Genomic DNA, 53,585 nt, shown 5'->3' on the forward strand with positions numbered 1-53,585 from the left:
GGGACGGGCGCACCGGCGGAGGGTCAGTTGCCGCCGAGGTCCCTGATGAGCTCGGCCTCGTCCTCCTTCGACAGCGAGGTCTGCACGACCGTGCCGTTGTAGGGGGCCAGGGCTTCGGCGAACTTGTCCTCGGTGAGCTTGAGCGCGTAGATGACGACGGCGGACTTCCCCGCCGTCACCGTGGCTTTGACGCGGTCGCGGAATTCCGCGTCGATACCGGTCTTGTCGAGCCCGGAGAACAGCGCCCCGAGCAGCCCGCCGAACACGAGGCCGGCGACCGGGATGAAGAAGAGGATGCCGATGAGGGCACCGAACAGCGCGCCGGACGCGACGCCGAACCCGATCTTGCCCGCGGCCCCCGGATACTCGACCTTCGTCTTGCCCTCGCCGTCGACCTTCACGAGCGCGAGTCCGGCGAGCTCGACGACGAGGTCGTCCTGCAGGGCTTGGACCTTGTTGTAGGCGCCCTCCGCGTCGCTTTCGGTGTCGTAGGAGATGACGATCAGTTCAGCCATGGTTGTCCTGCTTTCGATTGCGGTCGGAGATGCTCTCCGCGCGTGCAGAGGCACCGGTGTCCGCCCGACCTTAGGCGGGGCCTCGGAGACCCGACAGCGCCGCCGGAAAGATCACCCGGGTGATCTTTGGACGCGGGAGGGGGTCGGCGGACGATGTCGGTGGTCCCGTCTACCGTCGCCGACGTGCCTGATCCCGTACCGCAGTGGTGGGCGAGACGACAGTTCTCGCGCGGTCTCGCCGTGCCCTACGCCGTCGGGACGTACCGCGCGGCGTGGGCCGCCTACCCCGAACTGATCCGGCAGTACCACCCCGAGCTCAACCACGGCATCGTACTCTCGCAGATCCCGCTGGGGGCCGATGTGCTGCTCTGCTGGGAATGCGCGGTCGGGCACCGGTTCGCCGCGACCCCGACCGAGCAGCGCCAGCGTCCGGGACGCGTGCGACGACGCTCGTCCTGGTGCCCGGAGTGCGCGGCCCTGGCGCGGCCGCAGCCGGTCGTCCTCGGCGAGGCCAGGGCCATTCCCGCCCGACCGAAGACGCCGGCCCCCGCGCTCTGCACGAAGACCCCCGACCTTCCGACGGGCACCGCGTTCCTGAGCGCCTGCGCGCCGAAGCCGGCCTCCGCTGCCGAAGGCGCGCTCCGGCACGCGCTGGCGGAGCGGCTGGTGATCGCCGACGACGTCACCGCGATCAAGGTCGCACGGCCGTTCTTCCGGCATACGGAGGTCTGGCCCGACATCCTCCTGCCCGACCTGCGCATCGCGATCGAGTACGACACGGTCGGCCGCCACGGCCTGGAGCACGTCGGACGTCGGGAGGACGTCGACCGCCGGAAGGACCGCGCGGTGCGGGGCGCCGGGTGGGAGGTCGTGCGGGTGCGGATGGGGAAGCTGCAACCGCTCGGCCCCTTCGATCTGCCGCTCACGACGCTCGGCGCGACGGGCGTCACCCGGCTCATCGACCGGCTCCGCGACATCCGCGGCGCCCTGGTGGTCGACGCCTTCCTGCGCTGACCGCGGGGTCAGCGCGCCGCGTCCTCCTCCTTCCGCGTGCGGGCGGCGCCGAGGGTGATCGTGGACAGCAGGCCGAGAGCGAGGAAGCCCGCGGCGGTCCACGCCGCGTACCGCGTGCCGTCCGAGAACGCGCTGCGGGCGGCATCGGCCAGCGGCGCGGTCTCGGGATCGCGGTCGAGGCCGGCGATCGCTCCGCCGGCGCTGTCGACCACCGCCGACACCACCTGGTCGCGCTGGGCGGCCGGCACACCCCGGTCGTCGAGCGTCGCGCCGAGGATTCCCGCGGTGCTCGAGAACAGCACGGTGCCGAGCACGGCCACCCCGAGGGCGGCGCCGAGCTGCCGGGACGTGGACTGGGTGCCGGACGCCGCGCCGCTGTCCGCCACCGGCACATCGGCGAGGACGACGCCGGTGAGCTGCGCGGTCGCGAGCCCCACCCCGAGTCCGTAGACGAAGAGGAAGGGCACGAGCGGCACCCACGACGCGTCGGGCGCGATGACGAACCCGACGCCCGCGACGCCGACGATCTCGGCGAGCAGGCCGACCCGCACCATCCAGACCGGGGCGACCCGTCCGCTCGCGGCCCCCGCGACACCGCTGGCGAGGAAGGAGCCGCCGGCGAGCGCGAGCAGCAGCAGCCCGGTCTGCAGCGCGTCGAAGCCGAGCACGAACTGCAGCCAGAGCGGCAGGGCGAGGATGAGGCCGAACTCCCCCAGCGAGACCACGGAGGCCGCGATGTTGCCGTTGCGGAACGACGGGATCGTGAACAGCCGCAAGGCCAGGAGCGTGGAGCGGCCCTGCCGCTGGCGGTGCACTCCCCAGGCGATGAAGGCGACGAGACCGAGCACCGCGACGGCGAACGCGAACGGGATCGGCGACAGCTCCCCCGGCCAGGTCCAGTCGCCGATCCGCGGTCGCTCGTCCACGAGCCACCACCCGTACGTGCGGCCCTCGATGAGCCCGAAGACGAGACTGCCCATCGTCAGCACCGACAGCACGGCGCCCACCACGTCGATCCGCTCGGTGCGCTCCCCGCGCGATTCGGCCACGGTGAGCAGCACGCCCACGACGATGAGGAGGCCGAGCGGGATGTTGATGCCGAACGCCCAGCGCCAGGAGAACACGGTGGTCAGCCACCCGCCCAGCAGCGGTCCGACCGCGGCCATCCCGCCGATGGTCGAGCCCCAGACGGCGAAGGCGATGCCGCGCTCCCGGCCGCGGAAGGTCGCGTTGATGAGGGACAGCGTGGTCGGAAGGATCATCGCCCCGCCCACGCCCTGGACGAGGCGGGCGAGGATGAGGATGCTCCCGCTCGGTGCGGTGGCGGCGACGACGGAGGCGGCGGCGAACACGACGACGCCGATGAGCATGACGCGTCGGCGTCCGAAGCGGTCGGCGAGGCTTCCGAAGACCAGGAGGAGGGCGGCGAAGACGAGGGTGTAGGACTCCTGCACCCACTGCACCTCGGTCGACGTGATCCCGAGGTCGTCGACGATCGCCGGGATCGCGACGTTTACGATCGTCGAATCCACGATGATGAGGCTGACGGCGATGCTGATGAACACCAGCCCCACCCAGCGCAGACGGTGTGAGCACTCCATGTTTGCTAGCTTAGTTAGATATCTGAGCGTGTAGGCACTTTTATCCGTTCCTCGCCGCGAGCGCAACCCCCGTGCGAGGCGAGGCGGAGGACGCGATGATGCCCTCATGAAACTCGTCTCCTACGCCGGCCAGCAGCTCATCACCTCTGACGACGTCGCCGAGACGCTGCTCACGCTCGCCGCCGCCATCGCGAGCGAGGGAGAGTCCGAGGCGCTCGAGATCCCGATCCTCCTGGACGGGGAGAAGGACTGGGCCGACCTGCTCGTGGGCGTCGGCAACGACGTCCTCGTCAGCCCCCACCACACTGCCGAGACGGAGCCCGACTTCTCCGCCGAGGTGACCGAGCTGCAGTCCCACCGCCATTACCCCAAGGAGTCCCGCGACTCCTCAGCACTCGGAGACGTCGACATCCCGGCGCTCTCCGACTTCGACATGGGGCACGGTCTCTGACCCGACCCCCTGAGGGCTCCCCTGCTCGACAGAGTGCCGGACGAGCACGCCGTCCCGGAGAGCGATCTCGCGATGGGCGTCCTGGATCAGCGCCGCATCGTGGGTGACGCAGAGCACCACCGCTCCCCGCCGCGCCTCATCGCGGAGCACGCCCCTGATGCGGGCCACGGACTCCGCGTCCAATGCCGTCGTGGGCTCATCGACGAGGAGCACATCGGCGCAGGACGCCAGCCCCTGCGCGAGAAGGACCCGCTGCTGCTGACCCCCTGACAGCGCCGCGAAGGGATGCCGAGCGAGGGTCCGCACGGCCACCCGATCCATCGCCGCGCCCACCGCCTCCCTGGCCCGCCGGTCCCGCCGGCGCAGCGCGCCCAGCCGCCCCCAGGTGCCGACCTCGACGACGTCCTGCGCCGTGAGCGGAAGACCGGCAGGGACCGCGGCCCGCTGCGGGACGAACGCGAGCGAGCCGTGCACCCGGCGGCGACCGCGCGTGGGCGGGCAGACCCCGGCGACGACCTCCAGCAGCGTCGACTTCCCGGCGCCGTTCGGGCCGGTCACCACCGCGAACTCGCCCGCAGGCACGGCGAGGGAGACGCCCCGCAAGGCGTCTCCGCGCGGGAACCGGACGGTGACGTCCTCCAGTCGGATGCCGGGGCCGGGGCCGTGCGGTCGAGAACTCATGTCTCCAGTTTATGAATTTGATAATCATTATCAAATACCTTTAGGCTCGCGTTCCGTGACCTCCTCGCTCCTGGCCCTCTCGCCGTTCGGCCTCGCGTTCTTCCAGCGCGGGCTGATCGGCGGCGCCCTCGTCGCCGTCCTCTGCGCGGTCGTGGGCACCTGGGTCGTGGTGCGCGGGATGGCCTTCCTCGGAGAGGCCCTGGCACACGGGATGCTGCCGGGCGTCGCGCTGGCCACCGTCCTGGGAGCGCCCGCGCTGATCGGCGGCGCCCTCAGCGCCGTGGCCATGAGCATCGGCATCGGCGCCCTGCAGCGCCGCGCCCGCCTCTCCTACGACACCAGCATCGGGCTGCTCTTCGTCTCGATGCTGGCGCTCGGGGTCATCATCATCTCCCACTCCGGCAGCTTCGCGACGGACGCGACCGCCATCCTGTTCGGCGACATCCTCGCGATCGGTCGCGGGGACCTCGTCCTGCTCACCGGGGCCACCGCGATCGGGGTGACGGTCGCGGCCCTCTGGCATCGCCCCTTCGTCGCGCTCGCCCTCGACGCCCGGATCGCGACGGTCCTCGGCCTCCGCCCCCGACGCGCTCAGGCCGTCCTCGTCGGATTGGTCACCCTCGCCGTCGTCGCGTCCTATCAGGCCGTCGGATCGCTGCTCGTCGTCGGCCTGCTCCTCGCCCCCGCCGTCGCCGCCGGGCACTGGACGACACGGCTGCCCACCCGCATGCTCCTGGCGAGCGTGTTCGGCGTCACCGCCGTCCTCCTCGGCCTCCTGACCTCCTGGTACGCGGCGACCGCGGCCGGCGCGTCCGTGGCCGCCGCCGCGATCGCCCTCGCCGCTCTGTCCTGGGCCGCCCGCACGATCATGACCGCGCTCGGCGCGGGCCGCTCCGCCCTCGACCACCGTCCCGTCGTCCCCTCGTCCTGACCCCTCGAAAGGCTCCCGTGCACGTCCGTCCCCTGCCCCTCGCCGCCGTCGTCGCCGCCACGCTCGCACTCACCGCCTGCGCCGGCCCCGCCCCGTCGTCGCCGTCCCCCGCCTCCTCTACCGGTCACGGCGCGATCGCCGGCGCCGAGGAGGTCGCGGAGCCGCCGCTCGGCCTGACCACCATCGACGCGGACGGCACCGTCACCCACCTCGACCTCCTGGACGAGAGCGTGACCCGCATCGGGGCGGTCCGCCCTCCCGCGGGGATGACCACGGACGGCCGGTACCTCTTCGCCGACACCGGCGACGGCGTGGACATCGTCGACAGCGGCGTGTGGACCTGGGACCACGTCGACCACTTCCACTACTACCGCGCCGAACCGGGGGTGCGGGGAACCGTTCCGGGCGACGGTCCTGCGACGGTCGCCACGACGAACAGCTCCACCACCGGCGGCACCGGCGTCTCCTTCGCGGGGTCGGGCGACGCCGTGCTCCTCGACACCGCGGCACTGTCGAAGGGAGAGGTGCGCGAGCTGTTCCGCATCGAGCGCTCCCCCCACGCCGGGCTGGTGGTGCCGATCGGATCCTTCGCCCTGGTGACCACCGGGGAGAGCGGCGCGGCCGAGGCGGTCGTCGGCTACACGGCGGAGGGCCGACCCACCGGACTCCGCGAGGTCTGCCGCGAGCCCGCCGGAACCATCACGACGAGGGTCGGGGCGGTGATCGGCTGCGCCGACGGGGCCCTGCTGGCCCGGGTCGAGGACGGGGCGCTGCTCGTGGAGCGCATCCCGTTCCCGGAGGGAGCACCGGAGGGTGCCGTGGCCGCGTTCGACAACCGCGAAGGGCGCCCCACTGTGGCGGGTCTGGCGGGACCGACCGACATCCGCGTCCTCGACACCCGCGACCGGAGCTGGACCCTCCTCACGGCGCCCGCCCCTCTCGTGCAGGTGACGGCGGTCGACGACGAGGACGACACGCTCCTCGCCCTCGCGCAGGACGGCCGCGTGCTCGTGCTCGACGCCGTCGACGGCACGATCCGCGCGGCGACCCCTCCGCTGGTCGCGGAGTCGCTCGCCGCCGACGAGACCCCGACCCTCATCGCCGACCAGCACCGCGCCTACCTCAGCGGACCGTCGGAACACCGGCTGTTCGAGATCGACTACGCCGACGACGCCCGCATCGCGCGGACCTTCGACACCGCCAGCGCGCCGGTTCTCGTCGCCGAGACGGGACGCTGACATGCGCCGCCTTCGCACGCTCGTCGCCGTCGTCCTCACCGGACTCACCGCGGCACTGCTGACCGCTTGTCACGCCTCCGCCGACCCGCGCCCCGTAGTCGTCGTCTCCACGAACATCCTCGGCGACGTGGTCGGCGAGCTGGTCGGCGACCAGGCCGCCGTCGTCACGCTCATGAAGCCGAACGCCGACCCGCACTCGTTCGAGATCTCCGCCCAGGAGGCGGCGACGCTGCGCGATGCCGACCTGCTGGTCTCGAACGGGCTCGGGCTCGAGGAAGGCCTGCGCCAGCACCTCGACGCCGCCGTGGACGCCGGCGTCGCATCCTTCGTGGCCGGCGACGTCATCGACGTGCGGGACTACCGGGAGGGCGATGCCGCCGGAATGCCGGACTCCCACTTCTGGACCGATCCGGCCCGCATGATCGACGTCGTCGACGCCCTGGAGCCCGCACTGGCCGCGCTGGAGGGGATCGACACCGACGCCCTCGCGGCGGATGCGGCCGCCTACCGGGACGAGCTGGAGGCGCTGGACGCGGAGATGGCCGCGGCGTTCGCCACGATCCCGGCCGAACGCCGGTCCCTCGTGACCAACCACCACGTGTTCGGCTACCTCGCCGACCGCTTCGACTTCACGGTGGTGGGCACGGTGATCCCCGGTGGCACGACGCTGGCCGCCCCCTCCGCGTCGGACCTCGCCGACCTCGTCGGTGCCGTGCAGGAGACCGGCGTCCCCGCCGTCTTCGCCGAATCCTCCGCGCCCGACCGTCTGGTGCAGGCGCTCGCCGAGGAGGCCGACGTCCACGTCGAGGTGATCGAGCTGTTCACCGAGTCCCTCACGGCGGACGACGGCGAGGCCCCCGACTACCTGACCATGATGCGCGTCAACACCGCGCGCATCACCTCCGGTCTCACCCGCTGAGACCATCCCTCACAGAGAAAGAAGCACCGCATGAAGACACTCCCCCTGCGCCGGGCGCTGGTCGGGGCCGTCGCCCTGGGCGCGGCCGTGACCCTCGTCTCCTGCTCGACCACCGCGGGAGGCGGACCGGCCCCGAGCGACGCCCCGGCCGGCGAGGCCGGTCCCCGCGTCGCCGTCTCGTACGACGGCGGCATCCTCGTGCTCGACGGTGACACCCTCGACACGGTCGGCGATTTCGACTCCGAACCGTTCACGCGACTCAACCCGGCCGGCGACGGACGCCATGTGCTGGTGACGATGAGCGAGGGATTCCAGGTGCTCGACACCGGAGCGGGCTCCACCGAACCCGCCGAGCTGACCGACACGGTGTTCGAAGCGGACACCCCCGGCCACGTCGTCCGGCACGGCGGCAAGACCATCCTGTACGCCGACGGCACGAGCGACACCACCATCTTCGACACCGCCGAACTGGCCGACGGCGACCTGCCGGACGTCGAGACCATCGCGGGCGACGAGGCGCATCACGGCGTCTCGGTGCTCCTCGAGGACGGGACCTTCCTCACGACGGTCGGGAATGCGGACGGCCGCAGCGGCATCGTGGTGCGGGACGCCGACGGAGCCGAGATCGCCTCGTCCGACCAGTGCCCCGGCGTGCACGGCGAGGGCACCGCCGCGGACGAGGTCGTCGTGTTCGGCTGCGAGGACGGCGCCCTCGTCTACAAGGACGGCGAGATCACCAAGCTCGCCGCCCCCGACCAGCCCTACGGCCGCATGGGGAACGCCTACGTGAGCGAGACGAGCCCCATCGTCGTGGGCGACTACAAGAACGACCCCGACGCCGAGGGCTACCTGCTCGATGCCGTCACCCTCATCGACACCGCGGCGCTGACCTCCACGGTCGTGCCGCTCCCGGACGGTGCGGAGTACACGTTCCGCGACGTCGTGCGAGGCCCGGACGACCTGGCCTACATCCTCGGCACCGACGGTGCGATCCACGTGCTCGATCCCGCCTCCGGCGAGATCACCGACACGTGGCCGGTCATCGCGGCGTGGGAGGGTCCCGCCGACTGGCAGGACCCGCACCCCGCGATCGTCGTGGCGGGTGACGTCGCGTACGTGACCGAGCCGTCAGCGAAGAGCCTGCACGCCGTCGATCTCACCACCGGCGAGGTGCGTGCGAGCGCGGAGCTGGACGTCACCCCGAATGAGATCGCGCCCGCCCGGGGCTGAGTCTCGCGGCCGCGCCGCGGACCGTCCTCTCCGGACGGGTCCGCGGTGCGGCTTCGACCGGGGCCGCGGCCTCTGACCCGACCCAGCGGAAGCGGTCGATCGTCCGCGAAAGGGCCGGCACGCGCCCGAGGAGGAGGAACAGGCCGTAGCCGAGCGCGCCGCCTGCGACGTTGCAGAGCAGATCGCTGACGTCGGCGATGTGGCCGCCGCCGAAGAAGCGCTGCGCTGCGAGCTGCGCGAGTTCGATGCCGAGGCTCGTACCGACGATCACGGGCAGCACCCGGCTCCACGAGGGCCGCATGCGCATGAGCGGGACGAGCATCCCCAGCGGGACGAAGACGAGCACGTTCATCAGCGCGTCCTCGACCTCGTAGTCGGCGAACGGCACGAGAGCCACCGCCGGCGTCCAGGGCTCCCCGCTGTCCGGTGCATTGAGGAAGATGGGGAAGACCGTGTTCCCCACGATCCCGGCGGCGTAGACCGCCACCGCCGCCGCCACCAGCATCCGCGGAACGGTCAGCAGCCGGCGTGCATGCAGCCATCCGACGAGGACGGCGAACAGCACGACGCCAAGCGGGATCACGACGGGGAGGACGGGGACCGCACCGAACGGGTCGGCCGCAGGGGTCACGAGGGGCACTCTCTCCACGGTAGCCAGCGGCGCCGCCCCGCTCGTCATCCGGAAGGATGATCCGCGGCACGGCTCTCTCCGGTCGGGGCACAGGATCCCCCTCGCTCCGCATTCGCGCAACCCCCGTGTCGGATCGCCGCCGCTCCTCGTACTACTGGAGTCCGCGAGCAGCGCTCGCCCCCGACGCCGAGGAGGAGCCATGTCGAAAGCCACCGCCGACCGGAGCGGATCGACGTCCGCTCCGCCCGCCGAGCACGACGCGAAGCCGGACAGCCCGACCGACCTGCAGAAGCGGTCGTGGAAGTACGTCCTCGTCAAGAGCATCCGGGAGTTCTCCGCCGACCAGTGCATGGACGGCGCCGCCGCACTCACCTACTACGCGGTGCTGTCGATCTTCCCCGCGCTGATCGCCGTCTTCTCCCTGCTCGGGGTGTTCGGGCAGGGCGGAGCCGCCGCCGATGCCGTGCTCGGGATCATCGACGACGTCGCCCCGCCGGAGACCGCGGACGCGCTGCGCGGGCCCATCGAGCAGATCTCCCAGGCGCCGGGCGCCGGCTTCGCCCTCATCTTCGGCATCCTCCTCGCGCTCTGGTCGGCATCCGGCTACGTCGGTGCGTTCAGCCGCGTGATGAACCGCATCTACGAGATCGAGGAGGGGCGCCCCTTCTGGAAGCTCCGCCCCATGCAGCTGCTCGTCACGCTCATCACCGTCGTCTCCCTCACGATCGTCGCCATCGTCCTCGTGCTCTCCGGTGACGTCGTCTCGGCCCTGGGCGACGCGATCGGCGCGGGTGAGGGTGTGCAGCTCGCGTGGAGCATCGCCAAGTGGCCGCTGCTGCTGTTCGTCGTCGTCTTCCTCGTGGCGATGCTCTACTACGCCACGCCCAACGCCAAGCAGCCCAAGTTCCGGTGGATCAGCATGGGGGCCCTCGTGGCGATCGTGGTACTGGCGATCGCGACACTCGGCTTCGTGCTCTACGTCACGACGTTCTCGAACTACGAGCGCACCTACGGGTCGATGGCGGGCGTCATCGTATTCCTCCTGTGGCTGTGGATCGCGAACCTCGCCCTGCTGTTCGGTGCGGAGTTCGACGCCGAGCTGGAACGCGGACGCCAGCTTCAGGCGGGGATCGCCGCCGAGCGCGACATCCAGCTGCCCGCACGCGACACCCGCCAGAGCGACAAGCGCGCCGAGAAGGAGCGGAAGGACATCGAGGAGGGGCGCCGCATCCGCATCGAGAACGACGACGACGCGGACGGGCGGCCCACGGACGAGTCGGCGCGCGGCCGCTGACCGCAGGGGCGGGGACGCCGCGGTTCAGTGTCCGTGCGCGAGCTGCTGCACGAGGACGACGACCCCGCCCAGCCCGACGAGGATCCCCAAGGCGATGAGCTGCTTCCATCCGCTCAGCCCGGTGCGACGGACGGCGACGTAGCCGATCAGCCCGAGGATCACGACGTAGACGATCGACGCGATCGTCAGCGCCGTGCGCAGTTCGATCCAGCCCAGCGCGGCGGCGAGGAGGACGAGCAGCGGAACGGCCGCCGACCCGAGCGCCGTGCCGGAGAGCCGCAGGAGATCCCTCATCTCGGACCCCCGGGGGAAGCCGCCGTGGGCCGCGAGGTGCGCCACCAGATCGGCCGCGAAACCGGCGAGCGCGATCGCGACGATCCCGACCAGCAGTGTCACCGTCGCCTGTGGCGCGGTGGTGTGCTCGACGTTGGAGTTCTGCACGAGCACGATCGCGAGTCCCGTGAACGTCGCATACACGCGCTCCTTGATCGCCGCGCGATCGACGGCGTGGTGGTGCTCTCCTCGAGAGGGATCGGAGTCCGGCGAGCTCATGTGCGGGATGCTATCAACTCGATTTCCGCGTGCTCCCCGCGGATCAGTCCAGGCGCGCCGACAGCTCCGCCGTGATGCGGGCGACCTGGGTGCGCGCCTCGGCCAGCCGCCCGACCTCCTCTTCCAGCCCCGCCCGCATCGCGGCCGATGCGCCGTGCACGCGGGCGAGCCGCAGGTTGGCCCGGAGGTTCAGCGACGCCCCCGCCAGCCCCGCCTCCAGAGCCTCCGTCGCGACCGCGAGATCCACGGCGAGGTGCGGGTTGCCGTCGGCGGCGAGCGCGCGGGCCCCCGCGACGAGGCTGATGCCGATGCGCCCCAGCTGCGCCACCGACCGCGCCGCCTCGACGGCCGCCTCCCGCACCCGCTGCTCCCGCGCGGGATCGTCCGACGCCAGCCCGAGCGCCGCACCGAAACGCGCCGACACGATCCCGTCCGCTTCGACCGCCTCCAGGAGCTCGGCGCGCACCGCGTCGAGCCGGCCTGTGCCCGCGACCACCGCGGGCTCGTCCGGGGTGTACCCGGCGACCATGCCCATCAGCGCGGCGGCGAGGCCCAGCATCACCCCGGAGGCCGCGCCCCCTCCCGGCGAACCGGTGGGCTGGCTGAGGGCGTCGAGCCACGCATCCATCGGGCGGGACGTCGGCACCTCTGCGGAATCCGTCATGCGCACCAGGCTATCCGCGCGAGCTCGACCCGCTCGTCCTAGAAGGTGTTCGCGCTCTTCGCGAGGAGGCCGCCGTCGCACACGAGGTGACTGCCGGTGACGTACGCGCTCTCCGGGCCGAGAAGCCACAGGACGGCGTCGGCGATCTCCTCCGGACGCGCCATCCGCCCCAGCGGGATCTGCTCACGTGCCGCCTCCCCCAGCTCGGTGCGGCGGGCGGCCAACGCCTCTCCCTCCAGGCCGAAGTAGAGGATGTCGGTGTCGGTGGCGCCCGGGACGACGGCGTTGACCCGCACCCCGTCCGGGGCGGCGTCCAACGCGGCGGCCCGCACGAACGCGGAGATGCCGCCCTTCGATGCCCCGTAGGCCGTGTTCGCTCCCCCGGCGAAGCCCACGAAGGCGGACGGCGACGAGACGCACACGAGGGAACCGCCCGTGCCCTCTGCTCGCCAGCGGTGGAGGGCCGCACGTGCCGTGAGGAAGGTCCCGCGGAGGTTGACTGCCATCACGCGGTCCCACGACTCGACGCTCGCCGACGCGAGCGGCTCGCTCACCTCGATACCCGCGTTCGCGACGACCCCGGTGATCGCCGGCAGGCGCTCGGCGACGGTCGCGAAGGCCGCGTCGACCTCGCTCTCGACGCTCACGTCGCAGCGGAGCGGGAGGGCGGAGGGCGCCCCCGCGGCGAGCGCCGCCGCAGCGGTGTCGGCCAGCGCGCGCTCGTCGATGTCGAGGAGGGCGATGTGCTGGCCCCGCGCGGCGGCGCGGAGCACGATGCCGCGGCCGATCCCGGCGGCGGCACCGGTGACGACGACCGTGCTCACCGGTCGGCCTCCGCAGCGGTGCCCGCGGAGAAGTGGGTGCGGATGTGCTCCGTGATGGTGTCGAGGCCGTGATCGCGGTCGCCGCTCTGCAGCGCGCCGATCAGCTCGCGATGCTGGTCCGCGACGGCATGCGAGTCGCCGTAGTAGTTCGCGTCGCGACGGAAGTAGGCGCGGACCCGCGGCTGGATGGTGCGCCAGATCTGCAGGCAGTGCTGCTGCCCCGACAGGAGCACGATGGCCTCATGGAAGCGGATGTCGTCGTCCGCGAGCCGGGCGAGGTCGCCCGCCGACGCCGCCTCGTCCATGCTGTCGATGATCGCGGTCAGGGCGGCGACGTCCTCATCGGTGACGACGGCCATGGCCTTCTCGAACGCGAAGCGCTCGAGCGCGATGCGGATGGGCACGAGTACGTTCTCGATCTCCTCCTGGGAGACGCCGAGCACCTCGGTGCCGCGGTACGGGTAGGAGACGACGAGGCCTTCCTGCTCGAGCTGGCGCAGGGCTTCGCGCACCGGTGCCCGGCTGGTCCCCAGCTGGGCGGCCAGTTCGAGCTCGGTCAGCTTCTGACCGGGCTCCAGGTCGCCGGTGGTGATGGCCTCGCGGAGGATCTCGGCGACGCGCTCGCGGCGCGACGCCGCAGGGACCGCGGGGAGGGAGGAGAGAGCGCTCATCGTGTCATCGTACCGATGCATGGGAGATTGTCGACAAAGTCCATTCACAGCGCACGACCGCGTGGAACGCGTCGCCCGCGGCCAGGCGCTCCACCGACCCGGCGGCGAGCGCATCGCCCACCCCCAGTCCCGCCGCCGTGGACGGCTCCCACGCGATCGTGTCCGCGCGGGGCAGGTCGGCGGCGGCGTGGTTGAACCACAGCAGCCAGTGCGGCAGCGTCCCGGCGACGTCTCTCAGCGTCACCGACCCGGCGGGCCCGAGGAGCGCGGCGGCCGCATGCACCCCGTGACGGGCGACATGGCCCGCCGCGCCGTCCGGGTGCGCCGGCACGGCCGCGACCGGCTCTCCGGCGAACAGCACGCGCCCCGGAGCGAAGAACGCGCGCGAGAAGCAGGGGTGCTCGCCCCACGTGAACGACCGGACCCCCGAACCCGTGTTCTGCACCACGGTCGAGACCGTGAGGGCGCCGTCCTCGAGAACGATCGTGCGCGTCAGCTCCGCCGCCCCGCCGTCGAGGAACGGCCCGTCGGCGACGCACACCACCCGGTCGGCGGCGTGCGCGACGGTCGTCCACGGCACCCGGGGCGCCCACCCGTGCTGCGCCGTGGACGCGGTGGGCAGTCCCACGCCGGGGAACATGGGGAACCACCCGCCGACCAGCACCTCCTCGTCGAACTCCTGCGCCGACTCCTCCCCCGTCAGCCCCGAGGGCACGAGCACGCGCGGGGGACGACCATCAGACCACAGCACGTCCCCGCCGCCCGGATCGAGCTCATGGATCAGGCAGCCGTGCGCGGGCACGACCGTGGCCCGTGCACGCCCCGCCCGCAGGACGTGCACGGTCACCCCGTCCGACGCGGGCTCCCCGCCACCCGGGCGCGACGCGGTCATCGTGACGGGCCCTCCGTCCCGCCGCGCCCCGCGCTCGCCTCCATCTCCTCGAGCGAGCGGCCGTTGGTCTCCCGGACCCCGAAGTACACGAGCAGGAACGACAGCGCCGCCATCACCGCGTACAGGGCGTAGCTGCCGGGCAGCGACACATCCCGCAGGCTGGGGAACGAGAAGTTGAGCGCCACGCCCGCGAGCCAGTTCGCCGCGGCGCACACGGACAGGGCGACGCCGCGGATCCGGTTGGGGAACATCTCCCCCAGCAGCACCCAGACCACCGGCCCCCAGGACACCGCGAACGCGACCACGAAGAGGTTCGCGCCGATCAGCGTCACCGGGCCCCACACGCCGTCGAGCTGGGGCGCCCCGTCCACGAGGCGCGCCGTGGAGAAGCCGATGCTCACGATCACGAGGCTGACGAACATGCCCACCGAGCCGGTCAGCAGCAGCCGGCGGCGCCCCACCCGGTCGATGAGGACGATCGCGACGACGGTGGCCGCCACGTTGATGAAGGAGCTCAGCACCGACAGTCCGAACGCGGCGGACTCCTCGAAGCCGACCGACTCCCACAGCGAGGTGGAGTAGTAGAAGATGACGTCGATGCCGACGAGCGCCTGCAGCGCGGCCACCCCGATGCCCACCCACACCACGGGGAGGAGCCCCCGACGCCGGTCCAGGAGGTCGCGGAAGCGCCCCGCGTCCTTGTGCTGCAGCGACTCCTCGATGCGGTCCGTGAGCAGTCGCGCCTCGGCCGGCGCGACGCGCTGCAGCCGGATCAGCACCCGACGCGCCGCCTCCACCCGGCCACGAGCCACGAGGAATCGCGGGGACTCCGGGACGACGAGCGCGAGCACCAGGTAGATCAGCGCCGGCACCACCCCCGCGATGAACATCCAGCGCCAGGCCGGCAGCCCGAGGAACAGCTCCGCATCCGCGCCGCCGAGCACCCACGCGATCCCGCTGTCCGAGAGCAGGGCGACGAAGATCCCCAGCACGATCGCCATCTGCTGCATCGAGGCGAGGCGTCCGCGGACGTGGGCCGGCGCGATCTCCGAGATGTAGAGGGGGCCGAGCACGGTCGCGAACCCGACCGCGATGCCGGTGACCAGCCGCCACACGGCGAGGTCGACCACCCCCTGCGCGAGACCGCACCCGATCGCGGCGACGAAGAAGACGACGCCGGCGGTGAGCATGGTGCGGGGCCGACCGATGCGATCCGCGATCCACCCGGCGCCGAGGGCCCCCACGGCTGCCCCGAGGAGCGTGACGGCGACCACGACGCCCAGACCGACGGCGTCCAGTCCGAGGTTGTTCTCGATGGCGGTGACCGCGCCGTTGATGACGGCCGTGTCGAAGCCGAAGAGGAAGCCGCCGACCGCGGCCGCGACGGCGAACCCGGTCACGGCCGGGGTGAGGCGTCCGCTCTCCCCCGGCGGGGGCGTCGTGGCGGCGCTCCGGCGACGGCGGGGTTCCGGCGCGGTGCCGGCGACGGCGGATGAGGATTCAGAGGACATCGGCTCTCTCCAGTCGGATTCCGGGTCGGTGCACGGTGCGCGCTCCCGACGAGACCACCGGGGTGCCGTTCACCCAGACGTGGCGGGCGGCGGTGGCGTAGGTCTCGGGCAGGACGAAGGTGTCCGTCGCCCGCAGCAGTTCGGGGTCCCACAGGACCAGGTCGGCGAAGGCCCCGTCGGCGACGACGCCCCGGTCGCGGAGGCGGAAGTGCCGCGCGACCGCGCCGGTCATCTTGTGCACGGCCTCCTCCAGCGTGAGGGTGCCCGCGCGCAGGGCGTGATGGCTCAGGAAGTGCTGGGAGCCGTGGAAGAACAGGGGGTGCGGGGTCCGGGCACCGAGGACGCCGTCCCGGCGGGACGTGAAGCCGTCCACGCCGAGGAGGAAGCGCTCATGGCGCACCGCCTCGGCGACGTGGTCGGGATGGAACAGCGCTCCCATGAACTGCACGGCTCCGAGGTCGCCACCCGACGCCGCCATGATGTCGAAGTAGGCGTCCCATTCGTCCGTCCCGTTCGCCGCCGCGATCTCCGGGAGGATCAGCCCCTCCCAGTCGGGGGTGGCCGGGCTCACCGCCAGCCGGACGCGCTCCCACTGACCCCGGTGCACGAAGCGCCAGTACCGGTCGGCGTCCGCACGCACCCGCGCACGCACCGCCGGATCGCGGAGGGCGGCGGCCGCGGCCTCCTCCCCGGCCGAGAGCAGCCAGTCGGGCAGCAGTCCCGCGGCGAGCCCGATGCCGTCGGGATAGGGGGTCATGTCCGCGAGGACGTCGACCCCGGACCGGCGCTCGCTCTCCAGCCGGGCCACCGCCTCCTCCCACGCCCCCTCGTGGGCGCCGGTGTCGTGCCGCACGTTCAGATGCGACAGCTGCGCGCGCAGCTCCCCGGCGTGGACGACGCGGAAGAACTCCGCCACGGCCTCCGCGAGCGCCGTGTCCCGGTTGCGGATGTGGCTGGCGTACATGGCGTCGTGGCGTCCCGCCACGCGAGCGAGCGCCTCCAGCTCCGGCGTCGAGGCGTTGCGCCCCGCGCCGTACTCCAGGCCGGAGCTGAAACCGAGCGCGCCGGCGTCGAGCGCCTCGTGGAGGTGCCGCTCCATGGTGCCAACGAGGTCGCCCTCCGTCCGCTCGGCGGCGCGACGCAGACCCGTGTGCCCGACGAACCAGGCGAGGTTCTGCGCCGTGCCGCCGTCGTGCACGACGGCGAGAAGGTCGGCGAACGACCGCCAGCGCACCTCACCGTCGTAGCCGAAGGCCGCGAGCGCCCGGCGGGCGGTCTCCTCGTCGCCGTCGGCGATCGGCGCGTACGTGACGCCGCAGTTGCCCACGACCTCGGTCGTCACCCCCTGATGCACCGTGCTCAGTGCATCGCGGTTGCCGAGGACCGACCAGTCGCTGTGGCTGTGCGGGTCGATGAGCCCGGGGGTGAGGACCAGGCCGCCCGCGTCGAGCTCCGCGGCGGCGGCGATGCCGGCCTCGGGCGCGACGACCGCGATGCGATCGTCGACGATCCCCACGTCGGCCGGGAACGGCTCCGCTCCGGTGCCGTCGATGACGGTCGCCCCGCGGATGAGGAGGTCGACCACGACGTCAGAGCACCTTCCCGAGGAACGCCCGCGCCCGCTCGGTCTGCGCGTGGGACAGCAGCTGCTGCGGGGTGCCGCTCTCGACGATGCGTCCGTCGTCCATGTAGATGACGCGGTCGGCGACCTCGCGGGCGAAGCCGATCTCGTGCGTGACGACGACCATCGTCATGCCCTCCTGCGCGAGCCCCTTCATCACAGAGAGGACCTCGCCGACGATCTCGGGGTCCAGCGCCGAGGTCGGCTCGTCGAAGAGCATCACGCGCGGCTGCATCGCGAGGGCGCGGGCGATCGCGACGCGCTGGGCCTGCCCGCCGGACAGGTTGCCCGGGTAGGCGTCGGCCTTGGCGGCCAGTCCGACCTTCGCCAGCAGGGCGTCGGCCCGCGCGGCGGCCTCCGACGCCCCGATGCCGAGCACCTTGCGCGGGGCGAGCGTGACGTTCTCCCGCGCCGTGAGGTGCGGGAAGAGGTTGAACTGCTGGAACACCATGCCGACATCGCGGCGGACGGCGGCGAGGTCGGCCCGGCGCTCCTTCGCGGTGAGCAGGTGCCCGTTCACCTCGACGCTGCCGTGGCTGGGCGTCTCCAGCCCGTTCATGCAGCGCAGCAGGGTGCTCTTGCCGGAGCCGGACGCCCCGATGATGCAGACGACCTCGCCTTCGGCGACGTCGCACGTGATCCCGTGCAGCACCTCCGTGGCGCCGAAGCTGAGCCGCAGGTCGGTGACAGTGATCATTTCGAGTCTCCTCGGGAGGGGGTGAGCGCGTCCTCCACCCGGGGCGGGCGCGCGTGGATGGTGAGTCGGCGTTCGTAGCGGCGGCCGGCGACGGAGAGGGCGAAGCAGATGACGAAGTAGACCGCCCCCACCACGAGGTAGGCGAGGATCGGCTGGCCGGTCTGCGAGGCGACGATGTTGCCCGCCCGGGTGAGCTCGATCAGGCCGATGACGGCCACCAGCGAGCTGTCCTTGATGAGCACGACGAGGAAGCCGATGCCCGGCGGCACCATGATGCGAGCCGCCTGCGGCATCACCACGAAGCGGAGCTGCTGCGGCCAGGAGAGCCCCAGTGCCTGCGCCGCCTCGAACTGTCCGCGCGGGAGGGCCTGGATGCTGCCGCGGACGATCTCGCTGATGTACGCCGAAGCGAAGATCGTGAGGGCGATCACGGCCGCCCAGTAGTCCGGCACGTTGCTGCCCGGCGACATCAGTGGCAGGGCGAAGTATACGAAGAAGATGATGAGCAGCACGGGGACCCCGCGGATCGCCCCCACCCAGATCGCGCTGATCCAGCGCAGCGGGGCGAACGGGCTGGCCGCGAGGATGCCGGAGAGGATGCCGACCACCCCGCCGAGGAGCACCGCCAGGAGGCAGATCTGCAGCGTCACGAACGCGCCCTGCAGGATGAGGAGGAGATCGGGCAGATCGAACGACGTGAACATCAGGCCACCTTCCAGCGGATCCCGCGCGTCTCCAGGAGACGGGACGCCCCCGCGATGAGGAACGCGACGAGGAAATAGAGCAGGCCGCCGACGACGAACGTCTCGATCGTGCGGAAGGTGCTCGTCGTGATGCCCATCATCACGTGCATGAGCTCGGGCACCGCGACGATGGAGGCGATGGAGGACGCGAGGAACAGCAGGATCACCTGGTTCGTCAGCGACGGCAGGACGTTGCGCAGGGCGGGCACGAGACGCACGTGGAAGAACGTCGTGCGTCGCGAGAGGCCCAGGGCGTCCGCCGCCTCGATCTGCCCCCGCGGGATCGCCTCGAAGCCGGCGCGGTAGATCTCCGCGAGGTACGCGGAGTTGTTGACGCTGAGGGCGAGGATGCCCGCGGTGATCGGATCGAAGTTGACGCCGACCGACGGCAGGGCGAAGTAGATCAGGTACAGCTGCAGCAGCAGCGGCGTGTTCCGGATCACCTCGACGTACGCGGCGCCGATCGCGCGGAGCACGGGGAGACGGGAGGCGCGCAGCAGGTACACGGCGACGCCCAGCGGCGACCCGATGAGCACGGCCGCGAGGGTGATGAGGATGCTGATGCCGAGGCCGGCGAGCAGCTCGGGCGCATGGGGGATGAGGTCCCCGAAGAACAGTTGCATGAGTTGTCCGTTCCGGCTGCCCCGCCCGGGGCGGGGCAGCCGAGGAGGTCGCTACTTGATGAGCTCGGGGACGTCGGTGCCGAGCCACTCGTTGTACGAGTCGTTCGCGGCGTCGCTGATGTTGTAGTTGCGGATGAAGTTGTCGACGTAGTTCAGCCACAGCTGGTCGCCCTGCTTCAGCCCCATCGAGACCACGGACGGGCTCAGCTGCGGCGCGTCGACGACGACGAACTCGTCGCCGGAGTCGGCGAGGATCCCCTGGACGACGGAGTTGCTCTCCATCAGGGCGTCGACCTTGCCGCTGCGCAGGGCCTGGATGGAGTCGGCGACCGCCTCGAACAGGCTCGCGTCGGCCTCCGGGAAGCGCTTCTCGAGGATGGTGGCGGGCACGCTGCCGCGGGTCGCGGCGACGCTGCGGCCGTCGAGGTCGTCGTACGAGGAGATGTCGCTCCCCGCCGGCACCAGGACGACCTGACCCTCCGCCGCGTAGGGACGGGACATGGCCACCTTCTGCGCACGCTCGTCGAGGTTGGTGAGGGCGGCGATGACGATGTCGACCTTGCCGGTCTCCAGCAGCGGGATGCGGTTCGCGTTCGTGGTGGACACGTACTCGATCTCCGCCCCCAGGGAGGCGGCGAGCGCCTGCGCGGCGTCGATGTCGAAGCCCTCGTACTCCCCCGAGCTCTTCATGACCCCGTAGGGCGGGGCGTCCGCGAACACGCCGACGACGAGCGTCTTCTTCTCGAGGACTTTCGTGAGGGTGCTCTCCTGGGCGCCTGCTCCCGCGCTGCCGCTCGAGGTGCACGCGGTGAGGGCGAGGGCGGTCGTCGCGGCCACGGCGAGGCCGGTGAGGATGCGCGTCAACTTCATTGTGATGCCTTTCGGGTTCGGGCCTTCGCGCTGCCGTCGTGCACAACGCTGTGGTCTCTCGTCGCACCGCTGACGGGTGCAGGAACAGACATTACCCACAGATTGCCCAGTTGTCGACAATCGACTATCTTCGGTTTCGGAAGGGGATCCCTTTCCCTCATCACGGTTGGAAGGTCTTCATGCGCATCACCCGAATCGACACGTGCGGACTGCGAGGTGCGACACCCGAGGGCGGATGGTCGCACGAGCTGCAGCCCGACGACATCGTGCACACCCTCGTGGCGGTCCACACCGACGAGGGCATCGTCGGCGTCGGCAGCGCCTTCACCTCGGAGGCCCTGGTGCGCGGCGCCATCGACCTGCTCTCCCCGCACCTCATCGGCGAGAACCCGCAGGAGGTCGAGCGCCTGACCGAGACGCTGCACCAGACCGCCTTCTGGATGGGACGCGGCGGATCCCTCACCCACGCGACGAGCGCGATCGACATCGCCCTGTGGGACATCGCAGGCCAGGCGGCCTCCCAGCCCGTCGGACGACTCCTCGGCGGGCGCCACCGCGACCGCGTCCGCCCGTACGCGTCGGTGCTCATGGACGAGGCCGGCCCGATGACCGAGAACCTCGAGGCGCTGGTCGCGACCGGCTTCTCCGCCTTCAAGATCGGCTGGTGGAAGTTCGGCCGCGTGGACGCGGCGACCGACGAGGCCACCGTCGCCGCCGCGCGGGCCGCGGTCGGCGATCGGCTGCTCGCCGTCGACGCCGGCGGATCCGAGGCCTTCTTCCCGGGCGACAGGGCCTGGGCGAAGCGGACCGCCCGGATGCTCGCCGACTACGACGTCGCCTGGTTCGAGGAGGCCCTCGCCCCGGACGACATCGACGGCTTCGCGGAGCTCCGCGCGACGTCCCCCGTCCGCATCTCGGGCGGAGAGGTGCTCACCCGCCGCCAGAGCTTCCAGCCCTACCTCGACCGGCACGCCTTCGACATCGTGCAGCCCGACACGACGAAGGGCGGAGGACTGAGCGAGTCCCGCCGGATCGGGTGGGCGGCGCAGGACCGCGGCATCCGGCTCATCCCGCACGGCTGGAACACCGGCATCGGGCTCGCCGCCGACCTGCAGCTGGCCTCCGCCCTCTCGGCCACCGACCTCGTCGAGTACAAGACGGGCTCGGCCTACGTCGACGATCTCATCCACGGCGGCTGGACACTGGACGCCGAGGGCTTCCTCGACATCCCCGCGACGCCCGGGCTCGGAGTGACCCTCGACGAGGACACCCTCGGCCGCTACGGCACCCGCCCCGGCTTCGCCACCGCGACGCCCTGACCGCCCCGCGACCGACCGCAGGAGACCCCCATGCGCCCCACCCCGTCCGACACCCTCACCCGCACCGGCGTGCTGGCCGTGCTCCGCGCGCCCGACGCGAGCCTGTACGAGCCCGTGGTGCGGACCCTCGCCGAGAGCGGCATCCGCTGCATCGAGCTGACCCTGACGACCCCGGGCACGATCGCCGCCCTGCCCCGGCTCATCGCAGCGGCGGGCGAGGCGGAGATCGGGGTGGGGACGGTCCGGGAGGAGCACGAGGCGCGCGCCGCGATCGACGCCGGCGCCCGCTTCCTCGTCTCGCCGGGGATCATGCCCGGGGTGGCGGAGGCGGCCGCCGCCGGGGAGGTGCCGGTCTACCCGGGCGCGATGACGCCGACCGAGGTGGACGCCGCGTGGCGGCTCGGCGCGGCGGCGGTGAAGATCTTCCCCGCCGCGACCGTGGGTCCCGACTACATCGGGCAGCTGCGCGGACCCTTCCCGGACGTGCGTACGCTGCCCTCGGGCGGCATCGCCCTGGACGAGATCCCCGCATGGATCGCCGCCGGCTGCATCGCGGTGAGCCTGGGCGGCCCGCTCCTGGGGGATGCGTTCGCCGGCGGCAGTCTCGTCGCCCTCCGCGATCGCGCTGAGCAGGCGCTCGCGGCCGTCGCCCGCGGACGCGGCGCGTGACCCTCCCGCCGCTCCACGTCGTCACGGTCGGCGAGGCGATGGGCGTGGTCACGAACGACCGACCCGGCCCCCTCGACTCCGCGCGGGCGCACACGCTGAGCTTCGGGGGCGCGGAGAGCAACGTCGCGATCGGGCTGGCGCGCCTGGGGGCGCGCGCGAGCTGGGTCAGCCTGCTGGGCGACGATCCGCTCGGCGATCTCATCGCGCGGGAGCTGCGGGCGGAGGGCGTGGCGGTCCACGCACCCCGCCGCAGCGATCGGCCGACGGGGATCATGCACAAGCACCGACGGACCACGGGGATGACCACGGTCAGCTTCTGGCGGGCGGGGAGCGCCGCCTCCCGGCTTGCGCCGGCGGACGTCCCCGACGCGCTCCTGGCCACCGCGGACGTCGTCCACCTCACCGGGATCCTCGCCGGGCTCGGCCCCGACTCCCTCGCCTGCGCGCAGGACACGGCGCGCCGGGCCCGGGCGGCGGGGGCCCGCGTGTCGTTCGACGTCAACCATCGCACCGCGCTCTGGCGCGGCCGGGACGCGCGCGCCGCCTACCGCGACCTCGCCGCGGCCGCCGACGTGCTGTTCGCGGGCGAGGAGGAAGCCGCCATCCTGGTCGGCGCGGGGACGCCGGGCGAGCTGGCGGAGAGGCTGCGCGCCCTCGGTCCGCGGGAGGTCGTCATCAAGCGCGGCGCGGCCGGGGCCTTCGCGGACGACGGCCGCGACCGCCTCGACCTGCCGGCCGTGACGGTCGACGCCGTGGACACGGTGGGCGCCGGGGACGCCTTCGTGGCGGGGTACCTGAGCCTGCGGCCGGAGGAGGCGACTCTCGCGGAGCGGGTGCAGCGGGCGGTGGCGGCGGGGGCCTTCGCGTGCCTGTCGTCCGGCGACTGGGAGGGCGCGCCGACGGCGGCCGAGCTCGCGCGGCTCGGCGAGGCGGAGGGTGTGCGGCGCTGAGCCGCCGCCCCCTCTCTTCACTTTAGATCTGATAAAGTGCTTTCATGATCGACAAGCAGTACACCGTGGAAGAGGCGGCCCAGCAGGTCGCCGACAGTGAGCGGATCGGCCGCGAGGCCCGGCGCGCGACGCGCTGGTTCCGGATCTTCGTCATCGCGCAGGCGGCATACGCCCTGGCGTTCACCCTCTCGATCGACGTCGCCGATGTGCCGTACTGGAAGGCGTTCACACCCTTCGCGCTCGTGACGATCTCGATCTGGATGATCGCGGTCCGCTACCGCCGCTCCGTCCCCCGGAACGGGTTCCGCAACATGGGAATCGCCCTGTGCACGTGGTTCGCGCTGTACACCCTCATGTTCGATCCGGCGCTCCAGCTGGTCGGGGCGTCCTCCCCCTGGTGGTGGGTGCTCGCCGGCGTCGTGGCGGTCAGCCCGATCCTCGCCTGCGTATTCGCGAGCTCCCGTCGATGAGTCACCCCCGCCGGGAGATCGACGCCCTCATCCACTCCCCGGTGAGGTTCTCCCTGCTGGCCGCCCTGCGCAACCTGGAGGACGTCGACTTCCGGTTCCTCGCCGACCTCCTCGAGGTCAGCGACTCGACGCTGTCGCAGGCGCTCACCGCGCTCGCCGACGCCGGCCTCGTCACCGTGCGGAAGGAGGCCTCCGGTCGCCGCACGCGCACCTGGGTCGGCATCACGGACGCCGGCCGCGCCGCCTTCGCCCGCCACCTCGCCACACTCCAGGCGATCATCGACGCGGGCGCCGCCACCGAGAGGACACCGGAATGAACGACGACGCGGAGATCGGGGTGCGCCTCGCCCGGCGCGAGGAGCTGGCGACCTGTGCCGAGACGCTCGCCGCCGCCTTCCGCGACTATCCCTGGACCCGGCACGTGATCCCCGAGGACGACTACGACGCCCGGCTCGCGGCCCTGCAGCGCCTGTACCTCGGGTACGCGCACGACCAGGGCATCGTCGCGGTCGCCGGCGAGGGCGCGGGCGCCATCGCGCTCCTCCGCCCGGACGCCGCGGAACCGGAGGCCGCCCTCATCGCGCAGGTGGTGGCGCTGCACGGCGACCGCCTCGACCGCCTCGACCAGACCCCCTCCCCCGCAGGCGCCTGGCGGCTGGAGACCCTCGGCGTGCACCCCGGGCGGCAGGGGCGCGGGATCGCCTCGCTCCTCCTCCGCTTCGCGCTCGACGAAGTCGCACGCCGCGGCGGCGGATCGGTGGTGCTGGACACCTCGGACGCGCGCAACGTGCGCCTCTACGAGCGTCACGGGTTCCGGACGACCACCCGCACCGATGCCGACGGCGCACCTCCGGTCTGGCGCATGACGGCGCTCGTGTCCGCGGACTCCCCCGGCGGGTCCTCCGCCTGACCGTCGGGGCGCGGCACGTCGACGAACCGGCCGTCCACGAGATGCCGCCGGCGGCCCGCCCGGGCCGCGACCGCGGGGTCGTGCGTGACGACGAGGATGGTCGTGCCCTCCGCGTTCAGCTCGTCGAACAGATCGAGCACGTCGTCCGCCGCCTCGCGGTGCAGCGCCCCGGTGGGTTCATCGGCGACGAGGATCGCGGGCCGGTTGACCAGCGCGCGACAGATGCCGACGCGCTGCCGCTGACCGCCGGAGAGCTCGTGCGGCGCTCTGGCCCCGAGGTGTCCGATCCCCAGCCGCTCCACCGTGCGGGCGACGTGCGCGCGCGTCTCCGCCGGCACCCGGCCCCGCCGCCGGAGGGCGGGCAGGAGGATGTTGTCGGTGACCGTCAGCTCCTCCAGGAGGTCGGTGCGCTGGAACACGAAGCCGAGCGTCTCGCGGCGCAGGCGCGCGAGGGCGGCGTCACCGAGGGTGGCGAGGTCGGTCCCGGCGATCCGCACGGTGCCGGACGTCGGATGGTCCAGGCCCGTCAGGCAGGCCAGCAGCGTGGACTTCCCCGAACCGCTGGGACCGGTGAGGGCGAGGTGGTCGCCATCGGCCAGATCGAGGTCGATGTCCGCGAGGACCGTGGCGGTCTCCCCGCCGGGCGATTCGAAGACGCGGGTGACCGCGCGCGCGGAGAGCAGGGGAGAGGCGGGCGTCATCGTCGTCAGCTTTCGTCGAGGAGGGCGGGACGGGGCAGCGCGGCGAGCGCGCTGCCGAGGACGGCGGCCGCCGCGACGGCGGCGGGGGCGAGCAGCGCGGCGGGACTCGCGGCGGCGAGCGCGGTCGTGCCGCCGCCGACGGAGGCCAGCCCGAGGCCCAGCACCGCCGGACCGAGGGATTCCGTCACGACGACGCCGACGAGCAACCCGGCACCCGCGATGCCCGCGGCCCGGATCAGCACGACGGCACGGATCTCCGCCGCGGTCGCGCCGAGCGTGCGCCGCAGACGCCGGTCGGACGCGTCGCGCGCCGCCTCCAGCTGTCCCCGCAGCGCGAACACCAGGAGCAGCACCGCGGCGGCCGCCGCGCCGGCGACGCTCGCCGCCACCGAGAGGGCCCGGATGGTGTCGCCCAGGGTGAATCGCACGAACCGCTCGACGTCCGTGAAGGACGCGGCCGGATGGGCGCGGGCGAGCTCCGCTGCTTTGACCGTCGGGTCCACCCCGGCGCGGAGGTCGAGCATGACGGTCTCCCACAGGGGTGTGCCATGGTCGCCGGTCCACGCGACGGTCTTGCCCGATCGCCCGCCGTTGGTGATGTCGTTGTAGATGCCGGAGAGCCGGAGCGGGCGCGTGTCCCCCGCCGGCCCCACCTCGACGATCTCGCCGATGTCGGCGGCGGCGTTCTGCGCGGCGAGCGTCGACAGCGCGATGTCGCCCTCCGCCGGCGCCCCGCCGCGCACGTAGGTGACCGGGAAGACCGAGGTGTCGCCCACTTCGAGGGCGATCGCCTCCGCACCCGTCGCGGTGACGAGGGTCATGCGGAAGCTGGTCGTGGTCGCGAGGCGGTCGACGTCAGGGTCGTCGTTCAGCGCCCGAGTCAGGTCCGCCCCCGCACCCTCCTCACCTCCGCCGCGGAGGAAGGCGCGGAGATCGCTCTGCCCGACCCCCATCGTGGTGACGAACTCGGGCGCCTCCATCGTCTGGGTCATCCGCTGCGGCAGCCCGGCGAGGGCGACGGCGAACCCGACCATCGCGACGAGCAGCACGGATGTCGCCTTCCGCGCGGTGAGTTCGCGCACCGCGAGCCGGACGCCGAGCGGGACCGGGAGATCCCAGCGCAGCGGACGCAGCCGGCGCGGGCGACGGCGCGCGATCGCGGGCCGGGTGAGCGCGACGAGCGGGCTGATCCGCCGCACGCGGCGCAGCACGAGAGCGGCGAACAGCACGGGGATCGCACCGGCGACGACGACGGCGACGGCCGGAGCGGCGAGCGCGGCCGGGGACGGGGTCGCGGGCGGCGCGTCACCGGGACGGAGGAGGGCGGCGAGAGGAAGCGCGGCGGCTCCGGCGATGAGGAGCGCGACGGCCGCGTGGGCCGCGTATCCGCCCAGCAGGGTCCGGGAGACCTCGCGGTGGGAGAAGCCGATCGCCCGGAGCACGCCGAGCCGCCGGGCGTCCTGTTCGAGGGCCGTGAGGACCATGATCCGGAGGCAGAGCAGAGCGATGGCGAGCAGCCCGAGACTCACCACGATGCCGAGCGCGGCGACGAGGCCGCCCGTCAGCCCGGCGATGAGCCGCAGCAGGCTCCCGTCGACAGCGGCGCCGTTGGCGGGAAGGTCGGCGAGCCGGTACGCGTCCGCGAAGCGGTCGGCCGCTCCCTCCGCCAGACGGAAGGTGAGGATGTGCTCGGTCGGGAGCACTTCCGCGAGCTGCGCCCAGTCGGACGCGGAGAGGAGGAGTCGCTTCGAGTTGACCAGGCCCGGCCCCATCTGCGCGTCCCGGACGATCTGCGACACGGTGAAGGTGCGGGCCTCCCCCTGCGCGACGATCGCGAGTTCGTCGCCGGGGACGAGGTCGTACGCCTCGGCGTAGTACGTGGGCACGCCGATCTCGCCCTCGCCGACGCGCGCGGGGGCGCCGTCCGCATCGACGAGGAAGTCGAAGCGCGGGTTCTGGGTGACGAGCAGGAGGTCCATCACGCCGTCGCGCGCGGCGTCCGAGGTGCCCTGCAGGCGCAGGTCGAGGTTGTCGAGCTGGAGCGCGACCTGCGTCTGGTGGTCCTCCACGAGGTCCGGGTGCTGCGCGGCGAACGCGTCGAGGGCCTGCGGGTCGACCGCGCCCACGTGCATCTGCACCGCGTCGGGTCCGGCGGCGTCGGCGAACAGGCGCTCGGTCTCCCCGACAGCCGACTGGAGGGTCGCGACGCCGGCACCGGCGGTCGCCGCGCTGATCGCGATGAGCAGCACGAGCGAGACGCTGCTGAGCGGGTTCCGCCGGATGCGCGCGAGGATCATCCGGCCGGACGCCGCGAGCGCCGTCACGATGCCGGGGAGGACGGGAGCGACCAGCCCTGGAGGATCGCACGGATGCCCTCCTCGAACTGCCGCTCGGGCGACGACGCCCACCCCGCGGCGAGGAGGCGCCCCAGGTTCGGGAGGGCGGCGAGGAGCGCGGCCTCCTCCTCGGAGCCGCCGCCGGCCGCGCCCGCGCCTGCCCCCTCGGACTCGGCGCCGGCCGGAGTGCTGAACTCCCCCATCGCCGAGGCGACGGTCGTCATCACGAGGACGTTGACGAGATCGCCGAGCGCGGGGTCCAGCGGGGCGCCGCGCTCGATCATCGCCCCGATGGCCCGGTCGGCGACGGCGAGCGCGGCCGGCGAGGTGATCGGGTGGGTGGCGACGATCGGGATGAGGCCGGCGTGGGCGGCGAGCGTCCGCCGGATCGTCCGCATGAGCTCCGCGGCGTACGTTCGCCAGTCCGTGGTCGTCGGCGCGTCGGGGAGCGGCAGCTCGATCCAGAACTGGTCGGCGAGCGCCGCCGCGAGCTCCGCCTTGCCGGGGAAGTGCCGGTACGCCGTCATGGGGTCGGCGTGCAGGGCCGCCCCGAGACGACGCATCGTGAGCCAGTCGACGCCGTTCTCGTCGACGAGGTCGCGGGCGGCCGACAGCACGTCGTCGCGGGAGATGCGCGGGGGTCGAGGGCTCATCATCGGTGTCCTTTCCGGCGGCGGAGGGAGAAGAGGGCGACGGCGACCAGTCCGAACGCGGCGGTGTAGCCGAAGAGGACGAGCGCCGGGCCGAGCGCGTCGGGCAGACCGCCGTGCTCCAGGCTGAGGACCCGCAGGGCGTGCAGCGCCCAGTAGGCCGGGGAGATCGGGGCGACGGCCTGCATCCACTCCGGCAGCGTCTCCACCGGTCCGAACGCGCCGCCGATGCCGGCCATGAGCATCGCGACGACGTTCCCGACGACCATCGCGAGTTCGAACGACGGGGAGGCGGCCACCAGCAGGAGCCCGAACCCGATCATCGCCGCCGAGAACGCCACGAGCACGAGCAGGATGCCGAGCAGCGAGCCCCCGGGGCGATAGCCGAACAGGAGCGCCCCGCCGAGCAGCACCACGAGGAACTGCGCGACCTGCGCGGCGAACGCCGTCATCGACTTCCCGAGGAGGATGTCGGCGCCGCGCGCCGGGGAGATCCGCAGTCGCGGGCCGGTGCCCCACTGGTCGTCGCGGAAGAAGGCCGTGACCACCTGCTGGACGCACAGGAGTGCGAACAGGACGGCCAGCCCTGGCACCGCGTAGTCGACGCCGACGGCGGAGGGATACCCCGCCGCCACCAGCTGCGCCTGGGCGCCCGGGGCGAAGAACGGGATGAAGAACAGCGGGAGGACGGTCATGACGATCACGGGCGACGGGTCGCGGGTGAGGATCCGCGCGTCGATCGCGGCGACGGCGAGACTATGCCGCAGCATGCGGCACCTCCGCTCCGGCCGGCGTCGTCCCCGCGTCCGCGAGGAGGTTCAGATAGGCGCTCTCGAGGCTCTCGCGGGGGAACTGCACCTCGGTGATCGATCGCGCGTCCTCTCCGAGCGCGCCGAGCAGCTCGGCCAGCAGCGCGCCGGACTGCGCCCGGGGCGACGTGCTCACGAGCCGGCCGTCGTGCGCCTCCCACCCGGTCGGTGCCGCGACGTCCGCACCGAGGTGCACGGTGAGGCGGGTGCCACCCCGCGCCGCGACCAGTGCGCGCACGTCGCCGAGGTCCACGAGAGCGCCGCGGTGCAGGAGCGCGATCCGCGCGGGCAGCTGCTCCAGCTCGGTGAGGTAGTGGGTGGTGTAGACGACGGACGCGCCGTCGGCGGCGACCCGGCGCACCAGGTCGAGGATCTGTCGACGCGATTCCACGTCGGCCCCGACCGTCGGCTCGTCGAGGAACAGCAGGCGCGGGCGGTGGGTGAGGGCCATCGCGAGGTGGAGACGGCGCTGCTGGCCGCCGCTGAGCCGGTCGGCGCGGACGTCGGCGTGGTCGGTGAGCCCCAGCGACGCGATCACCTCGGCACTGCGGGTGCGCAGGGCCCGCCCGCGCACACCGTGGAGGCGCGCGAACCCCTCGACGTTGTCCCGCAGGGTGAGCGTCGGGTACACGCCGAGCCGCTGGGGTGCGCTGCCGATCCGACGGGCCGCCGTCGCACGGTGCGTGGCGAGGTCGATGCCGTCGACCGTCACGGTACCGGAGTCGGGGGCGAGCGAGCCGTCGGCGATGGCGATGAGGGTCGACTTCCCGGCGCCGTTGGGCCCGAGCAGGCCGAGGATCTCCCCGGGCAGGAGGGAGAGGTCCACCCCGGAGAGGACCTGCCTCCCTCCGAAGGATCGGTGGATGCCCTGCAGGTGCAGCCGTGCGTCGTTCATCGTCCTCCTCGGTATATCTACACTGTAGAGTAACTCGAGGACGACGGCAAGGACGCCCCAGCTCAGCCCGTCACCAGGAGGAACCCCAGACCGATCCCGTTCCAGAGGACGTGGGCGGTGATCGTCACGAGAAGGTTGCGCTGCGACACCAGGTAGGCGGCGCCGAGGGCGACGGCGAACCCCACGTAGAGGATCGCCAGCGGCCACTCGTCCACTCCCCGCAGGTGGATGCCGCCGAACACGAGGCAGGAGACCGCGAACGCCACGGCAGTCCCGATCCGCCCGCGACGCGGGGCGAGGGGGACCTCACGGAACACCAGCTCCTCCACGATGGGTGCCGCGACACCGCCTACCCCCACGAAGAGCAGCCCGTCGACGAACGACGACGACGCCGCGAGCACCTCCGCCGCGATCGCCGCCTGGTTCGCCCCGGCGGGAGGGGCCGCGACGAGGAGGAGGACCCCCTGGCTCACCGCCGACGCCACCCCCATCAGCGCGAGCGCCAGCAGCACCGCCCCCGCGGCCAGGAGCGGCCGGGAGCGGGTCGTCCGCCAACTCCGGGCGATGCCGGCCCGGAACGCCCAGCCGCCCCCGAGCGCCAGGCCCGCGTAGCCCGCGTTCTTCACCGCGGCGAACACCGACGCGTCGGCGATGTCGCGACCGACGATGATCCACACCGTGAGCGCCGCGTAGAGGGCGAGGAACACCCCGATCGTCCAGGGTCGGGGCGAGGCGGCCACCGCCTTCGCTCCGTCCGTCATGCCCTCATCCTCCCCGAGCCGCCCGTGATGCTCCAGCCGGGGGTACCGGGGAAAGCCCCGGTGAGTCGCTAGACGCGCCCCCGGCGGCGAACGGCGAGCGCCCACATCCCGACGAGAGCGGCACTGACCCCCGCCAGGAGGAGGTCGAACCGGAGGCCACCCTCGGGAGTGCGCCCCGCGGCGGACGAGGCCGTGGCATCGTCGATCAGCACGGCGTCGATCGCACCGCCGGGGCACGTGACCACGGCCGCGGCCGCCTCACCGGTGACGCGCACCGCGGCGGGTGCCTCCGTCTCCGCCGCGGATGCCTCGTCAGCCTCGGAACAGGTGATGCGCACCTCCGTGTCCGGTTCGAGCTCCACCTCCACCACGGGGGCCTCGTCGCCGACACGAGCGTGCGCGGAGGCGACCGGAACCGCCATCAGCAGGCCGGCCAGGAGCACGCCGGACGCCGCGACCGCGATGGCGCGGCGCCGCGCGCGGCCGTCACGGGCATCGTTCCTGCGCCTCATGTCATCGCTCCCCCCGCGATCCGAACGGTCGCGCTCGCTCTGCTCGTCTCACACCCTGCACGCTCCGCGGGAGCGGTGCCAGAGACCTTGGTCCCCCGCACGGACCGACGACGTGCGCCCGGCCGGTCGTCGGAGTCATCCTCGGGGCGGCGCAGCCGCGACCCGCTACCGCACTCCGCACGAGTGGCTGCGCATGGACTTCCGAATACGTTCCGAATAAGATGAGGGCATGTCCCTCCTCCATGACGGCCGCACCACGACCAGACGATCGTCGGATCTGAGCAAGCACTCGGCGGACGTCTTCGCGGAAGCAGAGGAACACCCCGTCCAGATCACCCGGCGCGACGGCGGCCCCCTGGTCCTGATGTCTCAGGACGAGGCGGACTCTCGCGCGCTGCTGCTGCAGTTCGCCGCAGATCTCCTCACGGTGACGCTCGATGACGAGGGCACCCTCGGCTCCCGCATGACGCGCAAGTTCGAGTGGATGCGCGCCCTCGGAGAAGCCGACCGCGAGACCTGCGCGAAGGATCTCGTCGACGCCGCCCGCGCCTCGTTCTCCACTGGTCAGGCTCACCTCGCGGTCGCCGAGCTGACGTCCTGGCGCGAGACCGCGGCCGCGATCGCCGCCGGGCTCTCCGCGGCTCCCGTCGAATGGCTCGAAGAGGAGCTGCCGACGGAGCGTCCGAGCTAGTGCCGAAGGGCAACGCGGTCTCGCGACCGATCAAGAAGTCCGAGTACTCGATCGTGTTCGCCTCCACCGGCGCGGAGAAGGGGTGGCGCGACCTGAAAGCCACGATCCTCGGGCCTCTGACCGACTCGTGGGATTTCCTCGTCCGAACGCCGACGGAGCGGACGCCGAGCAACTACCCGCTCAAGGGCGAACTCGGCGTCGTCACCTACCGCGGTAGGGATCATGTGCGCTGGCAGCACAAGCCGACCCGCCAGGGTGACGCACGGATCTGGTTCTTCGTGGACGGGCAGACCGTGTTCCTCGAGCAGGTGCACACCGCGCACCCCAATCAGACCAAGTGACCGCGTCCCGAAGGAGAGCATCCGTGCGCCAGAACCCGCCCGCGAACAGACTGGTGGTCGTCGTCGCCGTCCTGCTGACGGTGCTCTTCCTCTGGGCGGCGCTCGTGCGTCCGCTGGTCGACGGCGAGTCCCCCGGCGCGACCCTGCTGGTGTTCGTGACGGGCGTGGTGCTGGCCGGACTGATCGTGTGGATCGTGCTCGGACGGATCCCGCGGCTGCAGCGCGCCCAGCGGAGGGCGCTGCAGGAGCGGGAGCCGCACGCCCGGGTGTTCGGCTCGTATGCCCTGAACGGGGTCGCCGCGTTCCTGTCGCGCGCGATCCCCGCGCTCGGGCTCGGCGACGCCCCGCGCGGCCTCCTGACGTCGAGCCCCACGGGGGTCATCGACCCCTCCGGGTTCCGGCTGATCCGCGGCGGCGCGCGCCTCCTCACCGCGTACCGCGTGCCCCGCGACCGCATCCGGGGCGTGACCACGGGCGGCCTCCAGGAGGGTGCCTTCTGGTACCCGACCTTCGTGCTCGTCGTCTCCCACGGAGCCGAGCAGGCTCTGATCCCGGTGCCGGTGACCAGGGACGGCGCAGCGCTCCGCCGCGAGACGCCCGACGGGATGGACCGTCTCGTCGCCGACGCGGCGCGGATCTGGGGCGTCCCGGTCCTCGGCGACGACGGCGACCGCTCGCGCGCCGCCTGACGCCCGGTCCGGACGGACTTCGTCCGTCGGTGTCACGGTTCGCCCTCGACGGGACATGTCTGTCATGAATGGACCCTGACGATGCACGATGCGGAGCGATCATGACCGATACCGACAGAGACCTCGATACCCGGCTGCAGGCCGCGCGCCGCCCCACGCCCGAGATCCGGTCGGCGACGGCGGCGATGCTCGCCCGGGAGACGCGTGATCACGCGCGTCGTCGGCGGCACCGCTTCGCGTTCGCGACGGCCGCGGGGGCGGTCGCCCTCGGGATCGGGGCGGTGACGGCCGGGCCTACCGTCGCCAGCAGCGTCCAGGCGTTCCTCGCCCAGTCGGGGTGGACGAGCGAGGGAACCGAGGTCATCGAGAACAGCGAGTTCATCGACACCGCGGCGCCGGACCTGGCGGACTACCTCGACACCGTCTTCCCCGACGACCTGCCCCTCGCTCCCGGTCAGACACGGGCGGGCGTGATCGACGAGGTGGTCGACGCCCAGACTCCGGCCCTGCGCCAGGAGGTGGGTCTGCGCCGTGACATCGAGAGGGCCGTCCGCCTCGGCTGGCTGTCGGAGTGGCTCCACGCCCACCCGGACGGCGACACGGCACGGATGACGGAGGCGTCGCAGGTGCTCGTCGCCTCCCTGGACTGGACGGCGTTCGTCGCCACGGACGGGGGCGGGGTCATGGCGCAGGATGCGGCGTTCCTGCGGGCCGTCGCCGACGGTGACGCCGAGGCCGCGCGCGCCTTCGCACAGTTCGACGGCGCCCCCTTCTGGGACGGCACCGACCGGTCGGCGCTGATCGCGACGATCCTCGAGGACGTCCGGTGACGGGCGCCGAGGTGTCTCGCACGACCGATCCTCTCCGCACTGCCATGACCGCACCGACCGAGGCCGACGCGGCGCGCCGGGTCGAGGTCCTCGTGCGCGACCTCATCCCGGACCTGGTCGGATACTTCGTGAACCGACTCGACGACCGGGAGCGGGCGGCCGACGCGACCGCCGACACGCTGCTCGTGCTCTGGCGGAAGGTGCGCGCCCTGCCGGACGATCACGAAGAGGCCCGGCGGTTCGCCTTCGGCATCGCCCGCCGGGTGCTCCTCGCCGACCGCCGCCGCGGGCATCGCCACAACGCCCTCGCCGATCGGCTGCGAGCAGAGACGCGCGAGATCGTCGTCCCGGAGCCCGGCTTCGACGTCGAACTGCGGGAGGCCTTGGCGCGGCTGCCGGTCAAGGATCGCGAGATCGTGCTGCTGGTCGCGTGGGAGGGGCTTAGCGTGGCCGATGCGGGGCGCGTGATGAAGGTCAGCCCGGAGGCCGCCCGGGCCCGGTACTCGCGGGCGCGGGCCCGTCTTCGGACGATGCTCGGGGAGAGTAGATGACGAGCGTGAGCCCGTCCGTCCCGTTGAGGCGGAGCTGCTCGCGGGTGAAGGCCTGCGCGCCGCCTCCGGGCCGGAGGAGGCGGATGACGGCGCCGCGCTGCGCACGGACGTCGTGTCGCGCCCAGATCCGTCGGAACGTCGCACTCGCCCGCGAGAGCTCCGCCGTCAGCTCCGCGAGGCGCGGGTCGTCCGCGGCCCCGAGGGCGTACCGGAGGCTCGCCGTCAGGCAGGCGGCGACCCCTTCCCACTCGGGGTGCATCGCCCGCTCGTCGGGGTCCAGGTACAGGTCGCGCAGCTGATTGCGGCCCGGTCGCAGGCGCGGGTTGAGTGCCTGGGCCGCCGTGTTCGCGGCGAGGACGGTGAGGGCGGCGTCTTCGACGTACGCCGGATGCTCCAGCGCCTCGATCAGGTCGAGCGCGGTCCGCGGCACCTCCTCGACCGACGGGCGCGGGAGCACGACGGGCGGGTCCGCGGCGAGCGCTCGCAGGTACGCGGCCTCATCGTTATCGAGACGCAGGGCCCGCGCCAGCGCGTCGAGCACCTGCGTGGAGGGGGTGCGGTCCTTCCCCCGTTCGAGCCGGAGGTAGTAGTCCGCGCTGATCCCCGCGCGCAGGGCGACCTCTTCGCGGCGGAGCCCCGGGACGCGTCGCCCGCCCGGAGCGACGATCCCCGCCTGAGCGGGAGTGACCTGATCGCGGCGGGCGCGGAGGTAGGCGCCCAGGCGGTTGTCGCGCGCCGGCCGCGTCGTGCGGGGCGGGTGTCCGGCGTCCGCGGGAGGGGGGTCTGCCAGGACCCCGGTCGATCCGGGTCCTGGTCGGTGGCTGTCGGCGTTCATACGCTCGTCAACATCTGTTGCGATGAAGGTATTTCAGGAGGATTCCATGGGTGTTGCGCTCGTCACCGGGGCGAACAGGGGCATCGGCTTCGAGGTGGCCCGGCAGCTGGCCGAGCGCGGCCACGTCGTCTACGTCGGCGCGCGGAACCGCGCGCACGGCCACGCGGCGGCGTCCCGGATCGGGGCGCGCGTCGTTGCCCTCGACGTGACCGACGACGCGTCGGTCACGCAGGCCCTCGGCCGGATCGCGGACGAGGAGGGCCGGCTCGACATCCTCATCAACAACGCGGGCGTCCAGGAGTTCGATCCCGTGGACGGGCCGCTGGCTCTGCGTGCGTTCGACACGAACGCCGTCGGCGTGGTGCGCGTCACGGAGGCGGCGCTCCCCCTCCTCCGCGCGGCGGCGGTCCCGACCGTAGTGACCGTGTCCAGCAGTGCCGGGTCGTTCGGGGCGGTGACGGACCCGGAGCGGCCGGAGTACCACCTCACCAACGCGGTGTATGCGGCGTCCAAGGCGGCGGCGACGATGCTCACGCTGCAGTACGCCAAGGCCCACCCGGAGATGCGGATCAACGCCATCGAACCCGGGTACACCGCCACCGACATGACCGCCGGCTTCGAGGGCGGGCGCCCCGTCGAAGACAGCGCCCGCGCGGTGGTGGAGCTGGCGACGCTCGGCGCGAGCGCCCCGACGGGCACGCTGCGCGACGAGAACGGCGTGCTGCCGTGGTGACGATCGGGGTCCTCGGCGCGGGGCAGGCGGGCTCCGTCTTCGCGCGAGCGGCGATCAGCGCCGGGTACGACATCGTGATCGCCAACTCCCGCGGCCCGCACACCCTCCGCGCGCTGGTCGGAGACCTCGGGCCGCGAGCGCGCGCCGCGACCGCCGAGGAGGCCGCGGAGGCGGCGGACGTGGCGTTCCTGGCCTTCCCCTACGCGCCCCACCACCGGCTGCCCGCCGCCGAGCTGGCGGGGAAGATCGTCATCGACAACAACAACTACATGCCCTGGCGCGACGGGAGGTTCCCCGAGGTCGACGCCGGAGCGGCGACCATCCAGGAACTCCGGCAACGGCAGCTCCCGCAGTCCCTGGTCGTGAAGGCGTTCAGCCACGTGCAGTTTCACGGTCGGGTCCCGGCGCGAACGCCGGAGGACGCCGTGCCGGCCCTGGTCCGGCTCGCGCGCCCGCGCGGCGCACGCGACCGCAGCGCTCTCGTCGTCTCGAGCGACCACCCCGAGGCCGTCGCGTTCGTCACCAGGCTGTACGACGACCTCGGATTCGACGCCGTCGACAACAGTCCGCTCGCCGAGTCCTGGCGCAGCGCCCCAGGCACTCCGATGTGGGCGCCGTCCGTCGACGGGCAGACCCGCGCGCAGCTCCGGAGGAATCTGGCACTGGCCGGCGCTGCCGGGTGAGCGCCGCTCGGGGCCGACGTCGGGGCGCTCACCGGCGCGGCGAGGAATCCCGCCCGAAGGAGTCCAGCGCCGTGCGGTAGGACGCGGCGTCATTCCGCACGTCGTCGGTGACGAGGAGAGCGCGGGAGCCGATCTCGCGGACGTACGTCCCCCGGCACGGCAGCGTCACCACCCTCACGAGCCCGCGGCGCCAGGCGTCGGCCAGCGTCGCGACGTTCCGGTGTTCCGGGCTGTCCGCGATCGTCCGCAGGTGGGTGGCGAGGTGCGCCTCGGAGCCGCGCCGCTCCCACGCACGGTAGGCCGGATCGTCGAGCACCTCCGTCCCGAACTCCTCCTGGGCCGTCGGGCCTGTGAGCTGAGCGAGCAGCGTGGCCCGTTCGCCGGGGCTGAGCGTCAGGTCGAGCGCACGGTCGAACAGCGCCGGGTCGGGCTCGGTCGCGGCGTGGGCGACCGCGTCGTCCCAGATGCGGTGCCATCCCGCCGACCAGCGCTCACGGGTCGCGTCGTCGACGGGACGCGACGCGGCCTCCGGCCGATCCACCAGGAGCGGCGGGAGGGCAGCGCCGACCGGGTCCAGCCGGTGCGCCTCCCGGATCCACAGCAGTTCGAGCAGCACGTGAGGGCGGTCCTCGATGGTGATCGTCATGTCAGGGGGCCACGGGTTCCCGGGCATCGGTGTCATCGATCGCATACCTTCACGGAGACCTCTCCCGGCGGACCCTCCGCCTTCTCCGACGCTACGTCGCCTCCCCCGGTTCGTCTGTCGGCCGTTCGGCGGACACGCTCCCCCGCCCGTTCCGGAATGCGGGCGCGGGCGTCTCGCCGTCCGCCTCGGCCGCACCGAATCGACCCGTGTACTGCAATGCTGTGACCGTGCTCTTCTCTCTCGGCATCGTGCTGCTGAACGCCTACGCGGTCCTCCTCATCCTGCTGCGCGCGCCGGTGTACCGCACCCCGCTGTACCGGCCCATGCTGTGGAACATCTTCCTCTCGATCCTGCCGGTGCTCGTCCTGCTGATCGGCGGGGGCATCGGCCTCGTCCTCCTGCTCTTCGCACGACCGGTCGGCTTCGCAGTGCTCGCCGTGACGGGCATCATCTGGTTGCTCCTGCTGCCGAATGCGAGCTACCTGATCACCGAGCTGAACCAGTCCCACCGCCGACCCGACGACCCCGTCCCACTCTGGTACGACATCATCCTCGTGATCACGCTGGCGATGTCGGGAGTGATGAACACCGTGGTCAACGTCCTCCTCGTGCACATCATCGTCGGCCTATCCGTCTACCGCACGGACAGCGCAGAGGACCTCTTGCGGGCCGGCCCGCTGGGGGCCGTCGGCGTCGTGCTGCTTCTCCTCGGATTCGGCATGTACCTCGGCCGGTACCCCCGCTTCAACAGCTGGGACCTGCGGCACCCCGCCGCGTTCGTCACGAAGCTCACCACGCACTTCCGCGCCCCGGGAAACCTGCTGGCCTGCGCCGGATTCACCCTCACGTACGCGGTGTTCCTCGCGCTCATCTACCTGGTCACGGCCGGCCCGCTCCTCGACGGGCTGGTGTCCATCGGAGAGCTGCGCCAAACCCTGGAGGCTTCGTGAACGACCACGGCAGAGCTGCCCGCTGACGAGCGTTCCCTCACCCGCAGACCCGCTCCTCACCCGCTGAAGCGTCACCCGTGGCGATCGCTGTAGGAGATCAATCGCGCGCTCACGGCAGGCGAGATGGTGATCCAGCCGGGCCACGTCTAGGACGACGTCGACGCCCTCGCTGCGCGGTTCGCGACGACGAGTGCGATCACCGCGGTGAGGACGAAGATGATGGCAGCCGCGATCGCTCCGACTGTCGACACGATCACACCACCCGCGAACGACACGACGGCCGCGACCACGCTCGCAGCGAATCCGCCCCAGACGACGGCCGACGCGGACCGGTGAGCGGCAGCCCACGTAGCGTCGCTCCGCATGGTCGCAACCGTGCGGATGCCCGCAAGAGGATTGCGACGGAGAGCCCCCCGCGCGGCGAGCTCGACCACGATCCCGGTCACCAGAAGCAGGACGGGGAGCACCGCTGCGATCACTTCCACGGGCACAGCCTACGAAGCCACATCCGAGCGTCCAGCGCGAGCGACACGGCGATTGTGCAGCGCCAACACGGCGCAAGCCGCTGCGGGCCCAGCGAGGACGATCATCATCACCCACTGCCAACTCTCGCTGGCGACGAGCACGGCCCCCAGCACGATCAGCCCCGCACCGATGCCCCGCATCGTCGCGGATCCGCGCGGCGAGACTCGCGGGCGTTTCCCGAACGGGATCGGCGTCAGTTCGTTCGCTCGAATGGTGCGCGAAAGCGCTGTGTGGAACAGCACGATCCCGGCGACTGCCGCGACGATTCCGACGACGAACATGCTCTCGACGGTATCAGCGGAGCCCCGACCAGTCGTGAGGGCCACCGACCTCACGTCGCGACTTCGCGACGACGAACACGCCCCGCGATCTCTTTCAGGAAGCGCGCATCATCGACGGGAGGCGGCTCCGGAAGTACTGAAAGACCAGGCTCAAGCCGGCGCGCAGCCACACTGTGGTCTTGCCTCCACCGATGCTGGGTCCTCCCACCAGGAGAACGCGAACGGCTCTCGGCGTCGTAGTTTCGACGTGTGAGATGAGGGTGACTGCCGAAGGAGCTCAGCTGTGCCATCAATGCCTGTCCCGCCACCACCCCCTGCGGGTGCTCCACACGCACCGGCTCCGATGGCGGCGACGAAAATGGGCCGCTGGCGGCCACTGAGCGCCGCGATGAACCAGCACTACGAGACACACCCTCTGTTCGGGCCGGAATACGACGCGATCTACTCTGACGGTGTTGTCTCCGACGAAGAGCAAGTCGCCCTCGATGCGATGCTCGCGGACGAGTCCGCGCAGTTCGCAGCGCTCGTCGACCCGATCCTTGACGCATGCACCGGTGTCGAAGACCTCTACGCCGGAGCGTTCGCCCACCGCGACAACGCCGACTGGGCGCTCCTCGACGTCGAATCGATGACGCGAGAAGAGATCAAGGCGGACTTCATCTTCTCCCGCTGCTATGAGAAGGAGTACCGCGAACGTTGCGCGCCTGCCGCCGAGATGAGACGCTGACGGGACAGTCGGTCGACCACAGACGGGATGGTCCATGAGCGTGTCAGAGCACCAGGCGACGGTCGATCACCCGCGGGGACGGTCTATGAGCCGTGCTGCCTTCCCCGCGTTCGCAGTCGCGCTCGCTATCTTTGCGGCCCTCGCGACGCTTTGGGCGGCGCCGGAACTCACCATCCGATACGCCAGCTTCGCGACGATGATCGCCGCCCTCGCCTCCGCAGTCGTGGCCGCCCGCCGAGGGCCGGCGGGCCTGCGCGCGGCCAGTGCCGTCGTCGCCGTGATCACCCTCATGCTCGGTTCCACGTTCTTCGGTCTGACCTACTCATAGACCGAATCGCGCACCGTCCTGGCCGCGCAGGACGACGCGATCGCCCGCTCGGGCGGTAGCTCAACCCCCAGACAGCAGCGCCGCCACCTCTCCGAATGCTTCGCGGCGACGCGCCACTCGTGCGGCCCGCACGTCTACGTCGCGAACGAACAGCGCCTGCGGCGACGGATGAAACGTGCGCACCACCGTAAGCCCACCCTCGCGCTCGACACCCGGTGCGATGCGCAGCAGCCGGCGCCACGCATGATCGGCGTCACCGCCCTGCAGCAGCACGACCTCCAGTTTCGGCGCGAGCTCCAGCAGATGCAGGATCGTCTCGACGCCGGCATCAAGCTCGGACGCCTTCGGCTTGCGGTTGATGTACCAGGGGTAGGCGTTCCACGGCAGCAGCTCGAAAGGCGAGATCCCCGCCGCCTCAAGCAGGATCGACTGCAGCTCTGCGCTGCCGTCGTCGTTCTCCACGCAGATGAAACCGCTGCCGACCTCATCCTGAGTCGCGGGCCCCGGATCGCGCAGGATGCTGAGCACCCGCGCCTCGACACCGCCATGCAGCGGCGCGACGTACGGTGCCCAGCCTCGGCCCATCTCGCGCAACTCGTCGACGTACTCGTTGACGGGTGCGATGTGCGGCGCATAGCGGTCCGCCCACTGCTGGTCTCGGAACGACTTCAGGGCCATCCGCCTCGGCATGACCCGACCGTATCAAAGCGTGTGCCACCAGCGGGGTCGAGGAGCCATGAGCGTGAGCATACGGGTTCCAGGTGCGCACTTAACAACGAAGCCCGCATCCCCGTCACTTTCAACGGGAGCAGGGACCCTCGAGGCGACGGAGAGAGTTGGGCTCCAAATTGCACCCGGTTCTGAGAGGTCCCCCGCGGCGCTCGCTCGAAATCGGCACCAAAGATGCACCACGCCCCGCCCCAGATACGGAAAAACCCCCGATTTCTCGGGGGTTTCCATGGCGGTGACGGTGGGATTTGAACCCACGGTAGGGGGTTACCCTACACAACTTTTCGAGAGTTGCACCTTCGGCCGCTCGGACACGTCACCGCGGATCAGTTTACGACACCGGGGCCGACCGCGCGAATCGGCGGGTCACCAGGCAGCGGCGACCTCGGCGTGGGCGCGGAGGATGCCGTCGGTCGACCCGGCGGGGGCGCGGCCGATGCCGCACTCCGTCGCGACGCCGAACGCGGGCGCGAACGGCGCCGCGGCGGCGATCCGGCGACGCGCGCCGTCCGCACCGTCCTCCCGGTGCACGAGGCCGAGGTAGAGCTCGTCGACGGGCGTGAGGTCGGCGAGCGGGGCGAAGTACGCCGCGTCGTCGTGGCCGATCGGCACGGGGAGGTGCAGCCAGGTGAGTGTGCGGTGGGACGCCGCGATCACGGCGTTGGCGTAACGGACGAGGGTGCCGGCGTCGGCCGGTTCGAAGAAGTGCTTCTCCCCCGCGTCGCCGTAACAGAGGTGCACGCCCACCTCGACGTCGTCCGGAACGGCGTCGACGAGCGCGGCGAGACGCGACACGAGGCCGTCGAACGGGTCGCCGGGCCACCACGCTTCCATGACGGCGCCGTAGCCGGAGGCGCCCTCGATGATGCCCATCTCGCTGGCGACGTCCCACTGCACCGCGAGGTCGTCGTGCGGGATCGAGGTGAGGATCCCGTCGAGCTCCCGGAGCATGGCGGCGGTGTAGACGGGTTCGATCGCGGCCCGGTCGTCGCCGTGGAAGAACGAGGCGATGACGGCGAGCGGGGTGGGCAGCGACACCTGGAACCGGGTGCCCGCCGGCACCACGCCCTCCTCCCGGAGCCGGGCGAAGAGCCCGTACGACTCGATCGCGGCCGATGCATAGCCCAGCGGCGGCAGCGCGATCGTCGCGGGGTCGACGCCCTCGGCGATGCGCAGGCCCCGGGCGTCGATGCCGGCGGGGAACGGGATGGGCTCGTCGCCGATCCGCTCGATGCCGTCCGCCTGCCCGATGACGTCGGGCTGGAACATGATCCAGTGGAATCGCTTGCCGACCTCGCCGTCCGGGATGCGGCGCAGGCGGTCGCCGAGCAGCTCCGCGGCGGTGCGCATCGTGGTCTCTGCGTCGTCGAAGTTCACACTGCCCACGAGAAGGGCACCCTGGGGCTGCGTCATGCCCTCAGAATATCCCTCGCCGACCCACCCCTTTCCGGCCGAGCCACCCCTCTGCGTGCGACCGGAAGGGGGTGGGACACACGCAAGGGGGTGGGTCGGCGGAGGGGCGGTCGGGATTAGGATTACCTAAGAACCCGCCGCCTCCGGGGGCAGAACGACGGGAAGGATGCAGCAGCATGGGATTCATCACCTCCGCGGCGCTCGCCGAGACCGGATACGTGGTCCTCGACGACGAAGCCACCCCGGTGGACCCGTCCGAGTGGCAGGACCTCGAGTACGTCGGCTGGCGCTCCTCCGGCATCACCCGCTTCGCGCCCCTGACGAGCTACGCGGGCGAGATCGACTGCAACGGCTTCTGGAACCACACCCCGCCGCGCACCGACAAGGACGGCGTCTGGATCCCGTCGCAGGTCGCCGTCGCCCCGACCCTGCAGCGACGCGCGCTGGCACCCGGTGCCGGCATCGGTCGCTGCCGCGTGATCGAACTCCAGCCGAACGACTACGCCGACGCGATCTACAACCTGCACCAGGACGACAACAACCGCCTGAACGAGCCGGGCACCGGCTGGGTGGTCCGCGGGTACTACAACCTCACCGACGACACCGACTCGATGCTCATCCTCCGCTCCGCCCGGTTCGACCCGGCCACCGAGGTCCGGCTGCCACTGCGCGCCGGCTCCCGGATCATCGTCGACACGCAGCGCTTCTGGCATGCCGTGTGGCACCGCGGCACCGGCCCGCGGTATGCGCTCATCACCTCCTGGACCAGCGGTCCCGAGCTCGACGCGTACATCGCCGCGCACCACGGCGACCCGCACCCGCCGACCGTCGACCTCGATCCGCGGCTCGTCGACGAGGCCCAGGTCGAGATGCACCGCCGGATCGAGGAGCGCCGTCGCGCGTTCGAGGCGCAGGGCATCGTGATGGAGCCGCCCGCCGACATGAACCTCGTCGGCTGAGACTCAGACCGTCCGGCCGCCCTCGATCCGCACGACCCGGTCGACCGTCCCCGCGGGCGGCGCCACGTGCGAGATGAGCAGCACCGACTGCTCCCCCGTCGCCCGCAGCAGGTCGCGCAGCAGGACGTCCGACGCCTCGGGATCCACGCCCGCCGTCGGCTCGTCCAGCACGAGCACCGGGAACCCCCGGAGCAGCGCGCGAGCCAGCGCGATCCGCTGCGCCTGTCCGCCCGACACCAAGGCACCGCGGTCTCCGACGCGGGCATCGAGTCCGCCACGCTCGCGCACCCACCCGGCGAGCCCGACCCGGTCGAGCACGGCGAGCAGCTCGTCGTCCGTGGCGGTGTCCTTCGCGAAGAGGAGGTTCTGCCGCACGTCCTCGTCGAACAGCTGCGGGTGCTGCTCGCACAGTCCCACGATGCGCCGCAGCGACGGACCGGACAGGGTGGCGGCGTCGATGCCGTCGATCCGGTACTCGCCGTCGACGCGCAGGAAGCCCACGAGCGCGGCGGCGAGCGAGCTCTTGCCCGCGCCGCTCGCTCCGGACACGAGCACCCGCTCGCCCGGCGCGAGGTCGAGGTCCACGCCGCGCAACGCCGGCGCGCCCCCGGGCCAGTGCGCCGTGGCACCGCGCAGTGTGAGGGCGGGCACGCCGTCGACCTCCCGGTCCTCCCCCGCGTCGGTGCGCAGCTCCGGCGGCATCCGGTCGGGGAGCACGTCCACGATGCGCTCCGCGCTCGCACGGACGCTGCGCCACGAGGCCGCGGCGATCGGGACGGCGCCGAAGACCTCGAACACGACCATCGGCACGAGCACCGCGACCGCGAGCCACGGCGCATCGATCTCCCCGGTGCTCAGGCCGGGCGCGGCCACGGCGAGCGCCCACACCGACGCGACGCCGGCCATCAGCGACACGACTCCGGCGGCGACGGCCTGTGCGAGCGACGCCCGGCCGACGACCCGGCGCAGGGCTGCGTCGGCGACGCGGACCCGCTCCCGGGCCTGCGCCTCCGCACCGAACGCGAGCAGGACGTCGAGGCTGCCGAAGTAGTCGACCAGGGCGGCGGACACCTCGGCCCGTCGGGCGGACACCGCGGCCTCCGCGCGCGAGCCGAAGACCCAGCCGAGCCCGACGGCCGCGAGCGCGGCGACGAGGAGGCAGACGGCGAGGGTCAGCGCGGCGGGCGGCGAGACGAAGGCGAGGAAGCCCACGGCCCCGAGGGCCACGACGCCCGAGACGGCGAGCGGCTGCACCACCCGGAGCGGGAGGTTCTGCAGGTTCTCCACGTCATCGACGAGCGCCGCGAGCACCTGCCCCCGGTCGGTCGCGCCGAGACCGGCGGGCGAGAGCGGGATGAGCCGGCGCACCATGTCGGAGCGGGTGGTCGCGAGCTGCCGGAGCGCGGCGTCGTGCCCGCTCAGTCGTTCCAGATACCGCGTGACGGCGCGGGTCACCGCGAAGAACCGCACCCCGACGACCGCGATGGACAGCGGCACGAGCGAGTCGACGATCGACGCGCTCACGATCAACCAGCCGCTCACGGCGAGGAGGCTCACCGCAGCGGCCGCCGACAGCACCCCCCAGATCAGTCCGGGCAGGAATCGGCGGAACGGCGGCTGCGCGAGCCGGAGCACGTCGCGGACCCGCTCGCTGCGCGTCGTCGCGGTCATGCACTCACCCCCAGCGCCACGATCCGGTCGGCGATCTCCCGCGCCGAGCGACGGTGCGACACGAGGAGGACGACCGCTCCGGCGTCGGCGCGCTGCCGCAGCGACCGCCAGAGGCGCTCCTCGGTTTCCGGGTCGAGGGCGCTGGAGGGCTCGTCGAGCGCGAGCACCCGCGCCGCGCCGTCGTCGTGCCGGTACAGCGCCCTGGCCACCGCGACGCGCTGCGCCTGCCCGCCGGACAGCCCCGCGCCCTGCACACCGAGAACGCGGTCGGCGTCGATCCCCTCCGCGCACGCGGCGTCGAGCGCCCGGCGCACACGGGCGAGGTCGGGAGCAGCATCGCCGAGGGCGACGTTCTCCACCACCGTGCCGCGCAGCAGCCCCGGCGCCTGCCCAGCCCAGGCGAGCCAGTCGGACGGCGCGAGCGCGGCGACGTCCCGCCCGCCCCAGGTCGCCGTCCCCGTGTAATCCACCGCGCCGCGGAGGGCCGCGAGCAGACTCGACTTTCCGGAGCCGCTCGGCCCCTCGATCAGGGTCACGGTCCCCGGCTCCGCGACGAACGACACCGGCGGGAGGTCTCGCACGCGGAGTCCCTCGACCACGAGTTCCCGTCCCGCCTGCACGACCCCGACACGACTGTCAGCCGATTCCGCGGGGTTCGGTCGTGCATCCGTACCGGGATCGTGCCGGCGCGCCCCGCTGCGGTCCCGGTCGCGCGCCGCATCGAGCACGTCGAACACGTCCTCCGTGGCCGCGACACCCTCGGCGGCCGCGTGGAACTGCACACCGACCTGGCGGATGGGGAGGAAGGCCTCGGGCGCGAGGAGCAGCACGAAGAGCCCGACCTCGAGGGTCAGGTCGCCCGAGAGCAGCCGGAACCCCACCGCGACGGCGATGAGCGCGACCGCCAGCGAGGCCAGCAGCTCCATCGCGAACCCGGAGAGGAACGAGAACCGGAGCACCTTCATCGTCTCGCGGCGGTACTCGTCGGCGGTCACCTCGATGCGGTCGGCGGCGCGACGATCCCGGCCGAACAGCCGCAGCGTCGACAGCCCCTGCACCGTGTCGGCGAAGCGGGCGGCCAGGTGCTGCAGCGTCTGCCACTGCTTCTTCTGCACCGTGCGGGTCGCGATGCCGATGAGGATGAGGAACAGCGGGATGAGCGGCAGGGTGATGACGGCCGTCAGTCCGCTCGGCCAGTCCTGCCACCACATGACGGCGACGAGCACGGGCGTCGCGATGACGGTGAGGACCAGCTGCGGGATGTACCGCGCGAAGTACGCGTCCAGGGCCTCCAGCCCGTGGCCGGCGGTGACGGCGATCGCCGTCTGGTTGCGCTGCGCGAGCCAGCCGGGCCCGAGCCGCCCGACCGCCGCGACGAGGGCCGCGCGCAGCTGCATGCCGGTGCGGGCCGCGGCCTGCGTGCCCGCCGCGTCGGAGGCGGCGATGAGCAGCCCCCGCAGCAGCGCCGTCGCCAGCAGCCAGAGCAGCGTGACGGAGACGTCGCGCCCGGCGATCGCCCCGACGATCGCCTCGGTGAGCAGCCAGGCGAAGGCGATCGTCACCGCGGTCTGGAAGACGCCGATCGCGGCCGACGCCAGGAGGAATCCCCGGGCGGCGGCCGCGTATCGGAGCAGCCTCGGATCGACGGGTTTCACGCGTGCGCCGGAGCCCCCTCGATCGACCGGCGGGTGACGCGCTTGCGGAACACCCAGTAGGTCCACGACTGGTACGCGATGACCAACGGCAGGGCGATCAGCGCGGTCCAGCTCATGATCTGCAGCGTATACGGAGTGCTCGATGCGTTGGCGATCGTCAGGCTGTACGCCGGGTCGATCGTCGAGGGCATCACGAACGGGAACAGCGCGGAGAACAGCATGACGACGGCGAACATGACCGTGAGCATGCCGGCGACGAACGCCCACCCGTCGCGGCGCACGAGCGAGAAGCCGACCGCCGCGATCAGGCTGACCGCCGCGAGCGCACCGGCCCCGATGACCAGCCAGAGCAACGGCGCCTCGCGGCCCATCGCGATCGCGACCGTCCAGATCACCGTCGCGGCTGCGACGAGGATCGTCGGGAGGGCCGCCTTCTTCGCGAGCTTCCGCGCGTCCTCGTGCACCTGGCCGTCCGTCTTCAGCGCGACGAACAGCACGCCGTGCAGGAAGAAGAGGAGGAGGGTCGTGACGCCGACGAGCAGCGCGTACGGGTTGAGCAGCGAGAAGAAGCCGCCGACGTAGATGTGGTTCTCATCGATCGCCACCCCCTGCACGATGTTGCCGAATGCGACGCCCCAGAGCAGCGCCGGGACGACCGAGCCGATCACGATCATCCGGTCGAAGCCGCGCTTCCACTGCCGGCTCTTCCGCTGATGCCGGTACTCGAACGAGACGCCGCGGAGGATGAGCGCGAGCAGGATGAGCAGCAGCGGCAGGTAGAACCCGCTGAACAGCGTGGCGTACCACTCGGGGAACGAGGCGAACAACGACGCCCCGGCCACGATGACCCACGTCTCGTTGAGGTCCCACACGGGACCGATCGTGTTGATGACCTGCCGGCGCGACACGTCGTCCTTGCCGAGGAACGGCAGCGACATGCCGACACCGAAGTCGAACCCGTCGAGGACGAAGTAGCCGACGAACAGGAAGGCGACCACCCAGAACCAGATCGTTGCGAGATCCATGATGCTCGTTCCTCTCAGTACACGACCGACGGCAGCTGAGCCGTCTCCTCATGGGGCTGTTCGTCGGTGTCCGGCCCCTTCTGGGCGGCCTTGACGATCAGCTTGACCTCGACCACGGCCAGCGCGGCGTAGATCGCGGTGAAGGCGATCAGCGAGATCAGGACCTCGACGCCGGTCACGCCGGGCGAGACACCGTCGCGCGTGGACATCAGGCCGAACACGATCCACGGCTGTCGGCCCATCTCGGTGAACACCCAGCCCATGATGTTGGCGGCGAGCGCGAGCGGGAACGACCAGATGGCGACCTTCCACATCCACGGCGCGACCGGCTTCGTGGCCTTCTTGCGGGTGACCCAGAGGCCGGCGACGGCGACGAGGGCGGCGGCGATGCCGAGGCCGATCATCCAGCGGAACGACCAGTACGTGATCCAGAGGACCGGGGCGAAGTCGGTGAGGCCGGTGCTCGCGTAGGTCTGGGCGTACTCGGCGTTGAGGTCGTTGATGCCGTGCACACACGCGTCGAGCGTGTGGGTCGACAGCAGCGACAGCAGGTACGGCACCCGGATCGAGAACAGCTCCGAGCTGCCGTCCGGCGTCCCCAGCGTGAAGATGCTGAAGGAGGCGTCGGCGCCGCAGACGGTGTTGAACGTCGCCTCCGCGGCCGCCATCTTCATCGGCTGCGCGGCGTACATCGCCAGACCCAGCTGGTCACCGGTGAGCACGACGCCCGCGGTCGAGAAGATCATCGCCCAGAGGCCGAACTTCAGCGAGATGCGCATGGTGTCGAAGTGCTGCCCGCGGGCCAGGTGCCACGCGGACACCGAGATGACGACACCGGCGGCGAACATGAGCGCGCCGAAGATGGTGTGCGGGAACGCGGCGAGAGCGACGGGGTTGGTCAGCAGCGCCCAGAAGTCGGTGAGCTCGGCACGGTTGGTCGCCTCGTTGTACGTGTAGCCGACCGGGTTCTGCATGAACGCGTTGGCGGCGATGATGAAGTACGCCGACAGGATGCTGCCGATGGAGACGCACCAGATGGTGGCGAGGTGGATCTTCTGCGGGAGCTTGTCCCAGCCGAAGATCCAGAGGCCGATGAAGGTCGCCTCGAAGAAGAACGCCAGCAGGCCCTCGAAGGCGAGCGGGGCACCGAACACGTCGCCGACGAAGCGGGAGTAGTCCGACCAGTTCATGCCGAACTGGAACTCCTGCACGATGCCGGTGACCACGCCCATGGCGAAGTTGATGAGGAAGATCTTCCCGAAGAACCGGGTGAGGTGCAGGTACTGGACCTTGCCCGTCCGGACCCACGCCGTCTGGAAGATCGCGGCGACCAGCGCCATCCCGATCGTCAGGGGGACGAAGAGGTAGTGATAGACGGTCGTCAGGCCGAATTGCCATCGGGCCAGAGCGAGCGGATCAAGCCATTCCATGAGCGACTCCCGTTCTGTTCGACGCCTGCGCGGCGGTGTCGCGCAGCTGTACGGTGCATTCGGAAGGGAGCGCTGCTTCGCGCACATGCTCTGCTTCGAGCGGTCCCCCCGCTTCTGCAAGGATGCCCTGCATCAGCCCGAGATGCACCTGGCAGAGCATCGGGCGGTCCTCCGGACGGCCGGCGGCGTGCGGACACGGGCTCAGGTCGACGGTCAGGCCGCGGTCGTCCACGACGGGCTCGAAGCCGCTCTCCTCGAGGTGCTCGACGAGGGCGTCGAGCTGGTACGTGGCGTCCTTCCCCAGCGCGGTCGCGGTGCCGGGGAGGACGCTGCGGAGCAGGTCGCCGCGACGAGCGGCGGCCTTGGCCTTGCTGCGCGCGACCGGGCTGGAGGCGTCCGGGGCTCCGGTGGCGGCGCGGTACAGCGTGCGCGGGCGGCCGCGCGTGGTGCGGTGCTCGATGGTGGGGATGACATACCCGCCCTCGATGAGCCGCTGGAGGTGCTCGCGCACCGTGTTGGCGTGCAGACCCGTGGCGTCGCAGAGGTCGGCGATCGCGAGTTCCCCGGAGCCACCGGAGTGCCGGGCTTCGAAGAGGAGGTGCAGGATGCGCACCCGGGAGTAGCTGGAGATCGGCCCGCAGACGGACCCGCCATTGGACATGCCTCAATTATCGGCCGGAACCGCTCGGCGCCGGGGGACCCGGGCCGTGAATAATCGCCTGGTCGATAGGGATGTCTGATCCCGCCGATAGCCTGGGGGCATGGCCACCCGGAAACCCGCTCCTCCCGCGTACGTCTGCACCGAGTGCGGGTGGACGACGGCCAAGTGGGTCGGCCGGTGCGGCGAGTGCCAGCAGTGGGGCACGGTCCAGGAGCAGGCCACGCAGACCGGCATCCTCCGCCGCGTGAACGCCCTCGCCCCGACCGCCGACCGCGCCGCGCGCCCGATCACGCAGATCACCACGCAGGACGCCCCGCGACGGACGAGCGGCGTCGGCGAGTTCGACCGCGTGCTCGGCGGCGGCATCGTGCCGGGGGCCGCGATCCTCCTCAGCGGCGAGCCCGGCGTCGGCAAGTCCACCCTCCTGCTGGAGGTCGCCGCGCAGGCGGCCCGGAGCGGACGACGCGTGCTCTACGCGAGCGCCGAGGAGTCGCCGGCCCAGGTGCGGCTGCGCGCCGAGCGCACCGGCGCCCTGCACGACGAGCTCTATCTCGCGAGCGAGACCGATCTCGCCACCATCCTCGGCCACATCGACGAGGTGCAGCCGCAGCTCGTCATCGTCGACTCGGTCCAGACGGTCTCCTCCTCCCTCACCGACGGCGCGGCCGGTCAGCCGAGCCAGGTGCGCGAGGTCGCCGCGACCCTCATCCGGGTGGCGAAGGAGCGCGACCTCCCGATCATCATCGTGGGGCACGTGACGAAGGACGGCCAGGTCGCCGGCCCGCGGGTGCTGGAGCACCTCGTCGACGTGGTGTGCCACTTCGAGGGCGACCGGCAGACGTCGCTGCGGTTCATCCGCGCGCTCAAGAACCGCTTCGGCCCGACCGACGAGGTCGGCTGCTTCGAGATGACCGGAGACGGCATCGCTGAGGTGCCGGATCCGTCCGGCCTGTTCCTGTCGCAGGGTGCGTCCGAACCCGGCACCTGCGTCGCGATCTCGCTGGAGGGCCGCCGCGCCCTCCCCGTCGAGGTGCAGGCGCTGACCGTGCCGAGCAACGCCCCGAACCCGCGGCGCATCGTGCACGGTCTCGACTCCTCGCGCGTGGCGATGGTCCTCGCCATCCTCGAGCGTCGCGCGGGCGTGCCCACCGGCAGCCTCGACGTCTATGTGTCCACCGTCGGCGGCGTGCGGTTCACCGAGCCCGCCGCCGACCTCGCCATCGCGATCGCGGTGGCCGGTTCCATCCAGATGATCTCGGTGCCGCGCACGGTCGCCGCTGTCGGCGAGCTCAGTCTCGCCGGCGAGGTGCGGCCGGTGACGCAGGCGGCGCAGCGACGGTCCGAAGCCGCACGACTCGGCTACGAGCAGGTCGTCGACGATCGCTCCAAGACGCTGCGTGCCGCGCTGGGAGACGTCAGGGCGCGCAACAGCACCCGCCGCCCGGACCGCGACATCCCTCCGTTCTGAGCCGGCGGGGCGCCGCGGTCAGGCGTCGAGGGCCTTGAGCAGCTCCACCGGATCGGCCTGCATCGGGTGCGGACCCGCGATGTCGAGGAACACGGTCGTGATCGGGTGGGCGGCGAGGAAGGCGCGCAGCCAGGTCGCGTCGTAGATGCCGACACCGGGCGGGAGGTTCGCCGGCTTGTTCTTGGCGTCGCTGAACAGCAGCAGCGCGAGGTCGCCGGTGTTCGGGTCGCGGTACGTCCACACCTCGCCGCTGTCGAGGGGGTTGTCGCGGGCACCGGGCTTGATGAGCGGGACCACGGTGGTGCCGTGCCGCAGCGCGAACGCGACCGCGGCGACGTCCTGCTTCTCGAGTGCGAGAGCCAGGGCTTCGGACCGGAAGTCCTCGGGGGCCGGCTTCTTCTTCGCGCCCTTCGCGGACTTCGCCTTCTTCGCTGCCATGCTTCCAGCTTAGGCACCGGGACGGCGCGGCGGCGCCGGGAAAGATTGGGGCCCTCTCGAGTCCTCCATTGGGGACTGGGGTACTCGAGAGGGCCCTCGGACTCTCGAGCGGCGGTGTCGAAGCGCTGGGGACGCTGTAATACGACGCCACTGGGGATGGCATGTTGCCGCAGATGCGGAGAGTCACATCTATGGTATCCCAAAGAACCAGCCCTGTCAGCACAGGGCCCGTCTCCCCCTCAGAACAGGAGGATCTGCGTGGTGGAGGCGCTGGGGAACCCGCCGATCGAGACGCCGACGTGGTACGACGCCCCGCCGCCCGGTGCCCGCTGCCGATTCTCCTGTGCGCAGGTCTCGACGCTCGACCGCGTGCGGTCCCAGACCACGGGCTCCTTGCTGACGACGGTGGATCCCGCCGTGAGAGTGGCGATCATGCTGCTCGGGTTCTCCTGGCAGTCGGTCGAACGCCACCACACGTCGGAGCCGCTGGAGACGGTGAACACCTGCATGCTGGACCCCACATCGATCGTGCAGTCCTGGTCGCCCTTGTTGGTGAGCGAGATCGAGAGCTTCGGCGAGACGCCCGCCGCGTACGACTCGGCATCCGTGACGGCCTTCACCTCGACGTCCTTCGCCTCACATGCGACGACCGCCGGAGTGGCGTCCGCCGACGGCGACGGTGAGGGCGACGGCGATCCGGAGGGCGTGGGAGTGCCGGTCGCCGACGACGTGGGCGCCGGCCCCGGGTCCTCCCCGCCGGTCGCGACCCACGGCCGCGCCACGAGGAGCCAGACCGCGGCGCCGATGATCGCGAGCACGAGGATCAGCCCGAGCAGCGCCGCCAGTCGCCGGCGGCGGTACACGGCGGCGGAGTGACGGGGCATGGTTCCAGGTTAAGCGATCCGCCTCCGCGCGCCGGGAGGCGCGAGGCGGTCGGCCCGGGGTCAGAGCACCTTGAGCATGCGGGTGTTGCCGAGGGTGTTCGGCTTCACGTGCGCGAGGTCGAGGAACTCCTCGACACCGGCGTCGCCGCTGCGCAGAAGCTGCGAGTACACGTCGGGGTCGACGACCTGCTCGCCAATGGGCGTGAACCCGCGCCGTCCGAAGAAGTCCACCTCGAAGGTGAGGCAAAACAGCCGGGAGAGCCCGAGCGCGCGCGCGTTCTCCTCGAGCCGCTCGACGATGGCCCGCCCGACGCCGTGGTGCAGCCAGTCCTCGCGGACGAGCAGCGTGCGCACTTCACCGAGGTCCTCCCAGATGACGTGCAGGGCGCCGCAGCCGATCAGCTCGCCGTCGGCCTCGGCCACGACGAACTCCTGCACGGCGCCGTAGAGCACGGCGAGGTCCTTGCCGAGCAGGATGCGCTGCTCCACCATCGGCTGGAGCAGGTTCCGGATGCTGACGATGTCGGCGCTGCGGGCCGGCCGGACGATGTACGCGCTCACCCGACCAGCCTAGGACCCGCCCCTCGCACCCGCTCCCCGACGCGGCACGACTTCGGAGATCCCGCCCGACACCCCGCCGCCCGAGGGCGTCGCCCCGCGTGTCGCCTCTCGTCTCCGAAGTTGTGCCCGGGAGCGAGGGCCGAGCGGAGACGACGAAGGGGCGGATGCCGTCGCATCCGCCCCTTCGGGAACCCTGTCGCGGGTCAGTCGTTGCCGGTGATCGCCAGGTCGGGCGTGCCCGAGATCGCGCCGCCGCCGGTGTTCACACCGACCGCGACCTTCTCGCCGCGCGGGCCGTGCTCGAACAGGAACTCCCCGTCCTTCGCGTCGACCTTCACGTGGTCGCCCGAGTCGAGCTCGCCGTGCAGGATCTTCTCCGACAGGCGGTCCTCGATCTCGTGCTGCATCGCACGACGCAGCGGACGAGCACCCAGAGCCGGGTCGAACCCGATCTCGATCAGGCGCTCCTTGGCGGACTGCGACAGCTCGATCGTCATGTCGCGGTCGAGCAGGCGGTCGCCGAGGCGCTTCGTGAACAGATCCACGATCTGCACCAGCTCGTCCTTGCTCAGCTGCGGGAAGACGATGATGTCGTCGACACGGTTGAGGAACTCGGGCTTGAAGTGCCGCTTGAGCTCTTCGTTGACCTTGCCCTTCATCCGCTCGTAGCTCGTGGCGTTGTTGCCCTCGATCTGGAAGCCGACGGGGCCGCCGGCGATGTCACGC

Annotated in this window: 62 protein-coding genes and 1 tRNA gene (1 of these 63 running past the window's edge); 25 read left to right on the forward strand and 38 right to left on the reverse strand. The window is 71.9% G+C overall.

Going from position 1 to position 53,585, the window contains the following annotated elements; all coding sequences use genetic code 11:
- Nucleotides 1-23 precede the first annotated feature (23 nt).
- Complete coding sequence (locus KAF39_RS01790; protein WP_210675685.1) at nt 24-515, reverse strand: DUF1269 domain-containing protein; 492 nt, start codon at nt 513-515, stop codon at nt 24-26.
- A gap of 183 nt (nt 516-698) precedes the next feature.
- Here KAF39_RS01790 and KAF39_RS01795 point away from each other — a divergent pair, with 183 nt between their 5' ends.
- Nucleotides 699-1,529 carry a zinc-ribbon domain-containing protein gene (locus KAF39_RS01795; RefSeq protein WP_307805010.1) on the forward strand — a complete coding sequence of 277 codons (831 nt, stop codon included), beginning with the start codon at nt 699-701 and terminating at the stop codon, nt 1,527-1,529.
- A gap of 8 nt (nt 1,530-1,537) precedes the next feature.
- Here the strand turns inward: KAF39_RS01795 and KAF39_RS01800 are convergent, their stop codons facing one another.
- Nucleotides 1,538-3,130 carry a DHA2 family efflux MFS transporter permease subunit gene (locus tag KAF39_RS01800; protein ID WP_210675687.1) on the reverse strand — a complete coding sequence of 531 codons (1,593 nt, stop codon included), beginning with the start codon at nt 3,128-3,130 and terminating at the stop codon, nt 1,538-1,540.
- A 106-nt stretch (nt 3,131-3,236) separates the two neighbouring features.
- Between KAF39_RS01800 and KAF39_RS01805 the strand changes: the two genes are divergently transcribed.
- Nucleotides 3,237-3,581 (forward strand): hypothetical protein, encoded by a 345-nt coding sequence (locus KAF39_RS01805; protein ID WP_210675688.1) that lies wholly within the window; start codon nt 3,237-3,239, stop codon nt 3,579-3,581.
- Here KAF39_RS01805 and KAF39_RS01810 read toward each other — a convergent pair.
- Nucleotides 3,519-4,262 (reverse strand): metal ABC transporter ATP-binding protein, encoded by a 744-nt coding sequence (locus KAF39_RS01810; RefSeq protein WP_210675689.1) that lies wholly within the window; start codon nt 4,260-4,262, stop codon nt 3,519-3,521. The two genes, KAF39_RS01805 and KAF39_RS01810, sit on opposite strands and share 63 nt — an antisense overlap.
- Before the next feature lie 55 nt (nt 4,263-4,317).
- Here KAF39_RS01810 and aztB point away from each other — a divergent pair, with 55 nt between their 5' ends.
- Genes aztB through aztD form a run of 4 tightly spaced genes read left to right on the forward strand, consistent with a single transcriptional unit; the run spans nt 4,318 to nt 8,580 of the window.
- A complete protein-coding gene (aztB, locus tag KAF39_RS01815; RefSeq protein WP_307805011.1) occupies nt 4,318-5,193 on the forward strand; it encodes a zinc ABC transporter permease AztB in 876 nt (291 codons plus the stop codon).
- Nucleotides 5,194-5,210: 17 nt separating this feature from the next.
- The gene (locus KAF39_RS01820; RefSeq protein WP_307805012.1) at nt 5,211-6,431 is read left to right on the forward strand and encodes an ABC transporter; all 1,221 of its coding nucleotides are present in this window, start codon (nt 5,211-5,213) and stop codon (nt 6,429-6,431) included.
- Nucleotide 6,432: 1 nt separating this feature from the next.
- Nucleotides 6,433-7,350 (forward strand): zinc ABC transporter substrate-binding protein AztC, encoded by a 918-nt coding sequence (gene aztC, locus KAF39_RS01825; RefSeq protein WP_210675691.1) that lies wholly within the window; start codon nt 6,433-6,435, stop codon nt 7,348-7,350.
- Between the two features lie 30 nt (nt 7,351-7,380).
- Entirely contained in the window at nt 7,381-8,580 is a 1,200-nt protein-coding gene (aztD, locus tag KAF39_RS01830; RefSeq protein WP_210675692.1) for a zinc metallochaperone AztD, read from the forward strand.
- Here the strand turns inward: aztD and KAF39_RS01835 are convergent.
- Nucleotides 8,546-9,220, reverse strand: coding sequence for a VanZ family protein (locus KAF39_RS01835; RefSeq protein ID WP_307805013.1), 675 nt, complete (start codon nt 9,218-9,220; stop codon nt 8,546-8,548). The genes aztD and KAF39_RS01835 overlap by 35 nt on opposite strands.
- 190 nt (nt 9,221-9,410) lie before the next feature.
- Here KAF39_RS01835 and KAF39_RS01840 point away from each other — a divergent pair, with 190 nt between their 5' ends.
- Nucleotides 9,411-10,505: a YihY/virulence factor BrkB family protein gene (locus tag KAF39_RS01840; protein WP_210675693.1), complete on the forward strand. Its 1,095-nt coding sequence runs from the start codon at nt 9,411-9,413 to the stop codon at nt 10,503-10,505.
- A gap of 24 nt (nt 10,506-10,529) precedes the next feature.
- On the opposite strand, the gene KAF39_RS01845 is transcribed toward KAF39_RS01840, so the two are convergent.
- The 11 genes from KAF39_RS01845 to KAF39_RS01895 are packed head-to-tail and all read right to left on the reverse strand — an operon-like array spanning nt 10,530 to nt 20,173.
- On the reverse strand, nt 10,530-11,057 hold the full coding sequence (locus tag KAF39_RS01845) for a hypothetical protein (protein WP_210675694.1): 528 nt from the start codon (nt 11,055-11,057) through the stop codon (nt 10,530-10,532).
- 43 nt (nt 11,058-11,100) lie between these two features.
- Nucleotides 11,101-11,721, reverse strand: a complete 621-nt coding sequence (locus KAF39_RS01850) for a cyclodeaminase/cyclohydrolase family protein (RefSeq protein ID WP_210675695.1) — start codon at nt 11,719-11,721, stop codon at nt 11,101-11,103.
- Nucleotides 11,722-11,759: 38 nt separating this feature from the next.
- Nucleotides 11,760-12,545 carry an SDR family NAD(P)-dependent oxidoreductase gene (locus KAF39_RS01855; RefSeq protein ID WP_210675696.1) on the reverse strand — a complete coding sequence of 262 codons (786 nt, stop codon included), beginning with the start codon at nt 12,543-12,545 and terminating at the stop codon, nt 11,760-11,762.
- Entirely contained in the window at nt 12,542-13,216 is a 675-nt protein-coding gene (locus KAF39_RS01860; RefSeq protein ID WP_210675697.1) for a GntR family transcriptional regulator, read from the reverse strand. Before KAF39_RS01860 ends, KAF39_RS01855 begins: the two co-directional genes overlap by 4 nt.
- A gap of 4 nt (nt 13,217-13,220) precedes the next feature.
- Nucleotides 13,221-14,108: a hypothetical protein gene (locus tag KAF39_RS01865; protein WP_210675698.1), complete on the reverse strand. Its 888-nt coding sequence runs from the start codon at nt 14,106-14,108 to the stop codon at nt 13,221-13,223.
- Complete coding sequence (locus KAF39_RS01870; protein WP_210675699.1) at nt 14,105-15,619, reverse strand: sugar porter family MFS transporter; 1,515 nt, start codon at nt 15,617-15,619, stop codon at nt 14,105-14,107. The genes KAF39_RS01865 and KAF39_RS01870 overlap by 4 nt, the downstream gene beginning before the upstream one ends.
- Complete coding sequence (locus KAF39_RS01875) at nt 15,609-17,204, reverse strand: amidohydrolase family protein (RefSeq protein ID WP_210675700.1); 1,596 nt, start codon at nt 17,202-17,204, stop codon at nt 15,609-15,611. Before KAF39_RS01875 ends, KAF39_RS01870 begins: the two co-directional genes overlap by 11 nt.
- A 4-nt stretch (nt 17,205-17,208) precedes the next feature.
- Complete coding sequence (locus KAF39_RS01880) at nt 17,209-17,937, reverse strand: amino acid ABC transporter ATP-binding protein (RefSeq protein WP_085605728.1); 729 nt, start codon at nt 17,935-17,937, stop codon at nt 17,209-17,211.
- A complete protein-coding gene (locus tag KAF39_RS01885; protein ID WP_210675701.1) occupies nt 17,934-18,641 on the reverse strand; it encodes an amino acid ABC transporter permease in 708 nt (235 codons plus the stop codon). Before KAF39_RS01885 ends, KAF39_RS01880 begins: the two co-directional genes overlap by 4 nt.
- The gene (locus KAF39_RS01890) at nt 18,641-19,303 is read right to left on the reverse strand and encodes an amino acid ABC transporter permease (protein ID WP_210675702.1); all 663 of its coding nucleotides are present in this window, start codon (nt 19,301-19,303) and stop codon (nt 18,641-18,643) included. Before KAF39_RS01890 ends, KAF39_RS01885 begins: the two co-directional genes overlap by 1 nt.
- A gap of 51 nt (nt 19,304-19,354) precedes the next feature.
- The gene (locus KAF39_RS01895; RefSeq protein ID WP_210675703.1) at nt 19,355-20,173 is read right to left on the reverse strand and encodes a transporter substrate-binding domain-containing protein; all 819 of its coding nucleotides are present in this window, start codon (nt 20,171-20,173) and stop codon (nt 19,355-19,357) included.
- A 179-nt stretch (nt 20,174-20,352) separates the two neighbouring features.
- Between KAF39_RS01895 and KAF39_RS01900 the strand changes: the two genes are divergently transcribed.
- The 6 genes from KAF39_RS01900 to KAF39_RS01925 are packed head-to-tail and all read left to right on the forward strand — an operon-like array spanning nt 20,353 to nt 24,491.
- Nucleotides 20,353-21,492: a mandelate racemase/muconate lactonizing enzyme family protein gene (locus KAF39_RS01900; protein WP_210675704.1), complete on the forward strand. Its 1,140-nt coding sequence runs from the start codon at nt 20,353-20,355 to the stop codon at nt 21,490-21,492.
- A 30-nt stretch (nt 21,493-21,522) separates the two neighbouring features.
- Nucleotides 21,523-22,161, forward strand: a complete 639-nt coding sequence (locus KAF39_RS01905) for a bifunctional 4-hydroxy-2-oxoglutarate aldolase/2-dehydro-3-deoxy-phosphogluconate aldolase (protein ID WP_149085704.1) — start codon at nt 21,523-21,525, stop codon at nt 22,159-22,161.
- Nucleotides 22,158-23,111 carry a sugar kinase gene (locus tag KAF39_RS01910; protein ID WP_210675705.1) on the forward strand — a complete coding sequence of 318 codons (954 nt, stop codon included), beginning with the start codon at nt 22,158-22,160 and terminating at the stop codon, nt 23,109-23,111. Before KAF39_RS01905 ends, KAF39_RS01910 begins: the two co-directional genes overlap by 4 nt.
- 44 nt (nt 23,112-23,155) lie before the next feature.
- A complete protein-coding gene (locus tag KAF39_RS01915) occupies nt 23,156-23,581 on the forward strand; it encodes a hypothetical protein (protein ID WP_210675706.1) in 426 nt (141 codons plus the stop codon).
- Nucleotides 23,578-23,898, forward strand: a complete 321-nt coding sequence (locus tag KAF39_RS01920) for a transcriptional regulator (RefSeq protein WP_210675707.1) — start codon at nt 23,578-23,580, stop codon at nt 23,896-23,898. Before KAF39_RS01915 ends, KAF39_RS01920 begins: the two co-directional genes overlap by 4 nt.
- Entirely contained in the window at nt 23,895-24,491 is a 597-nt protein-coding gene (locus KAF39_RS01925; RefSeq protein WP_210675708.1) for a GNAT family N-acetyltransferase, read from the forward strand. The genes KAF39_RS01920 and KAF39_RS01925 overlap by 4 nt, the downstream gene beginning before the upstream one ends.
- Here KAF39_RS01925 and KAF39_RS01930 read toward each other — a convergent pair.
- The 7 genes from KAF39_RS01930 to KAF39_RS01960 form a co-directional block, all read right to left on the reverse strand.
- Entirely contained in the window at nt 24,386-25,192 is an 807-nt protein-coding gene (locus tag KAF39_RS01930) for an ABC transporter ATP-binding protein (RefSeq protein WP_210675709.1), read from the reverse strand. The two genes, KAF39_RS01925 and KAF39_RS01930, sit on opposite strands and share 106 nt — an antisense overlap.
- A 5-nt stretch (nt 25,193-25,197) precedes the next feature.
- Complete coding sequence (locus KAF39_RS01935; RefSeq protein WP_210675710.1) at nt 25,198-27,516, reverse strand: FtsX-like permease family protein; 2,319 nt, start codon at nt 27,514-27,516, stop codon at nt 25,198-25,200.
- A complete protein-coding gene (locus tag KAF39_RS01940) occupies nt 27,513-28,181 on the reverse strand; it encodes a TetR/AcrR family transcriptional regulator (RefSeq protein ID WP_210675711.1) in 669 nt (222 codons plus the stop codon). The genes KAF39_RS01935 and KAF39_RS01940 overlap by 4 nt, the downstream gene beginning before the upstream one ends.
- A complete protein-coding gene (locus tag KAF39_RS01945) occupies nt 28,181-28,948 on the reverse strand; it encodes an ABC transporter permease (protein ID WP_210675712.1) in 768 nt (255 codons plus the stop codon). The genes KAF39_RS01940 and KAF39_RS01945 overlap by 1 nt, the downstream gene beginning before the upstream one ends.
- Entirely contained in the window at nt 28,935-29,882 is a 948-nt protein-coding gene (locus tag KAF39_RS01950) for an ABC transporter ATP-binding protein (RefSeq protein WP_210675713.1), read from the reverse strand. Before KAF39_RS01950 ends, KAF39_RS01945 begins: the two co-directional genes overlap by 14 nt.
- A 62-nt stretch (nt 29,883-29,944) precedes the next feature.
- A complete protein-coding gene (locus KAF39_RS01955; protein WP_210675714.1) occupies nt 29,945-30,643 on the reverse strand; it encodes a CPBP family intramembrane glutamic endopeptidase in 699 nt (232 codons plus the stop codon).
- 68 nt (nt 30,644-30,711) lie between these two features.
- A complete protein-coding gene (locus KAF39_RS01960) occupies nt 30,712-31,155 on the reverse strand; it encodes a hypothetical protein (protein WP_210675715.1) in 444 nt (147 codons plus the stop codon).
- A gap of 229 nt (nt 31,156-31,384) precedes the next feature.
- Between KAF39_RS01960 and KAF39_RS01965 the strand changes: the two genes are divergently transcribed.
- The 5 genes from KAF39_RS01965 (at nt 31,385) to KAF39_RS01985 (ending at nt 34,257) form a co-directional block, all read left to right on the forward strand.
- The gene (locus KAF39_RS01965) at nt 31,385-31,846 is read left to right on the forward strand and encodes a prevent-host-death protein (RefSeq protein WP_210675716.1); all 462 of its coding nucleotides are present in this window, start codon (nt 31,385-31,387) and stop codon (nt 31,844-31,846) included.
- Nucleotides 31,807-32,187: a hypothetical protein gene (locus KAF39_RS01970; RefSeq protein ID WP_210675717.1), complete on the forward strand. Its 381-nt coding sequence runs from the start codon at nt 31,807-31,809 to the stop codon at nt 32,185-32,187. Before KAF39_RS01965 ends, KAF39_RS01970 begins: the two co-directional genes overlap by 40 nt.
- 23 nt (nt 32,188-32,210) lie before the next feature.
- Nucleotides 32,211-32,876: a hypothetical protein gene (locus KAF39_RS01975; RefSeq protein WP_210675718.1), complete on the forward strand. Its 666-nt coding sequence runs from the start codon at nt 32,211-32,213 to the stop codon at nt 32,874-32,876.
- Between the two features lie 101 nt (nt 32,877-32,977).
- Nucleotides 32,978-33,706, forward strand: coding sequence for a hypothetical protein (locus tag KAF39_RS01980; protein ID WP_210675719.1), 729 nt, complete (start codon nt 32,978-32,980; stop codon nt 33,704-33,706).
- 44 nt (nt 33,707-33,750) lie between these two features.
- Nucleotides 33,751-34,257 carry an RNA polymerase sigma factor gene (locus KAF39_RS01985; protein WP_210675720.1) on the forward strand — a complete coding sequence of 169 codons (507 nt, stop codon included), beginning with the start codon at nt 33,751-33,753 and terminating at the stop codon, nt 34,255-34,257.
- Here KAF39_RS01985 and KAF39_RS01990 read toward each other — a convergent pair.
- Nucleotides 34,181-35,092 carry a helix-turn-helix domain-containing protein gene (locus tag KAF39_RS01990; protein WP_210675721.1) on the reverse strand — a complete coding sequence of 304 codons (912 nt, stop codon included), beginning with the start codon at nt 35,090-35,092 and terminating at the stop codon, nt 34,181-34,183. The genes KAF39_RS01985 and KAF39_RS01990 overlap by 77 nt on opposite strands.
- A 46-nt stretch (nt 35,093-35,138) precedes the next feature.
- On the opposite strand from KAF39_RS01990, the gene KAF39_RS01995 reads away from it, so the two are divergent.
- Both KAF39_RS01995 and KAF39_RS02000 read left to right on the forward strand, forming a co-directional pair.
- On the forward strand, nt 35,139-35,825 hold the full coding sequence (locus tag KAF39_RS01995) for an SDR family NAD(P)-dependent oxidoreductase (RefSeq protein ID WP_210675722.1): 687 nt from the start codon (nt 35,139-35,141) through the stop codon (nt 35,823-35,825).
- The gene (locus KAF39_RS02000; protein ID WP_210675723.1) at nt 35,819-36,508 is read left to right on the forward strand and encodes an NADPH-dependent F420 reductase; all 690 of its coding nucleotides are present in this window, start codon (nt 35,819-35,821) and stop codon (nt 36,506-36,508) included. Before KAF39_RS01995 ends, KAF39_RS02000 begins: the two co-directional genes overlap by 7 nt.
- 28 nt (nt 36,509-36,536) lie before the next feature.
- On the opposite strand, the gene KAF39_RS02005 is transcribed toward KAF39_RS02000, so the two are convergent.
- Nucleotides 36,537-37,154, reverse strand: coding sequence for a hypothetical protein (locus KAF39_RS02005; protein WP_210675724.1), 618 nt, complete (start codon nt 37,152-37,154; stop codon nt 36,537-36,539).
- Between the two features lie 227 nt (nt 37,155-37,381).
- Between KAF39_RS02005 and KAF39_RS02010 the strand changes: the two genes are divergently transcribed.
- Nucleotides 37,382-38,104, forward strand: a complete 723-nt coding sequence (locus KAF39_RS02010; RefSeq protein WP_210675725.1) for a DUF1361 domain-containing protein — start codon at nt 37,382-37,384, stop codon at nt 38,102-38,104.
- A 146-nt stretch (nt 38,105-38,250) separates the two neighbouring features.
- On the opposite strand, the gene KAF39_RS15875 is transcribed toward KAF39_RS02010, so the two are convergent.
- Nucleotides 38,251-38,589, reverse strand: coding sequence for an SdpI family protein (locus KAF39_RS15875; protein ID WP_210675726.1), 339 nt, complete (start codon nt 38,587-38,589; stop codon nt 38,251-38,253).
- 9 nt (nt 38,590-38,598) lie between these two features.
- A complete protein-coding gene (locus tag KAF39_RS02020; protein WP_210675727.1) occupies nt 38,599-38,910 on the reverse strand; it encodes a hypothetical protein in 312 nt (103 codons plus the stop codon).
- Between the two features lie 343 nt (nt 38,911-39,253).
- On the opposite strand from KAF39_RS02020, the gene KAF39_RS02025 reads away from it, so the two are divergent.
- Together KAF39_RS02025 and KAF39_RS02030 are read left to right on the forward strand one after the other, a co-directional pair.
- Entirely contained in the window at nt 39,254-39,637 is a 384-nt protein-coding gene (locus KAF39_RS02025) for a hypothetical protein (RefSeq protein WP_210675728.1), read from the forward strand.
- Between the two features lie 85 nt (nt 39,638-39,722).
- Nucleotides 39,723-39,965, forward strand: a complete 243-nt coding sequence (locus KAF39_RS02030; RefSeq protein WP_210675729.1) for a hypothetical protein — start codon at nt 39,723-39,725, stop codon at nt 39,963-39,965.
- Nucleotides 39,966-40,025: 60 nt separating this feature from the next.
- Here KAF39_RS02030 and KAF39_RS02035 read toward each other — a convergent pair whose 3' ends face one another.
- From KAF39_RS02035 to KAF39_RS02045, 3 genes are all read right to left on the reverse strand, one after another.
- Entirely contained in the window at nt 40,026-40,643 is a 618-nt protein-coding gene (locus KAF39_RS02035; protein WP_210675730.1) for a uracil-DNA glycosylase, read from the reverse strand.
- Between the two features lie 281 nt (nt 40,644-40,924).
- Nucleotides 40,925-41,015, reverse strand: a tRNA-Ser gene (locus tag KAF39_RS02040).
- Nucleotides 41,016-41,060: 45 nt separating this feature from the next.
- Nucleotides 41,061-42,107, reverse strand: a complete 1,047-nt coding sequence (locus KAF39_RS02045; protein WP_210675731.1) for a hypothetical protein — start codon at nt 42,105-42,107, stop codon at nt 41,061-41,063.
- Nucleotides 42,108-42,283: 176 nt separating this feature from the next.
- Here KAF39_RS02045 and KAF39_RS02050 point away from each other — a divergent pair, with 176 nt between their 5' ends.
- On the forward strand, nt 42,284-43,066 hold the full coding sequence (locus KAF39_RS02050; protein ID WP_210675732.1) for a hypothetical protein: 783 nt from the start codon (nt 42,284-42,286) through the stop codon (nt 43,064-43,066).
- Between the two features lie 3 nt (nt 43,067-43,069).
- On the opposite strand, the gene cydC is transcribed toward KAF39_RS02050, so the two are convergent.
- From cydC to KAF39_RS02075, 5 genes are read right to left on the reverse strand one after another with little or no spacing between them, the layout of a single operon-like run.
- Nucleotides 43,070-44,737 carry a thiol reductant ABC exporter subunit CydC gene (gene cydC / locus KAF39_RS02055; RefSeq protein WP_210675733.1) on the reverse strand — a complete coding sequence of 556 codons (1,668 nt, stop codon included), beginning with the start codon at nt 44,735-44,737 and terminating at the stop codon, nt 43,070-43,072.
- On the reverse strand, nt 44,734-46,392 hold the full coding sequence (gene cydD / locus KAF39_RS02060) for a thiol reductant ABC exporter subunit CydD (protein ID WP_210675734.1): 1,659 nt from the start codon (nt 46,390-46,392) through the stop codon (nt 44,734-44,736). Before cydD ends, cydC begins: the two co-directional genes overlap by 4 nt.
- A complete protein-coding gene (gene cydB, locus KAF39_RS02065) occupies nt 46,389-47,417 on the reverse strand; it encodes a cytochrome d ubiquinol oxidase subunit II (RefSeq protein ID WP_210675735.1) in 1,029 nt (342 codons plus the stop codon). The genes cydD and cydB overlap by 4 nt, the downstream gene beginning before the upstream one ends.
- A 14-nt stretch (nt 47,418-47,431) precedes the next feature.
- Nucleotides 47,432-48,847 (reverse strand): cytochrome ubiquinol oxidase subunit I, encoded by a 1,416-nt coding sequence (locus KAF39_RS02070; RefSeq protein WP_210675736.1) that lies wholly within the window; start codon nt 48,845-48,847, stop codon nt 47,432-47,434.
- On the reverse strand, nt 48,834-49,508 hold the full coding sequence (locus tag KAF39_RS02075; protein ID WP_210675737.1) for a metalloregulator ArsR/SmtB family transcription factor: 675 nt from the start codon (nt 49,506-49,508) through the stop codon (nt 48,834-48,836). The genes KAF39_RS02070 and KAF39_RS02075 overlap by 14 nt, the downstream gene beginning before the upstream one ends.
- A 100-nt stretch (nt 49,509-49,608) precedes the next feature.
- Here KAF39_RS02075 and radA point away from each other — a divergent pair, with 100 nt between their 5' ends.
- Nucleotides 49,609-50,976 carry a DNA repair protein RadA gene (gene radA / locus KAF39_RS02080; protein ID WP_210675738.1) on the forward strand — a complete coding sequence of 456 codons (1,368 nt, stop codon included), beginning with the start codon at nt 49,609-49,611 and terminating at the stop codon, nt 50,974-50,976.
- An 18-nt stretch (nt 50,977-50,994) separates the two neighbouring features.
- Here radA and KAF39_RS02085 read toward each other — a convergent pair whose 3' ends face one another.
- The 4 genes from KAF39_RS02085 to KAF39_RS02100 all read right to left on the reverse strand — a co-directional run.
- Nucleotides 50,995-51,414, reverse strand: coding sequence for a dehydrogenase (locus tag KAF39_RS02085; protein WP_210675739.1), 420 nt, complete (start codon nt 51,412-51,414; stop codon nt 50,995-50,997).
- 239 nt (nt 51,415-51,653) lie between these two features.
- Nucleotides 51,654-52,298 (reverse strand): hypothetical protein, encoded by a 645-nt coding sequence (locus KAF39_RS02090; RefSeq protein WP_210675740.1) that lies wholly within the window; start codon nt 52,296-52,298, stop codon nt 51,654-51,656.
- A gap of 60 nt (nt 52,299-52,358) precedes the next feature.
- On the reverse strand, nt 52,359-52,859 hold the full coding sequence (locus KAF39_RS02095) for an amino-acid N-acetyltransferase (protein WP_210675741.1): 501 nt from the start codon (nt 52,857-52,859) through the stop codon (nt 52,359-52,361).
- A gap of 203 nt (nt 52,860-53,062) precedes the next feature.
- A protein-coding gene (locus tag KAF39_RS02100) for an ATP-dependent Clp protease ATP-binding subunit (protein ID WP_210675742.1) crosses the window boundary here: on the reverse strand, nt 53,063-53,585 show its final stretch. The gene runs 2,009 nt beyond the window's last position; 523 of the gene's 2,532 nt are visible here — the last part of the coding sequence; the start codon falls outside the window, past its right edge; the stop codon is at nt 53,063-53,065.

Source organism: Microbacterium sp. BLY (assembly GCF_017939615.1).
GTDB lineage: Bacteria > Actinomycetota > Actinomycetes > Actinomycetales > Microbacteriaceae > Microbacterium.

What these genes read in the sequence shown, in the direction of transcription:
- KAF39_RS01790 (WP_210675685.1), bottom strand. Translation starts at nt 515, where the DNA reads ATGGCTGAACTGATCGTCATCTCCTACGACACCGAAAGCGACGCGGAG.
- KAF39_RS01800 (WP_210675687.1), bottom strand. Translation starts at nt 3,130, where the DNA reads ATGGAGTGCTCACACCGTCTGCGCTGGGTGGGGCTGGTGTTCATCAGC.
- KAF39_RS01805 (WP_210675688.1), top strand. Translation starts at nt 3,237, where the DNA reads ATGAAACTCGTCTCCTACGCCGGCCAGCAGCTCATCACCTCTGACGAC.
- KAF39_RS01810 (WP_210675689.1), bottom strand. Translation starts at nt 4,262, where the DNA reads ATGAGTTCTCGACCGCACGGCCCCGGCCCCGGCATCCGACTGGAGGAC.
- aztC (WP_210675691.1), top strand. Translation starts at nt 6,433, where the DNA reads ATGCGCCGCCTTCGCACGCTCGTCGCCGTCGTCCTCACCGGACTCACC.
- aztD (WP_210675692.1), top strand. Translation starts at nt 7,381, where the DNA reads ATGAAGACACTCCCCCTGCGCCGGGCGCTGGTCGGGGCCGTCGCCCTG.
- KAF39_RS01840 (WP_210675693.1), top strand. Translation starts at nt 9,411, where the DNA reads ATGTCGAAAGCCACCGCCGACCGGAGCGGATCGACGTCCGCTCCGCCC.
- KAF39_RS01845 (WP_210675694.1), bottom strand. Translation starts at nt 11,057, where the DNA reads ATGAGCTCGCCGGACTCCGATCCCTCTCGAGGAGAGCACCACCACGCC.
- KAF39_RS01850 (WP_210675695.1), bottom strand. Translation starts at nt 11,721, where the DNA reads ATGACGGATTCCGCAGAGGTGCCGACGTCCCGCCCGATGGATGCGTGG.
- KAF39_RS01860 (WP_210675697.1), bottom strand. Translation starts at nt 13,216, where the DNA reads ATGAGCGCTCTCTCCTCCCTCCCCGCGGTCCCTGCGGCGTCGCGCCGC.
- KAF39_RS01865 (WP_210675698.1), bottom strand. Translation starts at nt 14,108, where the DNA reads ATGACCGCGTCGCGCCCGGGTGGCGGGGAGCCCGCGTCGGACGGGGTG.
- KAF39_RS01870 (WP_210675699.1), bottom strand. Translation starts at nt 15,619, where the DNA reads ATGTCCTCTGAATCCTCATCCGCCGTCGCCGGCACCGCGCCGGAACCC.
- KAF39_RS01880 (WP_085605728.1), bottom strand. Translation starts at nt 17,937, where the DNA reads ATGATCACTGTCACCGACCTGCGGCTCAGCTTCGGCGCCACGGAGGTG.
- KAF39_RS01885 (WP_210675701.1), bottom strand. Translation starts at nt 18,641, where the DNA reads ATGTTCACGTCGTTCGATCTGCCCGATCTCCTCCTCATCCTGCAGGGC.
- KAF39_RS01890 (WP_210675702.1), bottom strand. Translation starts at nt 19,303, where the DNA reads ATGCAACTGTTCTTCGGGGACCTCATCCCCCATGCGCCCGAGCTGCTC.
- KAF39_RS01895 (WP_210675703.1), bottom strand. Translation starts at nt 20,173, where the DNA reads ATGAAGTTGACGCGCATCCTCACCGGCCTCGCCGTGGCCGCGACGACC.
- KAF39_RS01900 (WP_210675704.1), top strand. Translation starts at nt 20,353, where the DNA reads ATGCGCATCACCCGAATCGACACGTGCGGACTGCGAGGTGCGACACCC.
- KAF39_RS01905 (WP_149085704.1), top strand. Translation starts at nt 21,523, where the DNA reads ATGCGCCCCACCCCGTCCGACACCCTCACCCGCACCGGCGTGCTGGCC.
- KAF39_RS01915 (WP_210675706.1), top strand. Translation starts at nt 23,156, where the DNA reads ATGATCGACAAGCAGTACACCGTGGAAGAGGCGGCCCAGCAGGTCGCC.
- KAF39_RS01920 (WP_210675707.1), top strand. Translation starts at nt 23,578, where the DNA reads ATGAGTCACCCCCGCCGGGAGATCGACGCCCTCATCCACTCCCCGGTG.
- KAF39_RS01925 (WP_210675708.1), top strand. Translation starts at nt 23,895, where the DNA reads ATGAACGACGACGCGGAGATCGGGGTGCGCCTCGCCCGGCGCGAGGAG.
- KAF39_RS01930 (WP_210675709.1), bottom strand. Translation starts at nt 25,192, where the DNA reads ATGACGCCCGCCTCTCCCCTGCTCTCCGCGCGCGCGGTCACCCGCGTC.
- KAF39_RS01940 (WP_210675711.1), bottom strand. Translation starts at nt 28,181, where the DNA reads ATGAGCCCTCGACCCCCGCGCATCTCCCGCGACGACGTGCTGTCGGCC.
- KAF39_RS01945 (WP_210675712.1), bottom strand. Translation starts at nt 28,948, where the DNA reads ATGCTGCGGCATAGTCTCGCCGTCGCCGCGATCGACGCGCGGATCCTC.
- KAF39_RS01950 (WP_210675713.1), bottom strand. Translation starts at nt 29,882, where the DNA reads ATGAACGACGCACGGCTGCACCTGCAGGGCATCCACCGATCCTTCGGA.
- KAF39_RS01955 (WP_210675714.1), bottom strand. Translation starts at nt 30,643, where the DNA reads ATGACGGACGGAGCGAAGGCGGTGGCCGCCTCGCCCCGACCCTGGACG.
- KAF39_RS01960 (WP_210675715.1), bottom strand. Translation starts at nt 31,155, where the DNA reads ATGAGGCGCAGGAACGATGCCCGTGACGGCCGCGCGCGGCGCCGCGCC.
- KAF39_RS01965 (WP_210675716.1), top strand. Translation starts at nt 31,385, where the DNA reads ATGTCCCTCCTCCATGACGGCCGCACCACGACCAGACGATCGTCGGAT.
- KAF39_RS01970 (WP_210675717.1), top strand. Translation starts at nt 31,807, where the DNA reads ATGGCTCGAAGAGGAGCTGCCGACGGAGCGTCCGAGCTAGTGCCGAAG.
- KAF39_RS01980 (WP_210675719.1), top strand. Translation starts at nt 32,978, where the DNA reads ATGACCGATACCGACAGAGACCTCGATACCCGGCTGCAGGCCGCGCGC.
- KAF39_RS01985 (WP_210675720.1), top strand. Translation starts at nt 33,751, where the DNA reads ATGACCGCACCGACCGAGGCCGACGCGGCGCGCCGGGTCGAGGTCCTC.
- KAF39_RS01990 (WP_210675721.1), bottom strand. Translation starts at nt 35,092, where the DNA reads ATGAACGCCGACAGCCACCGACCAGGACCCGGATCGACCGGGGTCCTG.
- KAF39_RS01995 (WP_210675722.1), top strand. Translation starts at nt 35,139, where the DNA reads ATGGGTGTTGCGCTCGTCACCGGGGCGAACAGGGGCATCGGCTTCGAG.
- KAF39_RS02005 (WP_210675724.1), bottom strand. Translation starts at nt 37,154, where the DNA reads ATGACGATCACCATCGAGGACCGCCCTCACGTGCTGCTCGAACTGCTG.
- KAF39_RS02020 (WP_210675727.1), bottom strand. Translation starts at nt 38,910, where the DNA reads ATGTTCGTCGTCGGAATCGTCGCGGCAGTCGCCGGGATCGTGCTGTTC.
- KAF39_RS02025 (WP_210675728.1), top strand. Translation starts at nt 39,254, where the DNA reads ATGGCGGCGACGAAAATGGGCCGCTGGCGGCCACTGAGCGCCGCGATG.
- KAF39_RS02030 (WP_210675729.1), top strand. Translation starts at nt 39,723, where the DNA reads ATGAGCCGTGCTGCCTTCCCCGCGTTCGCAGTCGCGCTCGCTATCTTT.
- KAF39_RS02035 (WP_210675730.1), bottom strand. Translation starts at nt 40,643, where the DNA reads ATGGCCCTGAAGTCGTTCCGAGACCAGCAGTGGGCGGACCGCTATGCG.
- KAF39_RS02045 (WP_210675731.1), bottom strand. Translation starts at nt 42,107, where the DNA reads ATGACGCAGCCCCAGGGTGCCCTTCTCGTGGGCAGTGTGAACTTCGAC.
- KAF39_RS02050 (WP_210675732.1), top strand. Translation starts at nt 42,284, where the DNA reads ATGGGATTCATCACCTCCGCGGCGCTCGCCGAGACCGGATACGTGGTC.
- cydC (WP_210675733.1), bottom strand. Translation starts at nt 44,737, where the DNA reads ATGACCGCGACGACGCGCAGCGAGCGGGTCCGCGACGTGCTCCGGCTC.
- cydB (WP_210675735.1), bottom strand. Translation starts at nt 47,417, where the DNA reads ATGGATCTCGCAACGATCTGGTTCTGGGTGGTCGCCTTCCTGTTCGTC.
- KAF39_RS02070 (WP_210675736.1), bottom strand. Translation starts at nt 48,847, where the DNA reads ATGGAATGGCTTGATCCGCTCGCTCTGGCCCGATGGCAATTCGGCCTG.
- KAF39_RS02075 (WP_210675737.1), bottom strand. Translation starts at nt 49,508, where the DNA reads ATGTCCAATGGCGGGTCCGTCTGCGGGCCGATCTCCAGCTACTCCCGG.
- radA (WP_210675738.1), top strand. Translation starts at nt 49,609, where the DNA reads ATGGCCACCCGGAAACCCGCTCCTCCCGCGTACGTCTGCACCGAGTGC.
- KAF39_RS02085 (WP_210675739.1), bottom strand. Translation starts at nt 51,414, where the DNA reads ATGGCAGCGAAGAAGGCGAAGTCCGCGAAGGGCGCGAAGAAGAAGCCG.
- KAF39_RS02090 (WP_210675740.1), bottom strand. Translation starts at nt 52,298, where the DNA reads ATGCCCCGTCACTCCGCCGCCGTGTACCGCCGCCGGCGACTGGCGGCG.